This window comes from Neoaquamicrobium sediminum (genome assembly GCF_040970315.1).
GTDB classification, from domain to species: domain Bacteria; phylum Pseudomonadota; class Alphaproteobacteria; order Rhizobiales; family Rhizobiaceae; genus Aerobium; species Aerobium sediminum.
The window spans coordinates 397,233-450,955 of sequence record NZ_JAZHFV010000001.1; the positions used below are offsets into that span (position 1 = coordinate 397,233).

The 53,723-nt window shown below is 63.6% G+C and carries 62 protein-coding genes and 1 tRNA gene (2 of these 63 cut by a window edge); 20 read left to right on the forward strand and 43 right to left on the reverse strand.

Going from position 1 to position 53,723, the window contains the following annotated elements; translation table 11 throughout:
* The 7 genes from V1479_RS01955 to V1479_RS01985 all read right to left on the reverse strand — a co-directional run.
* On the reverse strand, positions 1-599 hold the 5' portion of the coding sequence (locus V1479_RS01955; RefSeq protein ID WP_368801423.1) for an ABC transporter ATP-binding protein. 1,225 nt of this gene lie to the left of the window's left edge; the window shows 599 of its 1,824 coding nt (coding positions 1-599); the start codon lies at positions 597-599; the stop codon falls past the left edge of the window.
* Between the two features lie 75 nt (positions 600-674).
* Positions 675-1,703, reverse strand: coding sequence for a glucokinase (locus tag V1479_RS01960; RefSeq protein WP_173188537.1), 1,029 nt, complete (start codon positions 1,701-1,703; stop codon positions 675-677).
* A 1-nt stretch (position 1,704) separates the two neighbouring features.
* Positions 1,705-2,109, reverse strand: coding sequence for a methylglyoxal synthase (locus V1479_RS01965; protein ID WP_368801424.1), 405 nt, complete (start codon positions 2,107-2,109; stop codon positions 1,705-1,707).
* Positions 2,110-2,188: 79 nt separating this feature from the next.
* The gene (mepA, locus tag V1479_RS01970) at positions 2,189-3,205 is read right to left on the reverse strand and encodes a penicillin-insensitive murein endopeptidase (RefSeq protein ID WP_368801425.1); all 1,017 of its coding nucleotides are present in this window, start codon (positions 3,203-3,205) and stop codon (positions 2,189-2,191) included.
* An 89-nt stretch (positions 3,206-3,294) separates the two neighbouring features.
* Complete coding sequence (locus V1479_RS01975; RefSeq protein ID WP_368801973.1) at positions 3,295-4,203, reverse strand: NAD-dependent epimerase/dehydratase family protein; 909 nt, start codon at positions 4,201-4,203, stop codon at positions 3,295-3,297.
* Between the two features lie 2 nt (positions 4,204-4,205).
* Positions 4,206-5,351, reverse strand: a complete 1,146-nt coding sequence (gene queG / locus V1479_RS01980; RefSeq protein ID WP_368801426.1) for a tRNA epoxyqueuosine(34) reductase QueG — start codon at positions 5,349-5,351, stop codon at positions 4,206-4,208.
* The gene (locus tag V1479_RS01985; protein ID WP_368801427.1) at positions 5,351-6,043 is read right to left on the reverse strand and encodes a glutathione S-transferase family protein; all 693 of its coding nucleotides are present in this window, start codon (positions 6,041-6,043) and stop codon (positions 5,351-5,353) included. Before V1479_RS01985 ends, queG begins: the two co-directional genes overlap by 1 nt.
* A 149-nt stretch (positions 6,044-6,192) precedes the next feature.
* Here V1479_RS01985 and V1479_RS01990 point away from each other — a divergent pair, with 149 nt between their 5' ends.
* Complete coding sequence (locus tag V1479_RS01990; protein ID WP_368801428.1) at positions 6,193-6,999, forward strand: undecaprenyl-diphosphate phosphatase; 807 nt, start codon at positions 6,193-6,195, stop codon at positions 6,997-6,999.
* Here the strand turns inward: V1479_RS01990 and V1479_RS01995 are convergent, their stop codons facing one another.
* Together V1479_RS01995 and V1479_RS02000 are read right to left on the reverse strand one after the other, a co-directional pair.
* Positions 7,000-7,770: a sulfite exporter TauE/SafE family protein gene (locus tag V1479_RS01995; RefSeq protein ID WP_368801429.1), complete on the reverse strand. Its 771-nt coding sequence runs from the start codon at positions 7,768-7,770 to the stop codon at positions 7,000-7,002.
* An 8-nt stretch (positions 7,771-7,778) separates the two neighbouring features.
* Positions 7,779-8,753 carry a complex I NDUFA9 subunit family protein gene (locus V1479_RS02000; protein ID WP_173188523.1) on the reverse strand — a complete coding sequence of 325 codons (975 nt, stop codon included), beginning with the start codon at positions 8,751-8,753 and terminating at the stop codon, positions 7,779-7,781.
* 183 nt (positions 8,754-8,936) lie between these two features.
* Here V1479_RS02000 and V1479_RS02005 point away from each other — a divergent pair, with 183 nt between their 5' ends.
* Positions 8,937-10,352 carry a sodium:proton antiporter gene (locus V1479_RS02005; RefSeq protein WP_368801430.1) on the forward strand — a complete coding sequence of 472 codons (1,416 nt, stop codon included), beginning with the start codon at positions 8,937-8,939 and terminating at the stop codon, positions 10,350-10,352.
* Positions 10,353-10,394: 42 nt separating this feature from the next.
* On the opposite strand, the gene V1479_RS02010 is transcribed toward V1479_RS02005, so the two are convergent.
* The 7 genes from V1479_RS02010 to V1479_RS02040 form a co-directional block, all read right to left on the reverse strand.
* Positions 10,395-11,531, reverse strand: coding sequence for an ABC transporter permease (locus V1479_RS02010; protein WP_368801431.1), 1,137 nt, complete (start codon positions 11,529-11,531; stop codon positions 10,395-10,397).
* Entirely contained in the window at positions 11,528-12,448 is a 921-nt protein-coding gene (locus V1479_RS02015) for an ABC transporter ATP-binding protein (protein ID WP_368801432.1), read from the reverse strand. The genes V1479_RS02010 and V1479_RS02015 overlap by 4 nt, the downstream gene beginning before the upstream one ends.
* The gene (locus tag V1479_RS02020) at positions 12,445-13,389 is read right to left on the reverse strand and encodes an HlyD family secretion protein (RefSeq protein WP_368801433.1); all 945 of its coding nucleotides are present in this window, start codon (positions 13,387-13,389) and stop codon (positions 12,445-12,447) included. Before V1479_RS02020 ends, V1479_RS02015 begins: the two co-directional genes overlap by 4 nt.
* Complete coding sequence (locus tag V1479_RS02025) at positions 13,386-14,057, reverse strand: CerR family C-terminal domain-containing protein (protein WP_368801434.1); 672 nt, start codon at positions 14,055-14,057, stop codon at positions 13,386-13,388. Before V1479_RS02025 ends, V1479_RS02020 begins: the two co-directional genes overlap by 4 nt.
* A 105-nt stretch (positions 14,058-14,162) precedes the next feature.
* Positions 14,163-14,564 (reverse strand): Fur family transcriptional regulator, encoded by a 402-nt coding sequence (locus V1479_RS02030; RefSeq protein WP_368801435.1) that lies wholly within the window; start codon positions 14,562-14,564, stop codon positions 14,163-14,165.
* Positions 14,561-15,424 (reverse strand): metal ABC transporter permease, encoded by an 864-nt coding sequence (locus V1479_RS02035; RefSeq protein ID WP_438620492.1) that lies wholly within the window; start codon positions 15,422-15,424, stop codon positions 14,561-14,563. The genes V1479_RS02030 and V1479_RS02035 overlap by 4 nt, the downstream gene beginning before the upstream one ends.
* The gene (locus V1479_RS02040; RefSeq protein WP_368801437.1) at positions 15,378-16,235 is read right to left on the reverse strand and encodes an ATP-binding cassette domain-containing protein; all 858 of its coding nucleotides are present in this window, start codon (positions 16,233-16,235) and stop codon (positions 15,378-15,380) included. Before V1479_RS02040 ends, V1479_RS02035 begins: the two co-directional genes overlap by 47 nt.
* A gap of 106 nt (positions 16,236-16,341) precedes the next feature.
* Between V1479_RS02040 and znuA the strand changes: the two genes are divergently transcribed.
* Positions 16,342-17,364 (forward strand): zinc ABC transporter substrate-binding protein ZnuA, encoded by a 1,023-nt coding sequence (gene znuA, locus V1479_RS02045; RefSeq protein WP_368801438.1) that lies wholly within the window; start codon positions 16,342-16,344, stop codon positions 17,362-17,364.
* 23 nt (positions 17,365-17,387) lie between these two features.
* Here znuA and V1479_RS02050 read toward each other — a convergent pair whose 3' ends face one another.
* Positions 17,388-17,873 carry a hypothetical protein gene (locus V1479_RS02050; RefSeq protein ID WP_368801439.1) on the reverse strand — a complete coding sequence of 162 codons (486 nt, stop codon included), beginning with the start codon at positions 17,871-17,873 and terminating at the stop codon, positions 17,388-17,390.
* A gap of 153 nt (positions 17,874-18,026) precedes the next feature.
* Between V1479_RS02050 and V1479_RS02055 the strand changes: the two genes are divergently transcribed.
* On the forward strand, positions 18,027-18,608 hold the full coding sequence (locus tag V1479_RS02055; RefSeq protein WP_368801440.1) for a TetR/AcrR family transcriptional regulator: 582 nt from the start codon (positions 18,027-18,029) through the stop codon (positions 18,606-18,608).
* Positions 18,609-18,622: 14 nt separating this feature from the next.
* On the opposite strand, the gene V1479_RS02060 is transcribed toward V1479_RS02055, so the two are convergent.
* A complete protein-coding gene (locus V1479_RS02060; protein WP_368801441.1) occupies positions 18,623-19,654 on the reverse strand; it encodes a histone deacetylase family protein in 1,032 nt (343 codons plus the stop codon).
* A gap of 128 nt (positions 19,655-19,782) precedes the next feature.
* On the reverse strand, positions 19,783-19,980 hold the full coding sequence (locus tag V1479_RS02065; protein ID WP_173190019.1) for a CsbD family protein: 198 nt from the start codon (positions 19,978-19,980) through the stop codon (positions 19,783-19,785).
* Between the two features lie 61 nt (positions 19,981-20,041).
* Between V1479_RS02065 and V1479_RS02070 the strand changes: the two genes are divergently transcribed.
* Positions 20,042-21,037 (forward strand): Ldh family oxidoreductase, encoded by a 996-nt coding sequence (locus V1479_RS02070; RefSeq protein WP_173188511.1) that lies wholly within the window; start codon positions 20,042-20,044, stop codon positions 21,035-21,037.
* A gap of 108 nt (positions 21,038-21,145) precedes the next feature.
* Positions 21,146-21,604 carry a DoxX family protein gene (locus tag V1479_RS02075; protein WP_173188509.1) on the forward strand — a complete coding sequence of 153 codons (459 nt, stop codon included), beginning with the start codon at positions 21,146-21,148 and terminating at the stop codon, positions 21,602-21,604.
* A gap of 84 nt (positions 21,605-21,688) precedes the next feature.
* Here V1479_RS02075 and rpsA read toward each other — a convergent pair whose 3' ends face one another.
* The 6 genes from rpsA to aroA form a co-directional block, all read right to left on the reverse strand.
* Positions 21,689-23,386, reverse strand: a complete 1,698-nt coding sequence (rpsA, locus tag V1479_RS02080; protein ID WP_368801442.1) for a 30S ribosomal protein S1 — start codon at positions 23,384-23,386, stop codon at positions 21,689-21,691.
* 224 nt (positions 23,387-23,610) lie between these two features.
* Entirely contained in the window at positions 23,611-24,285 is a 675-nt protein-coding gene (gene cmk, locus V1479_RS02085; RefSeq protein WP_368801443.1) for a (d)CMP kinase, read from the reverse strand.
* Between the two features lie 51 nt (positions 24,286-24,336).
* On the reverse strand, positions 24,337-24,909 hold the full coding sequence (locus V1479_RS02090) for a dihydrofolate reductase family protein (protein ID WP_368801444.1): 573 nt from the start codon (positions 24,907-24,909) through the stop codon (positions 24,337-24,339).
* A 130-nt stretch (positions 24,910-25,039) separates the two neighbouring features.
* A complete protein-coding gene (locus V1479_RS02095) occupies positions 25,040-25,747 on the reverse strand; it encodes an SDR family oxidoreductase (protein WP_368801445.1) in 708 nt (235 codons plus the stop codon).
* Positions 25,748-25,788: 41 nt separating this feature from the next.
* Entirely contained in the window at positions 25,789-26,424 is a 636-nt protein-coding gene (locus V1479_RS02100) for a 2-hydroxychromene-2-carboxylate isomerase (RefSeq protein ID WP_368801446.1), read from the reverse strand.
* 95 nt (positions 26,425-26,519) lie between these two features.
* Positions 26,520-27,860, reverse strand: coding sequence for a 3-phosphoshikimate 1-carboxyvinyltransferase (gene aroA / locus V1479_RS02105; RefSeq protein WP_368801447.1), 1,341 nt, complete (start codon positions 27,858-27,860; stop codon positions 26,520-26,522).
* A 299-nt stretch (positions 27,861-28,159) separates the two neighbouring features.
* Here aroA and V1479_RS02110 point away from each other — a divergent pair, with 299 nt between their 5' ends.
* The 7 genes from V1479_RS02110 to rpiB all read left to right on the forward strand — a co-directional run bounded on the left by V1479_RS02110 (position 28,160) and on the right by rpiB (position 33,082).
* Positions 28,160-28,543 carry a TIGR02300 family protein gene (locus tag V1479_RS02110; RefSeq protein ID WP_173188497.1) on the forward strand — a complete coding sequence of 128 codons (384 nt, stop codon included), beginning with the start codon at positions 28,160-28,162 and terminating at the stop codon, positions 28,541-28,543.
* A 125-nt stretch (positions 28,544-28,668) separates the two neighbouring features.
* Positions 28,669-28,744 (forward strand) — tRNA-Ala (locus tag V1479_RS02115).
* 272 nt (positions 28,745-29,016) lie between these two features.
* Complete coding sequence (locus tag V1479_RS02120) at positions 29,017-29,757, forward strand: FadR/GntR family transcriptional regulator (protein ID WP_173188496.1); 741 nt, start codon at positions 29,017-29,019, stop codon at positions 29,755-29,757.
* Between the two features lie 34 nt (positions 29,758-29,791).
* On the forward strand, positions 29,792-30,781 hold the full coding sequence (locus V1479_RS02125) for a TRAP transporter substrate-binding protein (protein ID WP_368801448.1): 990 nt from the start codon (positions 29,792-29,794) through the stop codon (positions 30,779-30,781).
* An 86-nt stretch (positions 30,782-30,867) separates the two neighbouring features.
* The gene (locus tag V1479_RS02130) at positions 30,868-31,335 is read left to right on the forward strand and encodes a TRAP transporter small permease (RefSeq protein ID WP_368801449.1); all 468 of its coding nucleotides are present in this window, start codon (positions 30,868-30,870) and stop codon (positions 31,333-31,335) included.
* A gap of 2 nt (positions 31,336-31,337) precedes the next feature.
* Complete coding sequence (locus V1479_RS02135; protein ID WP_368801450.1) at positions 31,338-32,615, forward strand: TRAP transporter large permease; 1,278 nt, start codon at positions 31,338-31,340, stop codon at positions 32,613-32,615.
* A 20-nt stretch (positions 32,616-32,635) separates the two neighbouring features.
* Positions 32,636-33,082, forward strand: coding sequence for a ribose 5-phosphate isomerase B (rpiB, locus tag V1479_RS02140; RefSeq protein WP_368801451.1), 447 nt, complete (start codon positions 32,636-32,638; stop codon positions 33,080-33,082).
* Positions 33,083-33,088: 6 nt separating this feature from the next.
* Here rpiB and V1479_RS02145 read toward each other — a convergent pair whose 3' ends face one another.
* Both V1479_RS02145 and V1479_RS02150 read right to left on the reverse strand, forming a co-directional pair.
* Positions 33,089-33,916 carry a DUF1365 domain-containing protein gene (locus V1479_RS02145; RefSeq protein ID WP_368801452.1) on the reverse strand — a complete coding sequence of 276 codons (828 nt, stop codon included), beginning with the start codon at positions 33,914-33,916 and terminating at the stop codon, positions 33,089-33,091.
* Between the two features lie 2 nt (positions 33,917-33,918).
* Entirely contained in the window at positions 33,919-34,299 is a 381-nt protein-coding gene (locus tag V1479_RS02150; RefSeq protein WP_244648596.1) for a DUF2147 domain-containing protein, read from the reverse strand.
* 118 nt (positions 34,300-34,417) lie between these two features.
* Between V1479_RS02150 and V1479_RS02155 the strand changes: the two genes are divergently transcribed.
* Positions 34,418-34,819: a DUF2177 family protein gene (locus tag V1479_RS02155; RefSeq protein ID WP_368801453.1), complete on the forward strand. Its 402-nt coding sequence runs from the start codon at positions 34,418-34,420 to the stop codon at positions 34,817-34,819.
* On the opposite strand, the gene V1479_RS02160 is transcribed toward V1479_RS02155, so the two are convergent.
* From V1479_RS02160 to V1479_RS02180, 5 genes are read right to left on the reverse strand one after another with little or no spacing between them, the layout of a single operon-like run.
* Positions 34,784-35,368 carry a hypothetical protein gene (locus V1479_RS02160; RefSeq protein ID WP_368801454.1) on the reverse strand — a complete coding sequence of 195 codons (585 nt, stop codon included), beginning with the start codon at positions 35,366-35,368 and terminating at the stop codon, positions 34,784-34,786. The genes V1479_RS02155 and V1479_RS02160 overlap by 36 nt on opposite strands.
* A gap of 2 nt (positions 35,369-35,370) precedes the next feature.
* Positions 35,371-36,405 (reverse strand): SAM-dependent methyltransferase, encoded by a 1,035-nt coding sequence (locus V1479_RS02165; RefSeq protein ID WP_368801455.1) that lies wholly within the window; start codon positions 36,403-36,405, stop codon positions 35,371-35,373.
* Complete coding sequence (locus V1479_RS02170; protein ID WP_368801456.1) at positions 36,402-37,217, reverse strand: DUF1295 domain-containing protein; 816 nt, start codon at positions 37,215-37,217, stop codon at positions 36,402-36,404. The genes V1479_RS02165 and V1479_RS02170 overlap by 4 nt, the downstream gene beginning before the upstream one ends.
* A 2-nt stretch (positions 37,218-37,219) precedes the next feature.
* The gene (locus V1479_RS02175) at positions 37,220-37,870 is read right to left on the reverse strand and encodes a ChrR family anti-sigma-E factor (RefSeq protein WP_368801457.1); all 651 of its coding nucleotides are present in this window, start codon (positions 37,868-37,870) and stop codon (positions 37,220-37,222) included.
* The gene (locus V1479_RS02180) at positions 37,867-38,505 is read right to left on the reverse strand and encodes a sigma-70 family RNA polymerase sigma factor (RefSeq protein ID WP_368801458.1); all 639 of its coding nucleotides are present in this window, start codon (positions 38,503-38,505) and stop codon (positions 37,867-37,869) included. Before V1479_RS02180 ends, V1479_RS02175 begins: the two co-directional genes overlap by 4 nt.
* Before the next feature lie 160 nt (positions 38,506-38,665).
* Between V1479_RS02180 and V1479_RS02185 the strand changes: the two genes are divergently transcribed.
* Entirely contained in the window at positions 38,666-40,012 is a 1,347-nt protein-coding gene (locus tag V1479_RS02185; RefSeq protein ID WP_368801459.1) for an NAD(P)/FAD-dependent oxidoreductase, read from the forward strand.
* On the opposite strand, the gene V1479_RS02190 is transcribed toward V1479_RS02185, so the two are convergent.
* Together V1479_RS02190 and V1479_RS02195 are read right to left on the reverse strand one after the other, a co-directional pair.
* Positions 40,000-40,395, reverse strand: coding sequence for a (R)-mandelonitrile lyase (locus V1479_RS02190; protein ID WP_173188481.1), 396 nt, complete (start codon positions 40,393-40,395; stop codon positions 40,000-40,002). The genes V1479_RS02185 and V1479_RS02190 overlap by 13 nt on opposite strands.
* A gap of 207 nt (positions 40,396-40,602) precedes the next feature.
* Positions 40,603-40,917 carry a putative quinol monooxygenase gene (locus tag V1479_RS02195; protein ID WP_368801460.1) on the reverse strand — a complete coding sequence of 105 codons (315 nt, stop codon included), beginning with the start codon at positions 40,915-40,917 and terminating at the stop codon, positions 40,603-40,605.
* Positions 40,918-41,128: 211 nt separating this feature from the next.
* Here V1479_RS02195 and V1479_RS02200 point away from each other — a divergent pair, with 211 nt between their 5' ends.
* Together V1479_RS02200 and V1479_RS02205 are read left to right on the forward strand one after the other, a co-directional pair.
* The gene (locus V1479_RS02200) at positions 41,129-41,485 is read left to right on the forward strand and encodes a YciI family protein (RefSeq protein WP_368801461.1); all 357 of its coding nucleotides are present in this window, start codon (positions 41,129-41,131) and stop codon (positions 41,483-41,485) included.
* A complete protein-coding gene (locus V1479_RS02205; protein ID WP_368801462.1) occupies positions 41,478-42,731 on the forward strand; it encodes an RNA polymerase sigma factor in 1,254 nt (417 codons plus the stop codon). Before V1479_RS02200 ends, V1479_RS02205 begins: the two co-directional genes overlap by 8 nt.
* Before the next feature lie 16 nt (positions 42,732-42,747).
* Here V1479_RS02205 and sigJ read toward each other — a convergent pair whose 3' ends face one another.
* From sigJ to V1479_RS02250, 9 genes are all read right to left on the reverse strand, one after another.
* Positions 42,748-43,662, reverse strand: a complete 915-nt coding sequence (sigJ, locus tag V1479_RS02210) for an RNA polymerase sigma factor SigJ (RefSeq protein ID WP_368801463.1) — start codon at positions 43,660-43,662, stop codon at positions 42,748-42,750.
* Between the two features lie 120 nt (positions 43,663-43,782).
* Entirely contained in the window at positions 43,783-44,676 is an 894-nt protein-coding gene (locus V1479_RS02215; RefSeq protein ID WP_368801464.1) for a DMT family transporter, read from the reverse strand.
* Positions 44,677-44,833: 157 nt separating this feature from the next.
* Complete coding sequence (locus V1479_RS02220) at positions 44,834-45,421, reverse strand: DUF6969 family protein (protein WP_368801465.1); 588 nt, start codon at positions 45,419-45,421, stop codon at positions 44,834-44,836.
* A gap of 345 nt (positions 45,422-45,766) precedes the next feature.
* Positions 45,767-46,981, reverse strand: a complete 1,215-nt coding sequence (locus V1479_RS02225; RefSeq protein WP_368801466.1) for a YeeE/YedE family protein — start codon at positions 46,979-46,981, stop codon at positions 45,767-45,769.
* A 101-nt stretch (positions 46,982-47,082) separates the two neighbouring features.
* Positions 47,083-47,994 (reverse strand): sulfurtransferase, encoded by a 912-nt coding sequence (locus V1479_RS02230; RefSeq protein ID WP_368801467.1) that lies wholly within the window; start codon positions 47,992-47,994, stop codon positions 47,083-47,085.
* A gap of 173 nt (positions 47,995-48,167) precedes the next feature.
* Complete coding sequence (locus V1479_RS02235) at positions 48,168-48,602, reverse strand: type II 3-dehydroquinate dehydratase (RefSeq protein WP_368801468.1); 435 nt, start codon at positions 48,600-48,602, stop codon at positions 48,168-48,170.
* A gap of 6 nt (positions 48,603-48,608) precedes the next feature.
* A complete protein-coding gene (locus V1479_RS02240) occupies positions 48,609-49,910 on the reverse strand; it encodes a TRAP transporter large permease (protein WP_173188467.1) in 1,302 nt (433 codons plus the stop codon).
* Positions 49,907-50,416 (reverse strand): TRAP transporter small permease, encoded by a 510-nt coding sequence (locus tag V1479_RS02245; protein ID WP_368801469.1) that lies wholly within the window; start codon positions 50,414-50,416, stop codon positions 49,907-49,909. The genes V1479_RS02240 and V1479_RS02245 overlap by 4 nt, the downstream gene beginning before the upstream one ends.
* A gap of 96 nt (positions 50,417-50,512) precedes the next feature.
* A complete protein-coding gene (locus V1479_RS02250) occupies positions 50,513-51,499 on the reverse strand; it encodes a sialic acid TRAP transporter substrate-binding protein SiaP (protein ID WP_368801470.1) in 987 nt (328 codons plus the stop codon).
* A 209-nt stretch (positions 51,500-51,708) separates the two neighbouring features.
* Between V1479_RS02250 and V1479_RS02255 the strand changes: the two genes are divergently transcribed.
* The 3 genes from V1479_RS02255 to V1479_RS02265 all read left to right on the forward strand — a co-directional run.
* On the forward strand, positions 51,709-52,383 hold the full coding sequence (locus V1479_RS02255) for a GntR family transcriptional regulator (protein ID WP_368801471.1): 675 nt from the start codon (positions 51,709-51,711) through the stop codon (positions 52,381-52,383).
* Between the two features lie 47 nt (positions 52,384-52,430).
* Positions 52,431-53,120 carry a GntR family transcriptional regulator gene (locus V1479_RS02260; protein WP_368801472.1) on the forward strand — a complete coding sequence of 230 codons (690 nt, stop codon included), beginning with the start codon at positions 52,431-52,433 and terminating at the stop codon, positions 53,118-53,120.
* 111 nt (positions 53,121-53,231) lie between these two features.
* A protein-coding gene (locus V1479_RS02265; RefSeq protein WP_368801473.1) for a shikimate dehydrogenase family protein crosses the window boundary here: on the forward strand, positions 53,232-53,723 show its 5' portion. Its footprint extends 360 nt past the window's final position; the window shows 492 of its 852 coding nt (coding positions 1-492); it begins with the start codon at positions 53,232-53,234; the stop codon falls past the right edge of the window.

The following is a 53,723-nucleotide window of genomic DNA, read 5'->3' on the forward strand; positions in this document are numbered from 1 at the left end:
ATGCGATTGACCGCGAAGATCAGCGGTGGGCCGATGAGGAGCGCGATGGCCGAAAGCTTCGGATCGAGCACGATCATCGCGCCTACCAGGGCGAGCAGCAGTACGGCATCGCCGACGACCGACTTCAGCGTCATGCCGAGCATGTCACGCACGCCCAGCACGTTTTCGTTGATCTGTGCGGCAAGCCGGCCCGAGCGCTGCTCCGTGTAGAAGTCCAGTCCGAGCCGCATCAGGTGGTCGAAGATGCGGCGCTGGTAGCGGGCGACGAGGTTGTTGCCGATCGTGGCGAGTATGACCGCCTGCCCGTAGGTGGCGGCACCGCGAATGAGAAAGACGAGGATGACCGCGCCGCAGATCCAGGGGATCAGGTCGAAGCGCTCCTCGTAGAAGACGCCGTCAATTAGCGGCGGCATCACCCACGGAATGAAGGCGGTCGCGCCCGCGACCGCCAGCAGGCAGCCGATGGCGGCGACGTAGAGCCCGACATAGTCGCGCGCATTTTCCGCCAGCACGCGCTTGAGCACGGGGAGGACGTCGCCTCGCAGGGTCTCGAGCGCTCCCTTTTCGTCTTTTACCGCCAAACCGTTCTTCCCGGTCATGCCTTTTCCGCGCTTGGCTATGCCCTTTCGCACAGCCTCATGCAATCGGCAATCCGCAGCCCTTCTGACGCCGGGTCAGGCATTTACCCAGTGCCGTCCCTCCATCTCGACGCCAAAGCGCGCCGGCGTCTGGGCATAGGCAGCCAGTCCCGACAGCGCCGCGAGCGGATGGGTGATGACGTAGACGGGCATCGCCTTGACCAGATCGTTATGCGGCGCCTTGTCCTCGAAAGCGGCGCGGAAGCGGCCGTTCTTGAGGGCTGGAACGATCTTCTGGGCGATGCCGCCGGTAAGGAAGACGCCGCCGCGGCTCATGAAGATCAATGCGAGGTCCCCTGCCAGCCGCCCAAGGCAAGTGACGAAGATGTCGAGCGCTTCCCCGGCGGTCGCGTCGCTGTTGTCCAGCGCGGCGCTGGTGATCTCGGCGGGCGTCGAAAAACGTGGCGTGGTCTGGTCTGCCTTGGCGACCGCCCGGTAGAGATTGACGAGACCGCGGCCGCACAGCATCTGCTCCGCGGAGATACGGCCCTCGATCTTCTCGATATGCGGAAACACCTCGAAATCGCGCGGACTGCGTGGACCGATGTCCACATGACCGCCCTCGCCGGGGACGGGTATCCAGGTGTGTCGCGCATGGACCAGCCCTGCGACGCCGAGACCTGTGCCCGGTCCGAGCACGACACGCCCGGCTGCTGGCTCCGGTTCGCCGCCGCCGATCTTCTCCATGTGCTCGGGACCGAGCGCGACGACGGCAAGCGCCTGAGCCTCGAAATCGTTGAGCACCAGCACCTCTTCCAGACCGAGCGTCGAGAACATCTGCTTTGGCCTGACCACCCAGTCGCAGTTGGTCAGCTCGATCTCGTCGCCGTCGACGGGCCCGGCCACGGCAAGCACCGCTGACAATGGCAGGATGGACGTGCGGTCGAGGATGGCGGTCTGGATCGCTTCGTCGATGGTCGCGAAGTCCGCCGTCTGAACGATCGGGAATTCCTTCGGCTCGGCATAGGCGTCGACGAGGATCGCGAAGCGCGCATTGGTGCCACCGATGTCGCCGATGAGAACCGGAAACTTGAGCATGGTGATGGTCTGGTCCTCGCCTGGCATGTCAGCTACGGTCCCCGTTGCGGCCGTCCGCCTCCATGGCGGTCAAAATGATTTCGGCCGTGGCGACGTTCAGCGCAATCGGAATATCATAGACGATGGCGAGCCGCATCAGCGCCTTCACGTCCACGTCGTGCGGCATCGGCGTCAGCGGGTCGACCAGGAAAATCACGGCATCGACAACGCCTTCGGCGATCAGGGCGCCGATCTGCTGGTCACCTCCGAGCGGCCCGCTGCGCAGCCTGCGCACCGAAAAGCGCGGATCGGCATCGGCAATGCGGCCGCCTGTGGTGCCCGTGGCGACGATGTCGCAGCCAGCGATGAAATTCGCATGTGTCGTGCAGAAGGCAACAAGGTCGTCCTTCTTTGCATCATGAGCGATCAAGGCGAGGCGCAGGCGGTCGGCCAAGGCGAGGTCCGTAAGGGAGGAGCTAAATCGATTTAGAAATCTCTTATTGCCCCGGCGCGCCCACTGTCAAGGAAACCGCTCAGTCGTATGGGCGGGGCTGCGGCAGAGGGATCGTCCGTTCGGGCGTTGGCGCAAAGGCGTTGGCCGCCACCGGCGGGGCATTGGTTGCGATCATCGGCGTGCCGCGCCCACTGACGGTCACGGCTGCTTCTGATATCGGCGCCGGCGCGGCGAGCACCGCCTCGCAGGCGGATGGCAGCGAGGAAAGACGCAGAACATCACGCGCCTTGGGTTTGGCCGGCCCCTTCGCGGGCCGCCAAGGCTCCTCGGTGAACCACCAGGCCAGCGACTGGTCGCAACCCTCTTCACGCGGAACCGCATCCTGCGTCCGGCAGCCCGGCGAGCCCGCCGGGCAGCCGATACGGATATGGAAGTGCGAATCGTGACCCCAGAAAGGGCGTACCTTGCGTAGCCAGGAGCGGTCGCCGCCGACCGTATCGCAAAGCTTCTTCTTGACGCCCGGGTGAACGAGAATCCGCTCGACATTCGGATAGCTCGCGGCGCGGTGGAGCAACCGGGCATGCGCCGGCGTCCATTTGCGATCGTCCACGTAGAGCGAATTGGGCTGCAGCATGGAGACGAAATCGAGCTTCTCGCGTTCGCCTGCCGACAGCCGTCGGTTCGGCATGGGCAGGAACCAGATGTCCGCATCCAATCCGATCTGATGCGAGGCATGGCCGGACAGCATCGGGCCGCCGCGCGGTTGCGAGACATCGCCGATCAGCAGGCCGGGCCATCCATCTTGCGCGGCCTCGCGCGAGAACCGCTCGAGCAGCGCGATCATTTCCGGATGACCCCAGCGGCGGTTGCGCGACAGGCGCATCGCCTGCCAGTTCGGGCCATCTGTGGCGATCGCCATGCCGCCGGCGAAGCAGCCCTTCGAATAGAAGCCGTGGGCCGCGGCCTGCGTGGCGGCCGGCAGGCGTTGTGCGCCGAATGCATCCTTGGCAAGCGGATCCGCCATCGCGCCCGAAACGGCCGCGGCAAACGCGACGACAGCACTGGCAAGATGACGCATAACGGTTGAAAGACGCATGTACCGGCCTCCGGCAATCGATGGATTCACAGATGCCCCAATGCCCGCGCTCTAGCTTGCAGGTGCATGGTTAAGCGAATCATAACAGTTCAGTCGCCGATCCTCGATCGTGCGTCCGCGCCCTCGGCACGACCTTGCCATGTGCCGCTCGACCACAAATCGTCAAGGGCCGCGCGGTAATCCGGAAAGCGAAAGCGGTAGCCTGCCTGCTTGATGCGCGCGTTGGCGACGCGCTTGTTCTCGCCATAGAACGAGCGCGCCATGGGGGTCATTTCCGCCTCGTTGAAGGGGATTTCCGGAGGCGGCGCTACGCTCATCAGCGATGCGGCATACGCAACGACATCCTGCGGCGGTGCCGGCTCGTCGTCGGTGACGTTGAAGATGCCGCCCTTGGCTTCCTTCGCCAGTAGCATGGTCGCGCCGGCTATGTCGTCGACATGGATACGGTTGAACACCTGATCCGGCTTGACGATGCGCCGGGCCGTGCCCTTGTCGAGGTTCACGAAGCCGTTGCGGCCGGGCCCGTAGATGCCGGAGAGCCTCAGGATCGCCACCGGAAGGTCCGTTTCCACGGCAAGCGCCAGCCACGCACGTTCGGCTGCGAGCCGCGCCTGCGACCGGCGCGAGACCGGGCGGCATTCGGCATCCTCGTCGACCCAGACGCCCTGATGGTCGCCATAGACGCCGACCGTCGAGAGATAGCCGATCCAGCGCAGCGCCGGCATATTCTTCACGATCGTGTCGCGGGCGGCCGAAAGGACGGGATCGCTATCACCCGGCGCGATCGATACGATCAAATGGGTGGTCTCGCCCAGTGCCGCCTCGATCTCGGACGACAGCGGGCCACCGTCGAACAGCGCCGGCTCGATGCCGTCGGCGCGCAGTTCCTCGGCCTTGTCCGCCGAACGGGTCGTGCCGGCGACGAATGCGCCGTCTGCAATGGCGCAGCGTGCGATGGCCCGGCCGGAATAACCGGCGCCGAAGATGAACAGTCTCATGCTCAATGAACGATACTCCCGATTTCAGCGATTACGTCCGGATCGGATTCGCCTGCGAGGTGGTCTGCCATCAGCCTTTCGAACGCATCGCCATCAAGCAGGCAGGAGAGCGCCCATACGGCCATGCCGCGCACGAGCGGCGACGGATCGCCAAGCAACGTTTGTACTGGTGGTATCAGGGCCGTCTCGCCTGAATTGCCGGCGGCAACCAGCACGTTGCGGATGAAGCGGTCACGCCCGATGCGCTTGACCGGCGAGCCGGAAAAGAGCGCGCGGAACGCTGGATCGTCAAGCTGGAGAAGATCTGCCAGCCGTGGCTCCTTGAGGTCTTCCCGCGCGGTCAGCTTGGCCTCGGATGCCACGCTGGCGAACTTGTTCCACGGGCAGACGGCAAGGCAATCGTCGCATCCGTAGATGCGGTTGCCGATCGCGGCGCGAAACTCGCGCGGAATCGGCCCCTTGTGCTCGATGGTCAGGTAGGAGATGCAGCGTCGCGCATCGAGCTGGTAGGGTGCCGGAAAAGCATCCGTGGGGCAGATCTCGAGGCAGGCGCGGCAGGAGCCGCAACGATCTTGCTCGGCAGCGTCCGGCGAAAGGTACGCGTTTGTGAAGATCGAGCCGAGGAAAAGCCATGACCCGTATTCGCGGCTGACGAGGTTCGTATGCTTGCCCTGCCAGCCGATGCCGGCCGACTCGGCCAGCGGCTTTTCCATCACCGGCGCGGTGTCGACGAAGACCTTGACGTCCGCGCCGCTGCGCGCGGCGAATTTCTGCGCGATCTCCTTGAGACGTCCCTTGATGACGTCGTGATAGTCGCGATGGCGTGCGTAGACCGAGATTGCCGCGCGCTCCTTGCGCGCCAGAAGCGCCAGCGGATCCGTATCGGGCCCGTAGTTCATCGCCAGCATGACGATCGAGCGCACCTCTGGCCACAGCGCGCGCGGGTTTCCGCGTCGCGCTGCCGTTTCGGCAATCCACTCCATCGTGCCGTGTCTGCCCTTGTCGACATAGTGGGCAAGCCGGCGCGGTGCGAGCGGGACCGAATCGGGACTGGCGACGGCGATCGAATCGAAGCCCTGTCGTTTTGCTTCGAGGTTCAGAAAGTCCCGAAGCCGGTCTTTTGAGACTGGTTTCAGGCCGGCCTTCATCAGAAATCGAGGTCGGCGTAATGCGAAACCGGCGAAAGGCCGCGCACCCGGTCGGCCAGCAGCGGCCTGAAGGAGGGTCGCGACTTCATCCGCGAATACCAGTCCTTGGCTGCCGGATAGTCCGACCAGGAGATTTCGCCGAGATAGTCGAGCACGGAAAGCGTCGCGGCCGCGGCCATGTCGGCATAGGTCAGGCGCGTGCCTGCGAGCCAGTTGCGCGTGCCGGCCAGCCAGTTGGTGTATTTCATGTGCTGCCGCACATTGGCCCTGGCTGCTCGGATAGCGCCCGAATCGGGCGCGCCACCGCCATGCTCGCTTGCCATGACCGGTTTCAGCACGCGCTCGCGTACCAGATGGCGGGCAACGTCAGCCTCGGTCTTGACCAGATACCAGTCCACCAGCCTGCGGATTTCCGCACGCGCCAGCGGGTCCTCTACGAACAGCCGCTTGTCCCGCTTGAGGACGCCGCGCGTCTCATCGACATATTCAGCGATCACCGTGGCGCCGACGATGGGTTCGTCGCTTTCGGCCAGCAGAACGGGAAGAGTCGCGGCGGGATTGAGCGTCAGAAATTCCTTGCGCCGGAGCCAAGGCTTCTCCTCGATCAGCGCCAGTTCCTCGCCATACTCGCCGAAGGAAAGGCGGACGAACCGGCACGCGGGGAAAAGCGGATGATGGAACAGAGTCAGCATGGCACCGGCAAACAGGAATGGTCTGGCCTTTTTAGGGCAGCGGGTCTAAGTCTCGAACCCGTTCCTGAGTCGGGCGCGAGGCGGTCTCGTCCTATAGGCGCTCATCCATTTCCTGACAAGCAAGCGGCGCATAAACTGCCGGAGCAGACATGAGCGAACAGACGATCGTCGGGGCCGCGATTCTCGGCATCCTGGAAGGCCTGACTGAATTCATTCCCGTCTCATCCACCGGTCACATTCTTCTGGCGGGCCATTTCATGGGCTTCCAGTCAACCGGCAAGGTCTTCGAGGTGGTCATTCAGCTCGGTGCCATCCTGGCGATTCTGTCTGTCTATTTCGCGCGGCTTTGGGACATGCTCATCAAGCTACCATCCGACCGCGCCACGCAGACTTTCGTCCTCGGCATCCTGATCGCCTTCCTCCCGGCCGCGATAATAGGCGCCTTCGCGCACAGCTTTATCAAGGAGGTGCTGTTCGAAAGCCCGATGCTGATCTGCATCACGCTGATTCTCGGCGGCTTCATCCTGCTCTGGGTCGACCGCTGGGCGATCAAGCCCAAATATACCGATGCCTCCGAGTTTCCGCTTTCGGTCTATTTCCGTATCGGCCTTTTCCAGTGCCTCGCGATGATCCCCGGCACGTCGCGCTCGGGCGCGACGATCGTGGGTGCGCTGCTGCTCGGCGCCGACAAGCGTTCTGCGGCCGAGTTCTCGTTCTTCCTCGCCATGCCAACAATGGCCGGCGCCTTCGCCTACGATCTCTATAAGAACCGGGACATCCTGTCGGCCAACGACCTTCCGATCATCGCAACCGGTTTCCTGTTCGCTTTCATCGCTGCGGTCGTGGTTGTGCGCAAGCTGCTCGATTTTGTGTCGCGTCGCGGCTACGCGCCGTTTGCGTACTGGCGGCTGCTGGTTGGGACCGTCGGCCTGCTCGCGTTGCTGATCTGGGGCTGATCAGCCCAGGCCAGAATGAAGGCCGCGCCGGATCATGTCGGCGGCCAGAAGCGTGATGCCGATCCGGAACCAGCGGCGAAACGTTTTCTCGGGCAATTTTTCCAGCCAGGCGCTGCCATAGATGGTGCCGAGATAACCCGACGCTACCATGGCAGCGACAAGCGGCAGCCACTGCGCGAACGCGAAACCCGCGAAGCCGAACACCACCACCTTCAGGAAATGCTGGATGGTCATGCCTGCGGCGTGGGTCGCCACCAGCGCCTTGCGGTCGTCCGGCAGGATTTGCGCGAAGAAGGCGGAAAGCAGCGGACCCGTGGCGCCGACGAACATCGTGACCAGCGCGGTGACGGCGCTCCCGATCGCGAGCCCGGCCCGGCCGAGACGGTCGAAGCCGGGTATCCTCGCCCATGTGACGGCGATGATGAAAAGCCCGAGCACCACCTTCAGCGCGGCGTCGGGCAGCTGCACAACCATGGCCGCGCCCGCGGCGGCCCCAAGCAGAGAGCCTGCAAGAAAGGGCCCGAAAATATCGGTACGCACATGCGCGCGCTGGTGCCATGCACGGCCCGTATTGGAACCGAGCTGCACGGCGCCATGTACGGGAATCAGGGCGGCCACCGGCACGAAGACGCCAAGCATTGCCAGCATCGCGATGCCGCCGCCAAGTCCGAACGCAGCGGTCAGCGCCGACGTGAAGAACGAAGCGACGACGAGCACTGCTGCCGCTGAGGTGCCGATACCTTCCGGCAGGGCGGCGGCGAGCGCGTCCAAGCCGCCGCTCAGGCGGCGTTGGGCTGCGTGAACTGGCCGGCCGGCCTGTACTGCCAGAGATAGGATGGCAGGATTGCATCCATCGCCTGCGGCTTTATGCCGAGCGCCTCGAAGGTCCGGCCTTCCTGCTCCGCCGCCTGCGAAACGACATTGTCGGTGCGCAGCATCTCGACCTGATCACGTGTGAGCAGCGGGTTGGGCAGCAGCCCGAGCAGCGAGCCCTGCAACCGCGCCATGCCCCACGGCACGGAGACCAGCATGCGCTTGCGCTCGATCACCTCGAGCATCTTTTCCATGCACTGCTTGAAGGTCATGGTCTCGGGGCCGCCGAGCTCGTAGATGCGGCCACCCTCGACCTTGCCTTCGACCGAACGCGCGATCGCTTCGGCAACGTCGGCGACATAAACCGGCTGGAACTTCGTGTGACCTCCACCGATCAGCGGCAGTGCAGGCGAGAGGCGCGCCATTGCAGCGAAGCGGTTGAAGAAGCCGTCTTCGGGTCCGAACATGATCGAGGGACGGAAGATCACAGCGTCCGGCATCGTTTCAAGGACCGCCTGCTCGCCGCGCGCCTTCGTGCGCGCGTAGTCTGCAGGCGATTCCTTGCCGGAGCCGATTGCCGAAACGTGGGTGAGCGTCGCACCTTCAGCTCTTGCGGCTTCGGCGACGGCGCGCGCGCCGAAATCCTGCACCGCATCGAAGCTCTGCCGGCCGCTCTCGAACAGGATGCCAACGAGGTTGACCACATGGTCGGCGCCCTGCACCGCGCGATCGACCGACCAGCGCACGCGCAGATTGGCCTGGACCGCCTGAATCTGTCCGACATTGCCAAGCGGCTGAAGGTGTCCGGCAAGGTTCGGGTTGCGAACGGCAACCCGCACCCTGTAGCCGCGCTTTGCCAGCGCGCGAACGACGTGGCGACCGAGGAAACCCGACCCGCCGAAGACGGTGACGAGTGGGGGGACCTTTATGACGGATGTCATCGCTGGCTCTCCAGAAAATTGCCTGTTCAGCCGCTTCTTAATGCTTTCGCGCCCAAAGGCAAAGAGCGCTGTTCGCCGCGGCAAAGTGCTTCAATTCGGTGCATTCGGTACGATTCTGCTTCTCCAGACCGAACCTGACGGTTAAGACGGGACCGATAGAATGCGAACAGGAGAGGGGAGTCGATGCGATTTGTGGTGTGGATGGCCGTGCTTGTTGCGGGTGGGCTGGTCGTTCCGGAAACCGCATTTGCGGCCGAGGGCCTGCCAGGCGATTCGATGTCCCTCCTGTGGGCCATACCATTCGCCGGTATCCTGCTTTCGATTGCCACCGGCCCGTTGTTCTTTCCGCATTTCTGGGAACACCACTACGGCAAGATCGCCGCTTTCTGGGCGGTACTGGTTGTCGTGCCGCTGACCCTCGGTTTCGGCTTCAGCACCGCGATGGCGTCGGTGCTGCATACGATGCTGCTCGAATACATGTCGTTCATCATCCTGCTTTTCGCGCTGTTCACGATTTCCGGCGGCATTCTGGTTGCCGGCAACATCCACGGCACGCCGCTGGTCAATACAGGTCTGCTGCTGATTGGCGCGATCATGGCGTCGATCGTGGGGACCACCGGTGCGTCGATGATCCTCATCCGGCCGATCATCCGCGCCAATGACGGTCGCAAGCACAACGCGCACGTCATCATCTTTTTCATCTTCCTGGTCTCCAACATCGGCGGCTCGCTGACCCCGCTGGGCGATCCGCCGCTGTTCCTCGGATTCCTGCGTGGCGTCGACTTCTTCTGGACCACGACGCACATGCTGCCGTCCGCGACCTTCATCGTCGTGATCCTGCTTGCCGTCTTCTACCTGCTCGATACGATGCTCTATCGGCGCGAAGGCGAGATGCGCGTTGTCGATCCGACTCCGGATTCCCGCGTTCGTATTCGCGGCCTCATCAACGCGCCGCTGCTTGGCGGCGTGATCGCAGCCATCCTGATGTCGGGCATCTGGGATCCGGGCATCACCTTCACGGTGCACGGGACCGAGCTGGAGCTGCAGAACCTCCTGCGCGATGCCATCATAGTGGGGCTCGCCTTCGTGTCACTGGCCGTGTCGCGTCAGGAATTCCGCGACGCAAACGGCTTCAACTGGGAGCCGATCCTAGAGGTGGCAAAGCTGTTTGCGGGCATCTTCATCTGCATCATCCCGGTGATCGCAATTCTCCAGGCCGGCCTCGATGGCGCTTTCGCACCCCTCGTCTCGCTGGTCACCGGCGCCGCCGGCGAGCCCAACAACGTTGCCTACTTCTGGCTGACAGGCACCTTGTCGGGTTTCCTCGACAATGCGCCGACCTATCTGGTCTTCTTCGAGATGGCCGGAGGCAACCCGCAGGAGCTGATGACGGTTCTCGCGCCGACGCTGACCGCAATCTCGGCGGGCGCCGTCTACATGGGCGCGCTCACCTATATCGGCAACGCGCCAAACTTCATGGTCTACGCCATCGCGCGCAGCCAGGGCATCGCGATGCCGAGCTTCTTCGGCTACATTCTGTGGTCGGTCGCGATACTGGTGCCGGTCTTCATTCTGGCGACCTTCATCTTCATCGCCTGATCTTGTCGCGGCCGCTGTCTCTTGGCAGCGGCCGCGTGCTGGTCAGTCCAGCGTCCGGCGGAAGCGCGCGAGCGCAATCCCCCCATAAGCGAGTATGAACAGGCAGAGGATGACGATTTCCGTCGTCACCTCCGACATGTTCGCGCCCTTGAGCATCACCGCCCGCACGATGCGCAGGAAGTGCGTGAGCGGAAAGAACTCGCCGATCCACTGCGCCCATTGCGGCATGCCACGAAACGGGAACATGAAACCCGATAGCATGATCGATGGCAGGAAGAAGAAGAAGGTGAGCTGCAGCGCCTGCATCTGCGTCCGCGCCACCGTCGATATGAAATAGCCGAGCAGCACCAGCGACAGCACGAAGATCAGGACGGCTGCAAGAAGCAGGCTGATGCCGCCGACAAAGGGTACATCGAACAGCAGTTTTGCCGCCGACAGAACCACCACGACCTGCACCGAGCCGACGACGAGATAGGGCAGAACCTTGCCGATCATGATCTCGAAAGGGCTTGCCGGCATGGCGAGCAGGTTCTCCATCGTTCCGCGCTCGATCTCGCGGGTCAGCGCGATGGAAGTCATCATCACCATCGTCATCTGCAGGATCACACCCAGCAGGCCGGGAACGATGTTGTATTGCGACACGCCTTCCGGATTGTAGCGGCGGTGCACGATCACATCGAGCCGGCTGGCGGCATCCTGCGCCGCCGCGGTCTGCATGCCTCGCTCGCGCAGCAGCGCCTCGTTGGCCACCGTCCCGAGCGTGGAGATCGCGCCGCTGGCGACCGAGGGGTCCGTCGCATCGGCCTCGATCAGGATTTGCGGGTTGTCGCCGCGATCGACGCGCCGGGCGAAGTCGGACGGGATTGTCACCACGAAGACCACCGCGCCGGACGCTATCAGTGACTCGGCTTCCGAAGCACTGGCGGTGACATGATCGAAGCGGTAGTAGCCGGTCGTCTCCAGCGCGGAGACCATGGCGCGCGTGTAGTGATCCTGGCTGACAACCACCAGTGCCGCCGGAAGCTGCTTGGGGTCGGAGTTGATGGCGTAGCCGAAGAGAAGAAGCTGTATCAGCGGCACCCCGAGCATCATCGCGAAGGTGATGCGGTCGCGCCGCATCTGGATGAATTCTTTCATCAACAAGGCGCCGAGCCGGCCGAACGAGAACCGGTCACTCATTGCATGTTGTCCCGCGCGCCGCTCATGAACTGGATGAAGACGTCCTCCAGGCTGGTTTCGCCACGTTCGAACGAGATGCCGTGCCGCTCTTTGGTGAATTCGGAAAGCGACGTTTCAAGCTTTGCCGCGTCGCTGCCGACGACGTGCAGCGTCGTGCCAAACGGCGCGGCCTGCTCGACGCCGCGCAAGGACGAAATCTCCTGCGCCAGCCGATGGACGTCGGGCCCACGCACAACGAAGGTGGTCAATCCCGCATCGCGCACCACCTCATCGACCGTACCGGTTGCCAGCATCCGGCCGTAAGCGATGTAGCTGATGCGGTGACAGCGCTCGGCCTCGTCCATGTAGTGGGTGGATACGAGGACGGTCAGCCCTCCCGCCGCCAGCCGGTGAATCTCGTCCCAGAAGTCGCGCCGCGCCTTGGGATCGACGCCGGCAGTTGGCTCATCGAGCAGAAGCAGCTTCGGCCGGTGCATGATGCAGGCCGCAAGCGCAAGGCGCTGTTTCCAGCCGCCTGAAAGCGTGCCGGCGAGCTGGCGGCGGCGCGAACTGAGCCCCAGTTCATCCAGCGTCCTGTCGACGTGCTCGCCGACCGGCTTCAACTGATACAGCCGCGCGACGAATTCGAGGTTCTCGGCGATCGTCAAATCCTCGTAGAACGAGAATTTCTGCGTCATGTAGCCGACCTCGCGCTTGATCTTCAGCGCATCGGTAATCAGGTCGAAGCCGAGCACCTGTCCTTCGCCCTCGTCGGGCGTGAGCAGCCCGCACATCAGGCGGATCGTCGTCGTCTTGCCGGATCCGTTCGGGCCCAGGAAACCGACGATCTCGCCTTCTCGGATGGTCATCGAAACGTGGTCCACGACCGTCTTGTCGCCGAAGCGCTTGACCAGCCCGCTGACCTCGACGGCGTTCATGGCGCGAGGTCCACGTCGACGATCTGGCCGGGTTTGAGGTTGCGCGCGTCGCCTTCGGGCTTCGCCTCGACCAGATGCACGAGCTTCTGCCGGGTCTCCAGCGAATAGATCACCGGCGGTGTGAACTCCGGATCGGGTGAGACATAGCTGACACGGGCCGTCAGACCGGCCGGGCAACCGTCGCAGGCGACAGAAAGGACGCTGCCGACCTCGATCGACGAGAAGCGCGGCTCAGGCACGTAGAGCTTGAGCTTGACGCCGCCTTCGGGCAACAGCGAAAAGACCGGGGCGGCCGGTCCAGCGGTATCCCCCGGTGTCCTGATGACGTCGTCGACGCGGCCGGCGACCGGTGCAACCAGTGTACGCTTTTCCAGTTTCCATCGCGCCTGTTCCAGCGCCGCCTCGGCGCGACGGACCGCGCCCTCCGCTGCCCGTATGGTCTCTTCGCGCGCGGGCAGGCGTGCTACCTCCAGATTGGCCTCGGCCTGACCGACAGCCGCTTCGGCCTGTTCGAGCGCGGTCTCGTCGCGGTCGAGATCGGCCTGCGTCGCGATGCCCCGCCGGCGCAGGTCGCCCGTTCGTTCGACGACGCGGCGCGCTTCCGACGCCTGCGCCTTTGCGGCGCGCATGGCGGCTTCCAGCACGGCGATTTCTTCCGGTCGTTTGCCGAGTTTCAGGTCGGCAAGCTGCGCCTGCGCTTGGGCGAGCGCAGCTTCCGCTTCGGCGACTGAAATGCGTGCGTCGTCGCTTTCAAGCGTCGCCAGCACCTGGCCGGGCTCGACCCGATCCCCACGCCGCGCGTCCTGCGAAAGGATCTGCGCTGTCTCGATCGGGGCCAACAGTACATATTCACCTTCGACATAGCCCACGGCCAGCGTCGAAGGCTGCACACAGGAGGCCATGAGCCAGGTCGCGAAGGGCACTGCGCAGAGAAAGCTCATGACATGCTCCGCCGCGCTGCGATGGCAGCCTTGATGTTGACCGCGACCGCTTGCGTGATCTTTTGTGTCTCATCCTGGCCGAGCTCCGCCCAGTTCAGACGGCGCATGACCGCTTCGCGGCCGATCCGGAAATAAACGAGCTGGCCGATCATGGTGAAGACGGCGATCTTGACGTCTTCGCTCTCGGCGTCCTCGCCGGTCGCCGTCGCCCAGAAGCGGCAGAGAAGCTTATGAACAGGCTCGAATACGCCATGGTAGATGATGTCGAGCGCCGTCGTCGGGTATTGCAGCTCACGCAGGATGAAACGGACGAAGCCGGCCGTCTCCGGACTTGCGAGCAGGAAGCCGCTGATGCGCTGGATGGCCGCACATAGCTGCTCTTCCGCAGCCGATGCGTCGGCAGGCAGGGGGGCGGCCATGATGGTGGGCTCGGCAAAGCCGCGCACCGTCTTCACGATATGCTCCGCACACGCGTCGCGGAGCGCTTCCTTGCCGCCGAAATGATAGGCGATCGAGCCGATATTGGCCTCGGCCTTCGCCGCTATCTCCCGCGTGGACGTCGCTGCATAACCTTTCTCTCCGAACAGTTTGAGGCCCGCCTCGATCAGGGCGGCCCGAGTGCTTTCGGCCGATCGGCTCGCGCCGGATGCATTGCTGTCGCTTTTCATGGCTATAATTTAATCAATCGATTGATTAAAGTCAAGATAAGACACACGCGCGCCATGCGCGGCGCTGTGATGGCTACAGTAACGATGGATGCAGTGGGTGCGGCTTCAGGCGGCTGCGCAGTTCACGCAATGGCCGCGGATCTCGATGGTGGTCTTTTCCGCCTTGAAGCCGTTTTCTGCCGACCATGCGCCGAGCCGTTCCCGCACCACGGCATCGGAGAACTCGTCGACCTGTCCGCAATCCTCGCAGATGGCAAAGGCGATCAGCCCGTGCGCGTGACAGTGGGGATGGGCACAGGCAACGAACGCATTGAGCGATTCCAGCCGATGCACGAGACCGAAACCGAGCAGTTTCTCCAGCGCGCGATAGACCTGCAAAGGCGCGCGAAACCCGTCGCCGCGCAGCCGGTCGAGGATGGTGTATGCGGAAAGTGGACCGTCGGCCTTGGCCAGCGTGTCGAGCACCAGCGTCTGGTTCCGGGTCAGGTCCTGATGGGTCGCATTCATGGTACGGGCCTTCCATTGGCGCTGTCGCCACGCTTCAAGAGTCCAGCGTAGGGTAGCAGGCTGAGAAGGAAAAAGGCGAGCGCGGCAACCACGATGGAGGGGCCTGACGGAGTGTCGAACTCCAGCGAGCCGAACAGGCCGGCGATCACGGCCAACGCGCCGATGAGCGAGGCCATGACGGCCATCTGTTCCGGCGTCGAAGCAAAGCGCCTCGCCGCTGCCGCCGGGATGATCATCAGCGCCGTGATAAGCAAGATGCCGACGATCTTCATGGCAATAGCGATCACCAGCGCCATCATCACCATGAAGACTAAGCGGGAGCGGTCCGGCGCCATGCCTTCGGCGCGTGCCAGTTCCTCGTTGACGGTGGCGGCCAGCAATGGTCGCCAGAGCCACGCAAGGAGGCCCAGCACCAGTGCGCCGCCGCCGTAGATGAGGGCGATGTCGAGGCGCGAGACGGCCAGAATATCGCCGAACAGGAAGCCCATCAGGTCGACGCGCACCCAGGTCATGAAGGCGACCATGACGAGGCCGATCGCCAGTGTCGCATGCGAGAGGATGCCGAGCAGCGCGTCGGTCGAAAGCGCTCCGCGCCGCTGCAGAGCGAGCAGCGCCATGGAGACGAGCATGGCCGCGATGAAGACGCCGACCGTCAGATTGATCTCGAACAGGAAAGCCAGCGCCACGCCCAGCAAGGCGGAATGCGCCATCGTGTCGCCGAAATAGGCCATGCGCCGCCAAACGATCAGACAGCCGAGCGGCCCGGTCGTCAGCGCCAGCCCGACACCGGCCACTAGCGCCCGGCTGAAGAAATCATCGAGCATGGCCGGCCTCGTCATGATGATCGTGGTCTTGGTGATGGCCATCGTCGGGGTGGCAATGCTGGGTGACCGACCCGTCTTCGTGCTGCACGCGTCCGTCGGGCAGGTGCGTGTGATCGTGATGGTGCCGGTAGATCGCAAGCGTGCCCGCAGCCCGCGCGCCGAAAAGCTTCTGGTATTCCGGGCTGGCGACCACCGTCTGCGGCGTACCGCGACAGCAGACATGGCCGTTGAGGCAGATCACCGTGTCGGTGCTGGCCATCACCACATGCAGGTCGTGCGAGATCAGCAGGATGCCGCAGCCCGTGCGGTCGCGGATCGCGCCGATGAGTTCGTAGAGCGCGACCTCGCCCGAAAAGTCGACACCCTGCACCGGCTCGTCGAGGACCAGGAGGTCCGGCTTGCGCAGGATCGCGCGCGCAAGCAGGGCGCGCTGGAATTCGCCGCCCGACAGCGCCTGCACCTCTGCGCGCGCCAGATGCGCGATGCCCACGGAATCGAGTGCTTCCCCGATCTCTGCCGCGGGATGCGAAGCTGTCAGCGTCATCAGCCTCTCGACGGTTAGCGGCAGGGTCCAGTCTATGGCGAGCTTCTGCGGCACGTAGCCGACCGTCAGCCCCGGCATCCGTGTGACGCTGCCTTCATCGGGCTTGAGCACGCCGATGGCGGTGCGCGCCGTCGTGCTCTTGCCCGACCCATTGGGACCGATCAGCGTGACGATCTCGCCGCGGGCAATGTCGAACTCGACGTTGCGCACCAGCCAGCGACCGCCGCGATGCACGCCGGTGCCCTTGAGGCTCACGAGGATTTCGCGGCGTGCCGGCTCAATTGGATCGGATTTTTTCAGCATCTGCATCGGTCCGGGGGTTGTCAGCGGCATATGGCACAGGTTATAGCGCTTCGCAATGTAATATCATTACATGTCGCGTTCAATGTACCTGAAGGGAGCTACCCGCATGATCCGTCACAAGCTTCGCACTCTCGGCTTCGCGACAGCATCGGCGGCTGTCTTGTGCGGCGGTCCCGCCTGGGCGCTCGACGGTGTCGTGGCGTCCATCAAGCCCGTGCACTCGCTGGTCGCGGCCGTGATGGAAGGTGTCGGCGAGCCGGAACTGCTGGTAAAGGGCGCGGCGTCCCCGCATGCCTATGCGCTGCGGCCGTCCGAGGCGCGCGCGCTCGAGCGGGCCAAGGTGGTGTTCTGGGTCGGCGAGGGCATGGAAACATTCCTGGCGGGACCGCTGGAGACGCTGGGTGGCAACGCCCGCGTCGTCGAACTGGTGAAAGCGCACGATCTGGTCGAGCTCGATTTCCGTGAAGGCGGGCCGTTCGAGGCGCACGACCATGGCGACCACGAAGGGCACGACCATGCCCACGACGATGACGATGATGAAGCCGATCATGATGGCGGCGACGATCACGCCCATGAAGGTCATGGGCACGAGGGCCACGATCACGGCGCGATCGACATGCATCTGTGGCTCGACCCGAGTAACGCGAAAGCCTTCGTGCACGAGATCGAAGAGGCGCTGAGCGCGGCCGATCCGGACAACGCCGCAACCTACGAGGCCAACGCCGACGCACTCAACGAGAAGCTGGATGCGCTGATCGCGGAAACCGACGCGGCGCTGGCGCCGGTGCGCGGCAGGGGGTTCGTCGTCTTCCACGACGCCTACCAGTATTTCGAGAACCGCTTCGACATCCAGGCGGCCGGTTCGATCACCGTCAGCCCGGACGCCATCCCCGGCGCGCAGCGCCTGACCGATATTCGGGCCAAGGTTGCCGAGCTTGGGGCAACCTGCATTTTCGCCGAGCCGCAATTTGAACCGCGCCTCATCTCGGTGGTGGCCGAGGGAACGCAGGCGCGTACTGGCGTGCTCGACCCGCTCGGCGCCGACCTGGAGGACGGGCCGGAACTCTATTTCGAACTGATCCGCAACCTCACCACCTCGCTTACCACGTGCCTTGCCGGGGCGAGCTGAGCGCCCGCCCCGAGAGCCGGCCGTTACCGGCGGGTTTCGCGCAGCATTGCGATGGTCATGACGGTGGTCAGGACCGAAAGCGGAAACTGCGCGATGCCGGTGACTTCGAAGATCGTGTCGTTCGGCATCTCGTAGGTCGGTGCGGGAAACAGGCTCCGCGCCGTGTCCTCGCCGCCGACGAAAAATACGATGTTCTTGATGAGATGGTTGTAGCCGCCCTCGTAGAAGCCGATCATCGCAACGGGAAAGGCGAGGATGATCAGCGCGGCGGCCCATAGCGCGAGCCGGCCGCGCGTCTCGTGTCGGTAGGCCCCGGCGAGATAGAGCAGCGTAACGATGATGATCGCCGCTGGCACCGCGAACAGAATGATATGAAGCCGCCACGGCGTATCGAATGCGGCCGCGCCATAGGCGTGGTGGATGCATGTCAACGCAAGCACGATCAGTGCTGCAGATCCGGCGCGGAAACGGGCATCGGAGCGCCCGCCGGCGATCGTCATGTTGGTCATTTCGGGGGTCCTTTTTGCTTGACATCGGAGCGACTGCCTATCACGTAACCGAACACGGTGTTCGGAAAGTTCCGGCACGATCGGTGGCCTCAATCCGCAAACGGACATCGGGTGAACTGACGTCCGGGAAAACCAGGAGATGGATTGGCGGCAATGGCTATCGATCGCAGGGTGGCGCGTACACGCACGGCGCTTTACGACGCGCTGGTCAGGCTGATCAGGGTCAAGGATTACGACCTGATCACCGTCGAGGATATCCTGCGCGAGGCCGATGTCGGCCGTTCCACCTTCTATGCGCACTTCACCTCGAAGGACGAGTTGCTGGCCCGTAGCCTAGAGCGCCTCCGCACTTTGCTCGTGAAGGCGCGGGAAGACGGCGAAAGCGGCTGGTCGCCAAGCCGTGCACTTTTCGAACATGTTGCCGAGTTCGCCGATGTGCAGTTTGCTTTGGCTGGCGGCCGCGGCGGCGCGATCGTGCGCGAGGCGGTTGACGAGGTGATCGCCGGTGTGCTGCGCCAGTGGCTGCCACAGGCTGACGATATTCCGCGGGAGCTGGCGATCCATCAGCTTGTCTCGACGGTCAATACGACCATGCGCTGGTGGCAGGAAAGCCGACCCGGCATGAGCGCGGCTGAGGCCGAAGTGATGTTCCGGCGATTGCTGACGAACGGGTTGTCCGGTGACATATGCCGCCCCTTCCTGGAGACCGCCGGGGTCGACAGGGAGCAGGGATAGCTTTTTCAGGCGGCTCAAGCTTCCTCGAAACCGGTCAGCACGCCGACGGCATTAATGCCGATCTCTTCGACAGCATAGCCGCCTTCCATCACGAAAAGGGTAGGTAGCTTCAAACCGGCGATCCGCCGGCCAATCTTCGGATAGTCGTCGCTGACGAGCTTGAAGCGGCCGATGGGGTCCCGCTCGAAGGTGTCGACCCCAAGCGAAACGATGAGCACGTCGGGCTCATAGCCGGCTATCAGGCTGCAGGCTTCTTCGAGAGCCGCGGCCCACTGCACCCAGCTCGTCCCTGCGGGCATCGGAAAGTTGTGGTTGAAGCCTTGCCCCTCTCCTTCGCCGGTTTCGTCGGCATGGCCGAGGAAGAAGGGGTACTCGCTCATCGGGTCTGCGTGGAGGTTCAACACCTGCACGTCGTTGCGAGCATAGAATATCTGCTGCGTGCCGTTGCCGTGATGATAGTCGACATCGAGGATCGACACTCTGCGGGCACCGCCATCGAGAAACCATTGGGCCGCGACCGCGGCGTTGTTGATGAAGCAGTAGCCGCCCATGAAGTTCGAGCCCGCATGGTGACCCGGCGGCCGGCACAGCGCGAACGCCGAGCGCTCGCCGCTGCGGACGAGATTTGCCGCCGTCAGCGCGGTGTCGTGTGAAGACTTGATCGCGTCCCAGGTGCCCTTCACGAAGGTTGCACCGGCATCGAACGAATAGAAACCGAGCTTTGCTATGATCGAGGTCGGAGGGACGTCGCCACGCAGGCCCCGCGTCGGCCACGCGAACGGCATGGCGGTGCCGCTACGCCCGGATTGCTCCCACTCCGGCCAAACCGTCGGCAGGAAATCTAGGTAGTCGCGGCGATGCACTTTTGCCGCCGTTTCCAGGTCATGCTCCTCGGGCTCGCTGACCGGCCCGAGCGAAACGGTGTTGATGCGTGCGCGAATGATCTCGGCGCGCGAAGGCTTCTCGTAGGCCGGAACGATTCCGCCTTCTTCAAGCTCGACATTGCCTGCATGGCCGGCATGGCGTGGTGAAAAGATCGTTTTCATCGAGACCCCGCATCTGGAAACGGGCGGGACCTTGCCGCGTGGCCGCGTTGCTGGCAAGTCGCAGTCGCCTCGCGGCAGGTAAAGAAAAAGCCCCGTTGAAACGGGGCTCCTTCATAAGGCAATTCAGATCAGTGGCGCGAAAGCCAGTCGTCGATCTCGCGCTCCGCTTCGTCTTCCGCCTTGCCGTAGCGTTCCTGCAGGCGGCCAGCGAGCTGGCGGCGATTGCCCTTGATGACGTCAATGTCATCATTGGTCAGCTTACCCCACTGGGTTTGCACCTTGCCCTTGAACTGCTCCCAATTCCCTTCGATCTGATTCCAGTTCATTGTCATCGTCCTTTCTTGAGTGATTTCGATCACTTGGACATATGAAACGGAGAGCGGCGGCATGAGTTCCAGGAATCGTCGGCTGACGCTGCCTGATGCGACCACGCTTGCCCGCCAGGCGTTGCAGCGTGCAGGAGCAAGTCTGCCCGCCGCTGAAGCGCTCGCAGAGGCTACGGTGGCCGCCGAAGCCGCAGGCCAACCCAATGTCGGGTTCGCGCACCTGATCGACCATCTCGAAGCGCTGAAAGCCGGCCGCATCAAGGGCGATGCAGTACCGGTGCTGTCGCGACCGGCGGCGGCCATCTTCCATAGCGATGCGGGAGGCGGCACCGCCCAGCTCGGCTTCGACATCGCGTTCGAGGCGCTGGTGGCCGCGGCACGCGACCTGGGCATCGCGCTCTTTGCCCAGCACAATGCCTACACGTGCGGCGCACTGGGCTGGTTTGCCACAAGGCTCGCGCACGAGGGCCTGGTAGCGATCGCAGCCAGCAACGGCCCGGCGCTGATGGCGGGGTCGGGCGGCACCACGCGCGTGTTCTCCACCAATCCGCTGGCTTTCGCCGCGCCGCGAAGCTCGGGGGCGCCGCTTTTGATCGACCAGGCATCCAGCGAAACCGCCTTCGTCAATGTTCGGCGCGCCGCAAAGGAGGGCCGGCCGATCCCGCCAGGCTGGGCGCTCGACGCCGACGGCAGGCCGACAACGGACGCCGCGGCTGCGGTCAAGGGCGCGCTGCTCGCCTATGGAGGCGCGCGCGGCGCAAACATTGCCCTGATGGTCGAAGTCCTGGCCGCCGGGCTGACGGGTGCCAACTGGTCGCTGGACGCGCCTTCGTTTGTTTCCGGCGACAAGAGCCCGGGCAGCGGCTTACTGGTGATCGCCATCGCGCCCGACCTGCTTGATCCGCAATTCGGGCAACGTCTGGACGGTCATCTCCACCGGCTGAAGGAGAGCCACAATATCCATATGCCCGGCGAGACGCGGGGCGAGGCGGCTTCCAACGCGGCGCGCAACGGCATTGTCATCGAACAGGCGCTGCTGGACCGGCTGCTGGCATGACGACGCGCCAGCCGGCGCGGTAAACACTCGATCAACCGTTGTTTATTTGACCGTCAGGCTCATGATTTGCTGATTGTGCACCGCAACATTATCAGCAAGGAGTTTTTCGTGTCCCAATCCGTTTCCCAACCCCATCCCTCGCGGCGGCTTTTGATTCCCGCCCTCGGCAATGTCTATGCACCGCTGCACGAGCTTGCCGAAACGGTGCTGCGTGTTGTCGCCGGGCTCGCCCTCGTGGTCCACGGAGCAGGCAAGATCAGCGAACCCTTCGGCAGTGTCGAGATGGTAGAAGGGTTGGGGTTCTATCCCGGCGTGTTCTGGTCGCCGCTTCTGGCTGCAACGGAATTCTTCGGCGGCATGCTCATCGCGGTCGGCCTGTTGACCAGACCGGCGGCATTTGCGGCCATGATCGTGCTGCTGGTCACCGTCTGGTTCCACTGGATTACCCTCGGCCAGGGCTATATGGGCGCGGAGAAGTCGATCCTCTGGGCTGCGATCTTTTTCTTCTTCGCCATTCGCGGCGCCAATGGCCATTCGGTCGACGCGAGGCTCGGCCGCGAAGTCTGATCACCGGCAACCAATACCCGGACAAGCAAAAGCCCCGCCGGATCGCTCCGGCGGGGCTTTTTTGTTCAAATCACTTCAGGACGATCAGTCCTTGGTGGTCTGCTTCTTGAGCGCTGCGCCCAGAATGTCGCCCAGCGACGCGCCGGAGTCGGTCGAACCGTACTGTGCGACGGCTTCCTTCTCTTCGGCGATTTCCAGCGCCTTGATGGAGACCTGCAGCTTGCGGGTCTTCTTGTCGAAGGCGATGACGCGGGCGTCGACCTTCTGACCGACCTGGAAACGCTCCGGACGCTGCTCGTCGCGATCGCGCGACAGGTCCGAACGCTTGATGAAGGTGTCGAGGTCGTGGTCGACGAGCCTGACTTCCAGGCCTCCGTCCTTGACATCGGTGACCTCACAGGTCACGACCGCGCCCTTGCGCAGTTCACCCGAAGAGGCGGCCTCGCCGATGGCATCGCGGCCGAGCTGCTTGATGCCGAGCGAGATACGCTCCTTCTCGATGTCGACGTCGAGCACCTGCGCCGAAACCATGTCGCCGCGGTTGTACTCCTCGATGACCTGCTCGCCCGGACGGTTCCAGTCGAGGTCGGAGAGGTGGACCATGCCGTCGACATCGCCGTCGAGGCCGATGAACAGGCCGAACTCGGTCTTGTTCTTGACCTCGCCCTCGACAACCGAACCCGAAGGATGGTTGCGGGCGAATGCTTCCCACGGATTCTCGAGCGTCTGCTTGAGGCCGAGCGAGATGCGGCGCTTCTGCGGGTCGACCTCGAGAACTACAACCTCGACTTCCTGCGTGGTCGACAGGATCTTGCCGGGGTGAACGTTCTTCTTGGTCCACGACATCTCGGAAACGTGGATGAGGCCCTCGATCCCCGGCTCCAGCTCGACGAACGCGCCGTAGTCGGTGATGTTGGTGACGGTTCCGGTGATCTTCTTGCCGATCGGGAACTTGGTGCCGATGTCCTGCCAGGGATCGCTCTCGAGCTGCTTCATGCCGAGCGAGATGCGGTGCGTTTCCTGGTTGATGCGGATGATCTGCACCTTCACCGTCTGACCGATGTTGAGAATCTCGGTCGGATGGTTGACGCGACGCCATGCCATGTCGGTCACGTGGAGCAGGCCATCGATGCCGCCGAGGTCGACGAACGCACCGTAGTCGGTGATGTTCTTGACCACGCCCTCGACCACCTGACCCTCTTCGAGGTTCTGGACGATCTCGGAGCGCTGCTCGGCACGGCTCTCCTCGAGCACGGTGCGGCGCGAAACCACGATGTTGCCGCGACGGCGATCCATCTTGAGGATCTCGAAGGGCTGCGGATTATGCATGAGGGGCGTGACGTCGCGGATCGGACGGATGTCGACCTGCGAACGCGGCAGGAAGGCGACGGCGCCGTCCAGATCGACGGTGAAGCCACCCTTGACCTGGTTGAAGATGACGCCTTCGACGCGCTCGCCGGCGTTGAACTTGGCTTCGAGACGGACCCAGCTCTCTTCACGGCGGGCCTTCTCGCGCGACAGCATGGCCTCGCCAAGCGCGTTCTCGATGCGCTCGACATAGATCTCGACCTCGTCGCCGGCCTTGAGTTCCTTGGCGCTAGCGCCGAATTCCTTCAGCGGGACGCGGCCTTCGACCTTGAGGCCGACGTCGATGATGGCCATGTCTTTTTCGATGGCCGTGATGAGACCCTTGACGACCGAACCTTCAGCGGAGTGCTCGGCGGAAAAGGACTCGTCGAGCATGCTCGCGAAATCGTCGCGGGTAGGATTTGCGTTGGACATATGTGCTCCTGGAATGCCCGGCCATATCGGCTTCGTCGGGCTTGCGCCGTGGGTTTGCGTTGCGTCTGGCCTGCCGTGCATCGCGATCCGGCCTGGCGGATCGGCTTGCCGCTTCTGGCGGCATCTCCGGCGCATGACAATGCGGGCGGGCCGGTTTCGACATGAACAAAATGCGCCGCAGGCCTTTCCCGCCTATTGGGAAGACGATGCGTCGCGTCTCGTTGCTAGTCTTCGCTCCGGGCGGCCATGGACGTTTCGACCAGTGTTACCGCCGCCTGGAACGCCGTCTCTATATCCATTTCGCTCGTATCGAGCAAGTGGGCGTCTGGCGCCGGCAGCAGGGGCGAGTCGGCCCGGCCCATGTCGCGCGCGTCGCGGCGCTCGATGTCGGCAAGGATGCGTTCGAAATCAGCGGTGCCGCCGCGCGCCTCGATCTCGGCCAGGCGGCGTCGCGCGCGCACCTCGGCGCTGGCAGTAAGATAGAGCTTCACGTCGGCATCGGGGCACACCACCGTGCCGATGTCGCGCCCGTCGAGGACGGCGCCAGGCGGGGTGCGGGCGAATTCGCGCTGTTTGTCGACGAGTACGCGCCTCACGGCGGGAATGACCGCCACCTGCGACGCAGCCTCGCCGATTGCATGTGCCGAAAGCACCTCCCGATCCATGGCCCTGAGGTCCAACTGCCGCGCCGCGGTCTCGGCGGCCGAGGCGTTGTCGAGCGGCAGCCCGTAGGTCAGCATCCGGTGCGCGACGGCACGATAGCTGAGCCCGGTATCGAGCAGGTTGAGGTGGAAGTGGTCGGCCAGCCGGCGAGCGAGCGTACCCTTACCCGCACCGGCCGGCCCGTCGATGGCGATCAGCAAATCCGGCATCCCGTTCGTTTCGATGCGACCGCGCATAGCCGAATTTTCAACGCGCGGCTATCGGCTTGATGCCGGAACCGGGCAGGACTACGGCTGTACGGTCGTGTAGCGCAGCAGCACGATGCCATCGTCGAACTGCTCGTTGCCGGCAAGTTCCAGCGTTGCAGCCACACCATCCGGAAACAGGCGCGTGCCGCGCCCGAGGATGGTCGGGAAGACCATCAGCCTAAGCTCGTCGACGAGGCCGTGCGGCAGAAGCTGGTGGACGATGGAAGCGCTGCCGAAGATCAGGACGTCGCCGTCGACGCTGGCGCGGATCTTTCGCGCGGCATCGACAAGATCTCCTTCGATCAGGCTGGAATTGGACCAGTCAACGGTTTCGAGCGTCCGTGACGCGACGTATTTGGGAAGGCTGTTGATGCGTGCCGCGTAGCCTTCCGGATCGTTCACCAAGGGCCACACGGCGGCGAACCCGTCATAGGTCACCCGCCCGTAGATCATGGCGTTCGCATCCGCCAGTTCGCGGTGCTTGAAGGCGTCGCCCGTCGGGCCGCGGCTGAACGGACCCGTCCAGTCACCGAGGCCGGAGCCTTCCATGCCGACCGGATCCTGGATGACGCCGTCGAGCGACATGTACTGCGTTGCGATGATGCGTCCCATGATCTTCTCCTCTTGAACCGGTGCGACAGGCACCTGCAACAATGACGTTGCAGGTGCCGGGCATCCGACAGGCAGAGATAGAAAATGGGTGTGGCCGCCAATTACCTCGCGGGTAAGTGCTGGCCGGCCGTCAGGTCGAACGCATCAGTCCGCCATCGATGCGCAGGCTCTGGCCGGTGATGTAGGAGGATTTCTCCGACGCCAGGAAGAGTACGAGTTCGGCCACTTCCTCGCTTCGCCCGTAGCGCTTCATCGGCACGCTCTCGCGGCGTTCTTCCGTCGGGGCGATGCTGTCGATCCAGCCGGGCAGGACATTGTTCATGCGTACGTTGCGCGTCGCGTATTCATCGGCGAAGAGCTTGGTGTAGGCCGCAAGTCCCGCCCGCGCGACCGCCGAGGTCGGAAACATCGCGCTTGGCTCGTCCACCCAGGCCGTGGAGATATTGACGATAGCGCCGCCGCCGTTCCTAGCCATCAGCGGCGCGACGAGGCGCGTGGCCCGCACGACGTTCATGAAATAGACGTCGAAACCAGTGTGCCACTGCTCATCGGTGATCTCCAGGAGCGGCGCCCGAGGCCCGTGGCCGGCGCCGTTGACGAGCACGTCGATCCGGCCCCAGCGATCCATGGCGGCGGTCACGAAACGCTCGAGGTCTTCGCTCGACTGGTTGGAGCCGGTAAAGCCCAGCCCGCCCAGCTCCTTGGCCAGCGCCTCGCCCTTGCCCGAAGACGAAAGCACGGCGACTTCGTATCCGCTTTTAGCCAGCTTGCGCGCCGAGGCCGCCCCCATGCCGGAGCCGCCGCCGACCACCATCGCAACCTTGTTGTCGCCAGCCATTGTTCTCTCCTTTTTTCGATTCTCAGTAGAGTTGCCGGCAGTCAGCCGGTCGCCGCCTTGCGGACGATGCCGGTCTCGATCTGATCCAGCCCGGCATAGGGCGCGCGCGTGAATATTTCGGGTTCCTCCAGCCAGGCAAGCAGCATGTCGAAGGCGTCGACACCCCAGAACAGTTCGTCATCCACCGCGAAGGTCGGCACGCCGAAGACGCCGCAGGCGATCGCCTCGTCGGTCAGTGCGCGCAATCGGTCCTTGGCGTTCTGTTTGCCGGCCAAGGCCGGGTCGACGCCGGTACACGCGGCGAAGGCCGCCAGATCGCTTTCATTGTCTGGTGCGCGGCCGTCCGAGAACACGAAGTCGAAGGCTTTTCGTACCGTTTTAAGGTCCGCGTCCGAGCCTGCCAGCAACCGCATGGCTGCCAGGGGATTGAACGGGTGGCGCTGCGGGAAGCGCATCGCCAGTCCGTATTTTTCGCCGAGGAAGCACGAGAGGCGATAGGTGTGCAGCCGCTTCGGCGCGATTTCGGCGGGGCCGCGCTGTCCCCAATGGGCGAGCAACGGCCCAAGCAGGATCGGCTTCGGCTTTACCTCCACATCCGCCGGCAATTCGCCGAACCGGGCGAGCGCCACATGCGCGAAAGGAGAAATGATGTCGAAATAGAAGTCGATCTGTCGCACGTGCTCCTCCCTTGCCGGACCGACATTGGCTAACACGCGAGCCTGACAAGGGAAACGCCGTGCCGTTGGCACAGAACTGCCGCGGGATACTGCGGCTAGTCGATCTGCGCTCCAAGCCCCGCCATGAGGTCGAAGAATTCGGGGAAGCTGGTGGCGACCATGCCGCGGTCGTCGACCGTGACCGGCTTTTCGGCAGCAAGTCCCATGACCAGAAAGCTCATGGCGATGCGGTGGTCGAGGTGGGTCTCGACCGTCCCGCCGCCGAGCCCCTTGCCGCCAGGGCGCCCGCGTACGGTGAGTGACGCTTCGCCCTCCGTGCAGTCGACGCCGTTCGCCTCGAGCCCGCGCGCGACGGCGGCAAGGCGGTCGCTTTCCTTGACGCGGAGCTCGTCGAGCCCGTCCATCACCGTCTCGCCCTGGGCGAAGCTGGCCGCCACGGCAAGCACGGGATATTCGTCGATCATGAATGGCGCGCGTGCTGGCGGCACCGTCACGCCGCTCAGATCGCTGTGGCGCACCCGCAGGTCGGCGACCTCCTCGCCGCCGGCATCGCGCCTGTTGATCACCTCGATGTTGCCGCCCATTTCCATGAGCGTGTCGATCAGCCCGGTGCGCGTCGGGTTCATCAGCACGTTCTCTATCGTGACATCCGAACCGGGCACAATCAGCGCCGCAACCAGCGGGAAAGCAGCCGACGACGGGTCGCCCGGCACGGCAATCGTCTGGCCGGAAAGCCGGCCCTCGCCCTGGATGCGTATATGGCGCACGCCTTCGGCGTCGGTTTCGACTTCCAGTTCGGCCCCGAAGCCCGCAAGCATCTTTTCCGTGTGATCGCGGGTCATGATCGGTTCGATCACGGTCGTGATGCCCGGCGTGTTCAGCGCGGCGAGCAGCACAGCCGACTTCACCTGCGCGGAAGCCATGGGCACCCGGTAGCTGATCGGTGCGGCCCGTTTGGGGCCGCGCAGCGTCAGCGGCAGGCGCCCGCCATCGGCGGCGGAAACCACCTGCATGCCCATTTCGCGCAGCGGATCGAGGACACGCCCCATCGGTCGCTTGGAAAGGGACGCGTCGCCGACGAACGTCGTCGCCATGTCGTAGGTGCCGACAAGCCCCATGGTCAGGCGCGCTCCGGTGCCGGCATTGCCGAAATCGAGCGGTGCGACCGGCTCCAGCAGGCAGCCATTGCCGACCCCCTGAATGATCCATTCGCCGTCAGCTTTCTCGATGCGCGCGCCCATCGCCTTCATCGCCTCGCCGGTGCGCAATACATCCTCGCCCTCGAGCAGGCCTGTGATGCGCGTCTCGCCTGCCGCCAGCCCGCCGAACATGAACGATCGGTGCGAAATCGACTTGTCGCCGGGCACCCGCACACTGCCGGAAAGCGTTTCCGACCTCGACGCGGTTGCCGGGCTTGGGGAGGCGAGGCTGTTCATGCTGACGATCCTTGCGGCCCCGTGCGGGGGCGTTCCAGTTTGGGGAGGTCTCTACCATGAGCCTCGGAGCCGGTCATCCCCTGGCGGCAGCCCTTGCCTGAAAAGGGTTTTTCAGCAATGGGGGTTACACGCAACGCAGCCGTGCAAAGCCTGTTGACATAGGCTTTGACAGCACGCCAACTTGCAGTTATGGGGACCCCACTTTTTTCGAGGAAGGGGCCGTCGCCGAAGTGTGCCGCCCTTTTTGGCCGCGGCTCCAACGACGGCGACCTGAAAGCAAGCAGAACAAGAGGCAAGACGTGGCTAAACCCGATCTCGGCACCAAACGCATTTGCCCGGAAACGGGCCGTAAATTTTACGACCTGAACAAGGACCCGATCGTCTCTCCCTATACGGGCCAGAGCTACCCGCTGTCCTATTTCGACAGTGGCTCCTCCTCGGTCAGCGATGACGACGAGGTCGAGGAAAAGGAACTCGACGCAGAGGAATCCGGCGCGGAAATCGTGTCGCTCGAGGATGCCGACGACGAGGCGAAGGGCGACAGCGACGACGTCTCGATCGAGGACGAAGAGGACGTGGATCTCGGCGACGACGATGACGACGCTTTCCTGGCCGATGAGGAGGAAGACGAGGACGACGTTTCCGGCATCATCAGCGTCGGCGACGACGACGACGAGAGCTGACTTTAAAAAAGGCCTCTCGCGAGGCTTGATATTGTCTGCGGGCGGGTTTAGAAGCCGCCATCGAAAACCGGCGCGGCTCCCATGCGCGCCGGGATAGAGACGGCGCCGGCCTTCCGGGCCGGTGTGGGGCCATAGCTCAGCTGGGAGAGCGCCTGCATGGCATGCAGGAGGTCAGCGGTTCGATCCCGCTTGGCTCCACCAATTTCCCCAAACAACCCGTGTTATATGCCTCTTGTGTCGGCTGGCGGCTTTTTGCCGGTCCAGGCCGGGGGGCATTCGAGTTCGACCGCATGCGGCGGTCGATGAAAACTGCGCCGAAGCACTTCTGGCAGTGACTGCCGCAGGCATCTGACTTTTCCGTCTCTGTTGATCCGATCCGACCGGGCCGCGTTGCGAGCGCGCTTGACAGCCGGTTCGGATTCGGGAATCAGTGGTCAGACCACTGTAAGGCCACTTGGGAGGAGAGCCGGCCGATGTCGACGGTGCTTGCCGAAAATGACGACCTGTCGGGCGCGGAAAAGGTATTCGCCTTTTTCCGCGATGCGCTGGTTGACGGTTCGCTAAAGCCCGGTGAGCGGCTGTTGGGTGAGCGCGAGCTTTCGCTGCGGCTGGGCGTGTCTAGGCCGGTTCTGCGCGAGGCGCTGCGCTCGCTTTCAATGCTGGGCTTTCTGGATATCCGGCACGGAAAGGGCGCCTATGTGCGCCAGGCGGACATCAACGTGCTGTCGGACTTCTTCACATTCAGCCTCGCCCAGCAGCCCGACATTCTCGACGACGTAATGCAGGCGCGTATCGCGATCGAATGCCAGGCGATTCGCCTGGCCTGCGAGCGGGCCACCGAGACGGACCTCAAACACATCGGCTCCAGGCTCACGCAACTCATGGATACCCTACATGACCCGATGGACGGCGGTGCTGCCGATTTTGCCTTTCACCAGGCGATCGTCGAGGCAAGCCGTAGCGAGGCGCTGGTCACGCTTTACGGGGCGATCGGCGAGCTCCTTCGGCGCAGCCACGTTCAGCGTCGCGAGGTGACTGTCTCGGAGCCCGGCATTGTCGACTATCTCGTCGAGGCGCACCGGGAGGTCTTTCTGTCGATTGTGGAGCGCGACGCGGACGCAGCCGATCGCAAGCTGCGCGACCACTTCGCCATCGGCGACGAGTTTCGTCGCCGCAGCCTGATCTCGGCCTTCACCCGGAGGCCGCAGACCTAAGCACGAAGCCTGAAAATCAAGGGAGGATTTCGATATGCTGCATAGGACAATCACGCGCGCGCTCACCGGCGCGGCCATAGCACTCGCCATGACGGGAGCGGCCGTTGCCGCCGAACTGCGTTATGCCCACGTGGGCGCCGAAGGCGACATCCAGACGATCTACGCTGCCCAGGCGGCCGAAGGCATCGCCGCGGCGACGAATGGCGATGTCACCGTGACCGTTTATCCTGCGAGCCAGCTCGGCGGCGTCGCCGAAATGGTCGACGGCATCCGCATGGGTTCGATCTCGATCGGCCACCACGACTTTGCCTCGCTGGCCCGCCTCGTGCCTGAGGTTGCCGTTTTCAACGCGCCTTTCATCTACCGTGATGGCGCTCACGCACTCGCCGCCACCGATCCTGAAACCTCGCCGGCCCTTCAGGCCATCAACGAGAAGCTGGTCGCGCAGGGCGTACGCATCATCGGCCGCATCTATCGCGGCGATCGCCAGATTTCGTCCAACTTCCCCGTGAAGACGCCGGCCGACCTGTCGGGCAAGCCCTTCCGCGCCGTGCCGCTCGAATTGTGGGTGTCCATGGTGAAGGGCTTCGGCGCGATCCCGACCCCGGTCGAGGTGGCTGAACTGCCGACCGCGCTGATGACCGGCGTGGTGGTGGGCCAGGAAAACCCGCTCACCATGATCGCGGCCAACAACCTCAATGAGGTGCAGTCGCATGTCTCGATGACCGGACACATGCGCGCCGTGCTGGCGGTATTCGTCAACGAGGAAGTCTGGCAGGGGCTGAGCGAAGACCAGCGCGCGGCGATCACCAAGGTGCTTGACGACGAGGCGACGAAGTCTCTGCAGATGGCTCAGGAAGGCGAGGCAAAGCTGGTCGAAGAGCTCAAGGGCCGCGGCATGACCTTCATCACCGAAGCCGACGGGCTCGACCTCACCGCCTTCCGCGAAAGCGTCAACAAGCAGATCGCCCAGGACTTTCCGAGCTTCACGCCGCTGATCGAGCAGATCCAGGCGGTCGAATAACGCACCGAGAGCCGGCCGGGGTTTTCCGCCCCGGCCGTTCAGTCTCATGAAAACGGACCCGCGAAGGCGGCGGGCAGGGAGGAAGAATGCGCATCGTCGAACGCATCATGACCGCGCTAGTCGTGATGATCCTGGCGGGTCTGGTGCTCGTTCCGACCGCGCAGGTCATCATGCGCGGTGTTTTCGTCCAGCCCTTCATCGGCGCAGAGGAGTTTACCCGCTTCCTGCTGATCTGCCTGATTTTCTGCGCCTATCCGCTGGTCGTGCAGAAGGGTGAGAACATCGTCATGGGTGAGTTCAAGGCCGCTCTTCCGGATCGGCCGAGGCGGGTGCTCAACGTCCTGATCTCGATCGGCGCCATCGCTGCAACCGCCTTCATCACATACGTGACTGCCAGCAACATCTCCCGGAACCTGAATAACGCAACGCCGACGCTCGGTATTCCGTTCTGGCTGTTTCTCGGCGCGACCCTTCTTGGCTTTGCAGGCGCGGCAGCCGTTCACCTCCTTCATCTGCGCAAGCCGCCGCAGGCGGACAAGAACGTGGTGCTGTAATCATGGGCTTCGCCGTCATTGTCGCTTTTCTGGCCCTCTTCATGCTGGGCTTTCCGGTGGTGTATGCGATCCTGCTACCGTCGATCGCGTATGTGCTGATTGAAGGTTTGCCGCTCGGGCTTCTGGCCCAGCGCATTACCTACGCGCTCGATTCCTTTCCTCTCGTGGCCGTGCCGCTCTTCATATTCGTCGGCAATCTGATGAACCTGTCGGGCATCACCGATCGCATATTCCGTTTCGCCTATACGCTGGTCGGGCGGGTGCCTGGCGGGCTGGCGCAGGTGAATGTTTTCGGCAGCCTCATCTTTTCCGGCATGTCGGGTGCCGCTCTGGCGGATATTGGAGGGCTGGGGCGCATCGAGATCGAGGCCATGCGCAAGCGTGGATTCAGCGCCGCCTTTGCCGGCGCGGTCACGGGCGCATCGGCAACCATCGGGCCTATCTTTCCGCCGTCGATTCCCTTGATCGTCTACGGTTCGGTCACGAGCGTTTCGATCGTTCAGTTGCTGGTCGCAGGCATCATGCCCGCCATCCTGTGCACCGTGCTGCTGATGACGACGGTGCTTGTCATCGCCACGCGCGAAAAGCATCCCCGCGCGGATCGCTGGCCGACCGTCGGCGAGGTCGTGCGCGATTTCTTGCCGGCTATCCCGGCGATCATCGCGCCCGCGCTGATGATCGCCGGCATGACGTTCGGCGCCTTCACCCCCACCGAAGCTGCTGCGATAACCGCGGTCTATGTGGTCATCATAAGCGCGGTTCTCTATCGCGAGCTGACCCTGGCGCATCTCTGGAATTCCGCCATCCTGACGGCGCGCAGTTCTTCGGCGATCCTGATCATCGTGGCCGCCGCCGCCCTGTTCGGCTGGATTCTGGCCGTGGAGCAGGTTCCCCAGACCTTTGCTGCAGCGCTGCTGGGCCTGTCGCGCGATCCGATCATGCTGCTGATCATCGCCAACCTCGTCTTCTTCGTGGCCGGCATGTTCCTGGATTCCACGACGGCGACATTGTTGCTCGTCCCCATCATTGCGCCGCCGCTTGTCCTGGCCGGCGTCGATCCGGTCCAGCTCGGCATCGTCACGATCTTCAACCTGATGCTGGGTCTGCTGACGCCTCCCATGGGTCTGTCGCTGTTTCTGGTGGCCGACATCGCGAAAGTATCGATCCGGCAATTGCTCAAGGCGCTGTTGCCTTTCTACATCCCGCTGCTGACCACGTTGATGATCCTTACCTTCGCAAAGGATTTCACCTTGTGGCTCCCACGTATGATAGCCCAGTAAAGACCCCTCGGAGTTCATCCATGCGCATCGTCATAGGTTCAGACCACGCCGGCTTTCCGCTCAAGGCCACCATCATGGACCATATACGGTCGCTCGGACATGAGGTGCACGATGCGGGGTCCTATACGCCCGATCCAGTCGACTTTCCCGACATAGCCAAGGTGGTGACTTCGTCGATCCTCGACGGCAAGGCTGAACGTGGGCTTATGGTCTGCGGCACCGGCGTCGGCGCCTCGATTGCCGCGAACAAGGTCAAGGGCATCCGCGCGGCGGTCTGCCACGACGTGCATTCCGCTCATCAGTCAGTAGAGCATGACGACGTCAATGTGATGTGCATCGGGGCGCAGATCGTGGGCGCCTGGCTCGCCAAGGATCTCGTGACCGCATATCTGGAAGCGGAATTCTCTACGGACGAGGATTTCCGCCGGCGCGTGAGGAAGCTCGCCGAAATGGATCGCGAGCGGTAATCGCCCTCAACGAGTACCCTGCGGCGATTGCCTGGCCGGCATGGCCGGGGGGCTCTTGTGAAACGGCGCGCCCTTCAGCCAGAGTTTGAGCGCCTGCCAATGGATCGCGCCAACGACCTTCAGCGTCATGAACGGGAAGCGCGCCAGGCAGCGGGCAAGATGCGAATCGTCGAGCGGGAGCGCGTCGCCGTTGAAGGTCGCGGCCAGCAGCGGCGCGTTGTCTTCCGTCTCGTGAATGCGCAGACGCACCGTCTTGCCGGGCGGCAGCACGCGGAAATGATAGCGCGCGTTCATGCCGATGAAGGGCGAGACGTGGAATGCCTTGCCGCGTTCCTGACGAATGCCGGCCGCGCTTTCCTCGCCGGCCAGCACCGGTGCGACATAAGCGTGACGCCCACCGAACGTGTTGCGCACCGCGTATATCAGCGCGATCAGCCTGCCGGTGTCGTCATAGGCGAAATAGACGGAGATCGGATTGAAGACGTAGCCGAGAATGCGTGGGAAGCACAGCAGAAGTACCCTCGCTGCGGGCGCGGCCAGGCCAGCATTTGCCAGTAACCTGTCTACGAATTGTCGAAGGGTTTCACCGTCGTTTTCGACATGATCGCGCTCCTGAAACGATGCAAGGCCCGCCTGGTTGACGCCAAGCAGGCGCGACATGCGGCCCAGCTCTACGAGCCTGTCGATGTCCACAAGCAGGGAGAAGACGGGATAGCTGAAGCGGTGCCCGAACGGTCTCAGGCGCTGGTGCATGACCCTGCCGGGGTAGAGCGTTCCGGCGGCTTCCGGCGGCGCTCCGTTCGCATCGGTTGTCGTGATGCGCTCGCGGGTCATCTCTAGTCCGCAGCCGTCCAGCCGACATCCCGGCACAGAACGCCACCCAGGATGCATCCACGTGTGACGAGCGCGCGCTCGGCCACCTTGAGCGTGATCGAGTAGCTGCGATCCCGCTTGGGATCGTAGGCCGTGCCGGCAAGCGTATCCGCCGACTGGGGCTCCAGGGACATCACCAGCTTGTCGCCGGGCTCTTCCCCCTTGCTGGTGTCGCCGATCCACAGGTTCGTTGCGCAGATGTCCGCACCGCAGGGGGCAATCTGGACGCGGGCGTTGCCGTCGTCACGAAGCCAGACACCGCTGGGATCGGCCGCATCCTGTGCTACGGCAGGATTCGCCATGAAAAGCATAGTCGCAAATACACAGAATGCTGGCTGCTTCATCGCCTTCGTCCTCGGTTTTTCTTCCAAAGATACGTTCGAACACCCGTTTCGGTTCACTGCCGGTGATCCGAAAGGACATTCGCGCCGTAGGAGAGACAGTCCCGCAAAAGGCACGACCATGAAGACAATCCTCATTGCATATCTCGCCGCCGCAATCGCGTTCCTGATCGTCGATGCGATCTGGCTCTACACGATGGCCGATACGCTCTATCGGCCGCTGCTTGGAGATATGCTCGCGCCACAGTTCAGGCTGGTTCCGGCGATCGTATTCTACCTGATCTATATCGGCGGTATCGTCTTCTTCGCGGTCGTACCGGCACTGGAAGGGGGCGGTGTTGCCAGGGCGGCGCTCAATGGAGCGGTGCTGGGGCTGGTCGCCTACGCAACCTACGATCTCACAAACCAGGCCACTTTGCGCGACTGGCCGCTGACCCTCACTCTGGCAGACATTCCGTGGGGCATGTTCGTGACCGCGGTCGGCGCGTCAGCCGGGTTTATCGTCTCCGACCGGCTCGGCTGACCCTTCTGCAGCGGCAAGGACATTTGAGAAGATCAGCGCGGCGCAGACTGTCAGCAGACCGGCACTTGATGCGTTGAGGCGCACCAGCGCGGTATATTCTTCGACGTCATAGGCGACCAGCGGCGTACCGTATCGGCTGCCGAGAAGCAGGAAAGCCATAAAGGCGCCTCCGGCGATGGCGAACCCGATCGTCCTTTCGGCCGGGCGGAACAGGAGTATCGCCAGTACCGCGCAGGGAATGAGGAAGATCTCCACCGCCGACTGCACGCCGAAGAGCTGCGCACACAGGATCGTGTTGCCGATGCCGGCCAATGGCAGCAGCGCGCGCCCTGCCACGGTATTCCAGCGAGACAACGCCGGAACGGCCATAAAGAACGGCGTCGACAGGAACGTGTACCAGACCGGCTCGATATTCGTCGTGGCGAGCCAGTAGACGTACAGCGGATAAAACGGCTGGTTCGATGCTACCAGCAGGGCTATGAAATTTGCGGACGCGACGAGGGGATCGGGGTGCGCCGCATACGAGCGCACGAGGTCGATCGCCCTCATCGTCAGGCCCTGACTGCCGGGCGCAGCAGGTAGTGGCTGACGCCCCATGGCTCGCCATCTGCGTAGCCGAACAGGCCGGCGGTCGCGAGAAAGAACATCCGCCAGCGGCGCATCCACAGCGGCGCGTCACGGCCGTATCGTTCGGCGAAGATGGAGCGGATTTCAGCTTCGTTGGCGTCGAAGTTCCTGAGCCAGTCGAGTGCAGTTCGTTCGTAGTGCCTGCCGTTCCATCGCCAGTCTTGCTCGACGCTGAACCACTCTGAGAATTCACGCATCAAGCCGTGGCTGGGCATGACCCCGCCGGTGAAAAAGTACTGGGCAATCCAGTCCGCGGGATCGGCATGATCGAAGCGGTAGGGGCTGTTCCGGTGTGAGAAGACATGGATGAACATCCGCCCGTCGTCATGCAGCCAGCCGCGCGCGCGTTCCAGCAGCAGCCGCCAGTTCGACATGTGCTCGAACATTTCCACCGAGACGATGCGGTCGAAACGGCCTTCATACGAAAACGCGTTCATGTCGGCGGTCACGACAACGAGGTTTGTGAGCCCGCGTTTCGCGATCTCGGCTTCGATGTGGCGGCGCTGCGGGGCTGAGTTGGAGACGGACAGGATGCGCGACCCGGGGAACCGTTCGGCCATGAAGAGGGACAGCGATCCCCACCCGCAACCGAGCTCGAGGATCGTCTGGCCATCCTCCAGCATCGCGTGCCTGCAGGTTTCGTCCAGCGCAAGCAGTTCCGCGTCCTCCAGCGTCGTATCCTTGTCCGGATAAAGGCAGCATGAATATTTGCGGCGCGGTCCGAGCACGATCTCGAAGAAGGCAGGCGGCAGCTCGTAATGCTGGTCGTTGGCTTCGGTGGTGTTGACAGCAATCGGCCAGCCATCCATCGCCCGCGCGAAATCGGCATCGACATTGTCGTTGCCGCTCGCAAGCTTCTGCTCGGTTCGCCCCACAAGCTGGTCGATTCCGAACCGCAGTGCCTTGTCGGGCAGCGGTAGACGCTCTGCGGCGGAAATCGCTGCAACGGCGAGATTCATGTCGAGACCTCCCTTTGTTTCGGAAATGGCCAGAATGCGCTCACCCGGCGGGCGTAGGCTTCATAAGCCTCGCCGCGCGAGCGTTTCATATGCTCTTCCAGCGGTGGAATGCCGGACACGTGCACCAGCAGCCAGTACATGAAGGCCGGCCCGACGAGCGCAGCCCAACCCCATGCCCAGCCGCCATAAGGACCGATTGCGATCAGGGCGTAGCCAGTCCAGCCGAGCCACTGGAAGAAATAGTTGGGGTGCCGCGACAGGCCCCAAAGGCCGGCGTCGCACACTTTGCCGGCGTTGGCGTCGCGTTGCTTGAACCGTGAGAGCTGCGCATCGGCGATGCCCTCGCCGGCAACAGCGATCGCAAGCACGACGATACCGGCAAGATCGCTCCATTGCAGGCCTGGCATCGGGTTGCGCGCGGCCAGAAAGATCGTGCAGGTCAGAAGAAGGGCGGCGGCAGCCTGCATCTGCAGGAAATAGAACATCTGTCGGCGCCACTGCCCGCCCCACTCCCGCTTGAGCGCGGCATAGCGCGGGTCCTCGCCGCCTTTCATGGTGCGGCTAACGATGTGCAGGCCGAGCCGCAGCGACCACAGGCCGGCAGCCGTTGCAACGATGATGCGCCGTTGCCAATCGCCTTCCCAACCCTCGACGGGAACAAGTGCTGCCGCTATGCCCGCCGCGCCGATGGCGAACGACCAGGTCGCGTCCACCCAGCCGGATTTTGCTCCGCGGCTCACTGCCAACCATGCCCCTGTCATCGCCAGTGACAGGAAGACGGCCACGACAAGAAGGAGCAGAACCGGACCCACCGCTAGATTCCGAATATCGGCTGCAGCATCCGGCCGATGAAGCTGTTGAAGCGCATCCGGCCTTCCATGGCGGCAAGGCAGATGCAGTCCGCGCCTTGGTCGACGATCGGCTGATGCTCGACATCCTCGTCCATTTCCGCGAGATCGCCCGGCCGGAACTGCCCGAACCTGTCGGTGTAGGAGCCTGATACGATATAGGTGAACTCGGTGCCCACATGACCGTGGTCCGGCAACGCGCGACCGGGACCGACCTTGAGCAGAATGAGGTTGGCCTCCGGGTCATGAGGCACGCCGACGCGGCTCATCCGCACGCCGGGGCCCGCCCAGCGCCACCGCCCGATGTCGCAGCCGCGCAGTGCATCCGGCAGACGTATGCCGTCGATTTCGACGGGCTTCTGCGCCGATACCGGCGCCGGCATCTCGTCTTCCTGGTCGATCATCGCGAGCGTGTCGGCGAGGGCCGTTTCAGAGAGCTGGGTCGGCTCGATGTCTTCGAGGAAAGAGCCACCCACGGCCTCGTATTCTGCGATGCGCGCCCGACAGGTCGAACAACCTGCCAGATGTGCTTCGACGACGAGCGACGGCCCTGCGGCCAGCGTGCCCGCTGCAAAACGCATCAGCGTTTCGTCCTTGGCGTGATGGTTGGAACTCATGTTTCGTCTTCCAGAAGAGTGCGCAGGCGGTTCATGGCCAACCGCGTCCTCGATTTCACGGTGCCGAGAGGAATCCCCAGTTCCTCGGCGATTTCGCTCTGCGATTTCTCGCTGAAATAGGCCATGCGAAGGATCGTCTGCTGTTCCTCCGAAAGACCGGCAAGCGCACTGCGAATGCGCGTGTCTCTTTCGGTGACGACAAAAACCTCCTCCTGCGATGGAGGCATTTCGGGAGGATCGAACGGCAGGCTGGCAGGATCGCGTTGCCGGCGCAGGTGATCGATCCTGCGATTGCGCGCGATCGTGAATATCCATGTCGCCACCCCGGCACGGGCCGGGTCGAAATAGGATGCCTTGCGCCAGACGGTGAGCATCGTCTCCTGTACGAGGTCTTCGGCCAACCCGGCCGACATGGCGCCACGCATGAAGAAGGTTTTCAGCCGCGGACCGAAATGGCGAAACAGTGCGGCAAAGGCCTGCCGGTCCTTACGGGTCGCGACGGACAGCAACATCTCGACGAACTCGGCCGCCGCCGGTGCCGGCGGAATTTCCTCCGAGTTCACGACGGACAGCCGCCTGTGAGTGGCAACACTCCAGCCTGGCTTTTCGCCGATGTGATTGTGGGCCTCATGCATGCACCCTTCTACGCCGATCATTCAAAAGCGGATCACGTCGACACCGAACCATCGCATTAAACCGTTCTGCCGGTGATCCGGCGCCTGTGATCGTTCGTAGAACGTAACCGAAGAGCAGACCCAAATCGACAGTCGCTTGATCGCGACGCCTAGGAGACCGATGCGTCATTTTCCCCAGTCCGAACGCCCACTCAAGATCGCGGTGGTCGGTTCAGGCATAGCTGCTCTCTCCGCGGCGTGGCTTCTTTCGCAACGGCATCACGTGACCGTCTTCGAGGCTGACAACCGCGTTGGCGGCCATTGCCATACCGTCGATGTGGGTGACGTTTCGGTCGACACCGGCTTCATCGTCTATAATGAGCCGACTTATCCGAACCTCACGGCACTTTTCCGGCATCTGGACGTGCCGACGAAGCGTTCGGACATGTCGTTCGCGGTCTCGATGGATCAGGGCGCGCTCGAATATTCGGGCACCAACCTGGCCGGCTTGTTCGCACAGCACAAGAACATCGCAAGCCCACGCTTCTGGTCGATGCTGCGCGACCTGGTGCGCTTCTACCGCGAGGCGCCGGCCGGGATCAGAGGCCTCGACCCGTCTGCCAGCCTTGACGAATATCTCGACGGGGCCGGTTTCGGGACCGCCTTCCGCGAGGACCACCTTTACCCGATGGCTGCGGCGATCTGGTCCACGCCTGCCATCGAGATAGGAAGCTATCCGGCGGTCTCGTTTGTCCGGTTCTGCGAGAACCACGGGCTGCTGAAGTTCTTTCGCCGGCCCGTGTGGCGCACCGTCGACGGTGGCAGCCGAGCCTATGTCGAAAGGCTGGTCGCACCCTTTCGCGATCGCATCCGCACCAACGCGCCCGTCACGGAAATCCGGCGCGTCAACGGTGTCGTGCAGGTATCGACATCGACTGCCGAACCCGAATGGTTCGACCACGTGGTCATCGGCTCTCACGCCGACCAGGCGCTGCACCTGCTTGGCGATCCCACCGATCAGGAAACCGAGCTGCTTGGCACCTTTGCCTATGGGCTGAACGAAACCGTTCTCCACGGCGACGAAAGGCTGATGCCACGCCGGCGTCGCGTCTGGTCGAGCTGGAACTATCTGTCTCAGTCAGCAGCGGCCGGCGAAGCGCGCGGCAAGCCTTGCGTCACCTACTGGATGAACCGCTTGCAGGATATCCCGGACAAGACACCCCTGTTCGTTACGCTCAGCCCGCTGCTCAGGCCAGCCGACGACAAGATCTTCTGGCAGGGCGTCTACCGGCATCCGCTCTTCAACGCGGCAACGCTGGACGCGCAGCGCCAGCTATGGTCGCTGCAGGGGCGGGCGAACACATGGTTCTGCGGTTCGTATTTCGGCTCCGGTTTCCATGAGGACGCGATTCAGGCGGGTCTCGCCGTTGGCGAAAGCCTGGGTGGCGTCAAGCGCCCGTGGACAGTGGCCGGCGAATCTGACCGCATCGACGTTCACGCCGCCACGCGGCCGCCTCAGCCAAGGTAGTCGTCGTCCGACACCTGCTCCATCCAGTTGACCGGAGAACCGTCCCGGGCTTCCTGAATGGCAATGTGAACCATGGCCTTGGTGTCGGTCGCGCCGTGCCAGTGCTTCTCGTCCGGCTCGAACCAGACGGTATCGCCGGCCTGCACGAGCTGTTTTGCCTCGCCCTTCTTCTGGACCCATCCCTCGCCCGAAACGATCAGCAGGCGCTGTCCCAGGGGATGCGTATGCCAGGCGGTTCTTGCGCCAGGCTCGAAAGTGACGACTGCTGCCGCCGCACGTGCCGGTTCAGGAGCGGCGAACTGGCTGTCTATGCGCACGGAACCGGTGAAATATTCAGCCGGTCCCTTGGCCGACGGCTGGTCGCTGTTGCGGACGATTTTCAACGTGACGCTCCTGCCTGGAGGTCGGTGACCCGGTTGCAATGGGGCGTACGGCGCAGCCTCTGCGAGCCTGGCCTCATGCCCATCATCTAACGTAGGACGGACAAGCCAGCTTGCAACAAAAAGCTGGCCTCCGCTTCTCGACCTGCCTGTCAGCCTGCAAGCTGGAACCCGGCAGACGATCCTGCCGGTTTCCGGGCATAGGCTTCATCAGGCTGCGTCGCCCTTGATCCATTGCGGAGTAATGGTACGGAATTCCGACGGGCCGGCCAGCAGTGCGGCTGTTTCCTCCTCGTAATCCTTGAACCAGGGCTGGTTGACGAAATCGTCGGAACCGGCCTCGCCGGTATAGAGCTGGTAGGCGACGATCGCGTCCGGGTCGTTGTCGTCGAAACCATAGACATAGGCGATCTGCCCGTCGGCGTTGTCGATATAGGCGCGGGCATATTTCTCCCAGATGCGCTTGACCTCGTCGCGCTTGCCGGGTTGCGCCTTGTGCCTGATGTAAAGTGCTTTCCTGTTCATGATCTACTCCTCGAAACGGTGCGGCCGTCGGCCGCTTGTGATCGGGCATCCTGCCCATATCCTCGTGACGTTCGAGACGAGCGGTTTGTGACGCCGGGCCTGGACTGATTTGTTTTTTCGGGTGCACGCGAAGAGAGTGTCGAAATCCGCGACGGCGGCGCGACATGGTTACGGCGAGCAGGTTCGCCGGACCAACACGGAAGGAAACGAGATGAACTACATGCTGATGCTTTATGCCGACGAGGTCGCTGGTTCGAACATACCGCCGGAAGAAATGAAGGGCTTTATGGACCAGCTCCACGCCTACAGGGAGGCGCTTCGGAAGGCGAATGCCTTCGTGGCGACTGCGCCGCTGGCCCGCACCAACACGGCCTGCACGGTGCATGTCGACCGCGGCGAGATGAAGGTGCAGGATGGTCCCTACGCCGAAACGCGCGAACAGCTCGGTGGCTATTACATCATCAGGGCCGAAACCATGGACGAGGCCATCAAATGGGCTGCGCGTTGTCCCGCCGCGACCTGGGGGACTATCGAGGTGCGGCAGATCATCAATCTTGGAGATGAGTAGCCTCGACCAGAGCCGGCGTGCCGCCGACCGGGCGGCACGCGAAAGCTACGGCCGTCTCGTGGCCCTGCTTTCATCCATCACGCGGGACGTCGCCAGCGCCGAGGACGCGCTGGCGGAGGCCTTTGCAGCCGCGCTGCGGCAATGGCCGGCGCAAGGCGTTCCGCGCAATCCGGAAGGGTGGCTGCTTGCGGTCGCCCGCAGGCGGCTGATCGACTCGTCGCGGCGCAGGGGAACAAACGAACGCTTCCAGGAGCATCTCAAGCTCATCTCCGAAGAGCTGGACGCCGAACGGCAGACATCGCGGGAAATACCCGACCGGCGCGTTGCCCTTATGTTTGCCTGCGCCCATCCCGAGATCGAACCGGCCATCCGTACGCCGCTGATCCTGCAGGTTATCCTCGGCTTCACCGCTGAAGCCATCGCGGCGGCGTTCCTGGTTCCCCCGGCGACGATGGGCCAAAGGCTCGTGCGGGCAAAAGCCCGCATCAAACAGTCCGGCATTCCCTTCGCCATTCCTGAGCGTGCCGATTTGCCCGATCGCCTCGATGCGGTGCTGCAGGCCGTTTACGCGGCCTATTCCAGAGATTGGGCCGAGGCCGGCGAGGGGTCTGCGGGGAGGCTTTCCGAAGAGGCCATCTGGCTCGGGCAGGTCATGGCGGAACTCATTCCCGACGAACCGGAGGTCAAGGGCCTGCTTGCCCTGATGCTGTTTCTTGATGCCCGGCGCAATGCGCGCTCCGCGCCTGACGGGTCTTATGTTCCGCTCGACGATCAGGACACCGCCTTGTGGAACCTGTCACAGATTCGGCAGGCCGAAGCGCTTATGAAGGACGCCAACCGAATGGAGGGTAGCGGCCGCTTTCAGATCGAAGCTGCAATCCAGTCCGCGCATGTGGCGCGCCGATTGCTCGGTCTGGACAACTGGTCCGACATCGTCGCGCTTTACGATGTGCTCTTCGCGCTGGCGCCGACGCCGGTCGTTGCGCTGAACCGCCTTGTGGCGCGCGCGCGCATATATGGCGCCAAGGCGGTACTGGACGAAATCCAGGAGATAGGTGCAGATCCCAGGCTCGTCGATTACCAGCCCTACTGGGCGGCACGTGGTACGCTCCTGGCTGAAGCAGGCCGGAACCCGGAAGCAAGTGAGGCGCTGACCACAGCGCTCGGGCTTGCGACCGACGAAGCCGCAAGAGCCTTCCTGCAGCGCCGGATCGCCCGCCTGCCCGGGACGCCAGAAAGGACATAGCTGATCTGTTAGCCTCTTAGTGCATCGTCACTTCATCGAGTGCGGCAAGCTTATCCGGATTGCGCACGACAAAGATCTCGGCGATGCGGCCTGCCGTGTCATAGGCAAACGAGACCGCGGCGACGATCGTCCCTCCATCACGCAGCACCAGACCGCGCGACCCGTTGAGATCGGCGAAGCTCCATTCGTAGCTTTGCCACCAGCCACTGAGCCGTTCCGTCAGGAAGGCCGTGACGGCGCTGCCTTCCAGCACGTCGATCACCGTCGCGACCTTTCCGCCGCCGTCGGCCGTCAGCCGGACATCGCTTGCCAGCATCGCGGTGAGCTGTCCCGGCTGCCCCGACCGGATCGCCTCCTCGAAGGCAGCAAGCAGTTCCTCCTGACGTTCCTGCGTCGGCGTGAAACGCACATGATCTTCGCCGATGCGTGCTTTCGCCCGCGAGACGAGCTTGCGGCAGGCCGGCTCGGTCATATCCAGGGACGCGGCGACATCTCCGTAGGACATGTCGAAGATTTCGTGCAGCAGATAGGCGGCGCGCTCGCGTGGCGTGAGTCGCTCCAGCATGAGCAGGAACGCGGTAGAGAGGGATGATGAGAGTTCCATTTGCGCCTCCGCGTCGCTGTCGATAATCGCGTGGATCGGCTCCGGCAGCCAGTTGCCGACATAGTCGACCCGGCTGCGGTAGGCAGCGCGCAGCATGTCTATCGATCGTCGCGTGCATGCGGTGGTGAGCCACGCGCCGGGGGATTCGATGCTGTCCACATCGGTGGCTTGCCAGCGCAGAAACGTGTCCTGCACGGCGTCTTCGGCCTCGGCGCGCGTACCCAGGATGCGATAAGCGATACCGAGAAGTCGTGGCCTGGCCTCTTCGAAGAAGCGGATATGCGCATCGCTGTCGCGCGCTGCGCTGGAAGGGTTACTCTTCGACATGACCGAGGGTCCTCCTCGCTAAAGGGTGGCTTATCTCCGGTTGACGATCCATAGGCAGGTATTGTGACGCGGCCGCATTTTTCCCGTCGTCAGGCCGGAAGATCGTGGGCATCGACGGATCTAGCGGAGGAACAGCAGCGCCATGCCGACAACGACGAGCGCCGCGCCTGCCCAGGCGCCTGCCGCAGGTCGCTCGCCGGTGCGCAGCCATAGCATGGGCAGGATGATGACCGGCGATGTCGCTGAAAGCGTCGATACGATACCGACCTTGCCGCCCGAAAGCGCATAGAGCAGCAACGTCATGCCGATCGCCAGCGCCAGGACACCCGTTAGCGCGGTCTGCGCCGCGATGCTCAGGGTAAGCGGCCCCTTCGGCTTAACCGCAGGGATGGGAAGCTGGATGAGGACCGTCAGGCAGAGTGCGGCGATGCCCACACGCAGCATTGATGCGGCAAACGGATCGACGCCGCTTGCCATGATCGGCCGGGCGATGATGGACCCGACGGCCTGCCCGGTGGCCGCCAGCAGGCCAAGCGTGACGCCGATCCAGAGTGGCCCCTTGACCGCCTCCCACTGGTGGAGCTGCGACCGACGCTTGCCGAACAGGATGGCGAGCAGCACGCCCGCGATCGTCAAGGCGATGCCGAAGACAGCGATGCCCGGCAGTTCCTCGCCGAGTACGAGCCACCCGAGGATGGCCGCCAGCGGCGCGTTCAGGGCGAAGAGGATGCCGGAGCGGCGCGGGCCGACGCGGTTGAGCGTGGCGAACAGCAGCGTGTCGCCGATGAAGATGCCGATGAACCCGGAAAGCAGCAAAGGACCGACAGCACCCGCATCGAGCTCCCGCCATGTACCGGAAGCCAACACGTAGAGCGCAAGCAGCCCGGTAACGAAGACCTGTCGCGCCCTGTTGAATGCCAGCGCGCCGAGATGGTTGGCGGGTCCCGCCGAAATGATGCCGGTGAGGGCCCAGCATGTCGCCGCCCCCAGTGCGGCAAGTTCATAGAGCGGCATTCGACTGGGCCTTCGGATCGGCGGAAGACGTCGGCGGGCGTAGCTTCAGGTTGAGTTGTTAGATTGCTTGAAACCGGGCGTCGCGAAAAGGCCAAATTCCAACGGACGACAAAAGCTCCTGACAAGCTTGCCCCAGCCTCGCGTAGTTGTCCGCCAACTATCGCGGCGGGATGACCAGTTCGGAGACGACTTCCAGCGCCCTGTCCTGCCTCGCTTCGACGCCCTCGGGCGGCCGATGGGAGGCAAGCGCGCGGTCGCGCTTATGGATCAGCTCGGCGATTTCAGCCTCATAGGCGGTGAAGATTGCGGTCAGCCAGCGGTTCACGAGGTAAGAAGGCTGCGGCATCTGTATATCGAAGCGCGGCAGGAGCGCGACCGTCGCTTCCGCGTCGAGCCAGTCGTCGCCGACAACCCACTGGTTCACTGTGAAAAGGCGAAGCATGCCGCCGTAGGCATCGACGCCAACAGCGGCAAGATGGTGGATCGGGCCTTCGGGCCCCTGCGGGCGTACGAAGCAGTGGAAGTGTCCGTGCTCTGTCTCACCCGCGTCCGCCGGATGGGAGTGATAGTACCACTGGGCGCCACTCGCCGGGTCGAACACGTCGCCCGGTGGATAATGCTCCCATGCCGTGATGTCGGCGACGCCGCGAAAGGTCTCGGACAGCACGTTGAGCCCGCCCTTGGCGAGCACGGTCTCGCAGAGCGCGATCTCGCGCAGCGCGAGCGCCTTGCCGTCCTCAGCCATTGTCCTCTGCCGGCCTCGGAAGAGGAGGAGGGGGCGGCGCGAGCTTCTTCTCGCCGGAGGGCATGGGAGCCGGCGGCGGGGGTGGTGCGAGCTTGGGCGCCGCGGGTGCGCAAGGCGAGGCCGGCACTGGTGCCGGGGGCGGAGGAGGTGCGGCACGCGGCGCGCCGGCGGCACAGGGCGAGCCTGCAGCGCAAGGAGCTGCAGCCGCACATGGCGAACCGCCACCGGCCCCGGAAGCGGCTCCCGGCTGCGCGCGCGGAACGGGATGCGTGTAATGGTCGACTGCGACGGCGGCGGTGGCCACGGTCAGCGCGGCGCCGAAGAGCAACGTATTACGGGACGTACTCATTTCCTGGAGAACCCATCGAGGCCGAACAGCGGCCGCGCCCAGACACCTGCCAGCGACCCAACAAAGGCGCAGGCAAACCACAGCCAGCCATGCAGGCTGCCGGACGCGATGCCGGAGAACAGCGCGCCGATATTGCAGCCGAAGGAAAGCCGCGCCCCGTAGCCCATCAGCAGGCCGCCCACCACTGCAGCCAGGAACGAGCCGAGCGGGATCTTGGCCTTGGGTGCGAACCTGCCGGCGAGGCTCGCCGCCAGCGCTGCCCCGAGGACGATACCGAAATTCATCACCGAGGTGACGTCGGCGAGAACGCTCGACTGAAGCGCCGTCTGCGGCCCTGGCCAGTTCCAGAATTCCCAGGTCTCGACCGGCACGCCCATGGCCTGCGCGGCCTTGGCGCCCCACAGCCCGAAGCCGAAGGTGACCGACCATGGATGGCCGGCAAGCAGCAGCGTGGCGATATTGAGCAGAGCGAGCAGAAGCCCCGCACCCACCAGCGGCCAGGGACCGTAGGTCAGCCAGCTCCAGCCGGCCCGGCTCGGAACCGGTTCCGTTTCGATGTTGCCATGCGCGCGGCGTTCGATCAGGGCCGTCACCAGCGCGACGAGCCCGAGGCCGACCAGAGTCGCCAGAACCGCCGTGCCGGTCCCGAGTTCGCGGCCGATGTCGATCGTGCCCAGCGACGGCAGCGTCAGCCACCACGACAGGTGGGCGGTACCCACGAGCGCACCCACGATGAAGAAGACCAGTGTCACCAGCATGCGTGACGAGCCACCGCCGACCGTGAACAGCGTGCCCGACCCGCAGCCGCCACCGAGCTGCATGCCAAGTCCGAACATTGTCGCCCCGACGATCACCGAGACGCCAACCGGGCCCATCGCGCCGACCAGTGCCTGGTCGCCGAGATTGCCGGCGGCAATCAACGGGATCATCGCCACCGCGGCGACCCCGATCATCAGCATCTGCGCGCGGATGCCGCGTCCCCGCCGCTCGACGACCATCCGGCGCCACCCGCCGGTGAAGCCGAAGGAGCCGTGATAGAGCGCGGCGCCGAGCAGTCCGCCGACCATAAAGAGTGCCGCCTGCCTCAGATCGATCAGTTGCGTTATTGCCAGGAAGCCGACCAGCAGAGCGCCGCCGGCGACCAGGGCCGGCGCGCGATCGATGATTGGGGCGGGAGGGGAGGCCGGGCGGCCGATGGTCACGTCTGTCATTCACAGTCCGCCGCAGTGCGGCGTTCCCAAACTGCAAGTGTCCGGAAAATTCCGGACACTTGTGCCGCCAAATCAGGTGGCGGCTAAGGAGCGTTTTCGACCTAGCTGCCGGACTTGTTTTCGACCGGGCGCGCCGGATCGGCGGTCCACTCGGCCATCGATCCATCGTACATGCTGGTGTTCTTGTTGCCCAGCACCTCGGAGAGCCCGAACCAGGCGACAGATGCCCAGTGCCCGGTGTTGCAGAACGCGATGTTCTCCTCGCCAGTCGCCAGGCCGACCGCCTCGCTCAGCGCCTTCACCGTCTCGGGACGCGCGAAGGTCGCGTAGTCCGCGCTGTAAAGATCGGAATGCTGAATGTTCACGGAGCCGGGGATCGTGCCGTTGGCGCGGACGACAGGGCTCTTCGACTTGCCCGTGAACTGTTCCGCGGGACGGCCGTCGACGAGCTTCGTCCCGGCTTCCAGCGCCGCGACAACCTCCTCGGTGGTGGCAAGCAGGTCTTCCTGCGGGTCCGCGGTGAAGGTGGCCGGTTCGGGCGTGACCGCTTCCGCAGTGCGCGCGCCGCCGGCCGCATCATACTGTCGCCAGCCGCCGTCGAGAATGGAGACATCGTCGTGGCCGAGATATTTGAATGTCCAGTAGATGCGGGTCGCGCCGCCGAATTCGGAGGAATCGGTGCCCCATGGCACGATGACGACATGGTCGTCATTGTCGATGCCGAGGTCGCCGATCAGCTTGGTGATCTGGTCCAGCGGCGGCAGCTTGCCCGGGACCCCGTCGATCTCGGTACGCCAGCCCGCACTTGCGTAGGGAGCAACCACCGCGCCCTCGATATAGGGCGTGTCTCCCAGTTCCGTTTCGGCGACCTTGTCGCGAATGTCGAGGATGACGACGTTTTCCTTGCCGGCGTTCGCCTTGACCCAATCGGCGTCAACCAGCGGACCGGCATCGGCCGCGAGCGCCGGGGCGGCGAGAACCGAAAGCGTGAATGCCAATGAAGCGATGCGCATGAGACCGAACTCCGTATCATTTCCCGAAATCGATCCGGGATCCTGAAAGGGTTTTAGACTTCGGAGCGTGTTGAGTCAGCGCACGACTGCGCGAGCACGCACGGCATCTCTAGAATATCATTCCTCATGAAGAGAATTTAGGGGAACATGATTCCGCGACAGCCGGCATCCGCCTATCCGATCAGGTCCTTCATCGCACGTATGGCGGTCGCATAGCCTTTCGGACCAAGCCCGGCGATGACGGCCGTGGCGATCTTCGAAACCAGCGAATGCTGGTAGATGTCCTCCCTCCGGTGGATGTTGGAGATGTGCAGCTCGATGATCGGCCGCGGAAACATCTTCAGCGCGTCCAGAATAGCGATGGATGTGAAGGTGAAGGCGGCCGGGTTGATGACGATGCCGGCGGCAGGCCGGTCGATCGCCTCGTGAACCCAGTCGACGATCTCGTACTCACGGTTCGACTGCCGGAACTCGACCGGCATTTCGCCGGCTGCCGAGCGGCACATCGCCTCGACCTCGCTCAGCGTCGTGCTGCCATAGATTGCCGGCTCACGCGTGCCGAGGCGATTGAGGTTGGGGCCGTTGAGAACGTAGATCGGTGCAGTCATGAAGGATCAGCCCTGGTAGCCCAGCAGACGGGGCAGGAAGAGAACGAGGTCGGGGAAGAATGTGATGAGCGCCAGCGAGGCCAGCATCGCATAGAGGAACGGCAGGATGTCGCGCACCAGTGCGCGCAGTGACACCTGTCCGATATTGGTCATGATGAACAGGAGCAGGCCGTAGGGCGGCGTGATCAGCCCGATCATGATGTTGACTACGCAGACGATGCCGAAATGCACGAGGTCGACGCCGAGGGCCTGCGCGGTAGGGATCAGCACCGGGATGACGATGAGGATGATCGTCGTGCCTTCGAGAAGGCAGCCGAGTGCCAGCAGCAGGATGTTGACGATGATCAGGAACGTCGTCGGCGACAGGTCGAAGCCCTGCAGGAACACGCTCAGCGTCCGCGGGATGTTCTCGACCGTCACGACATAATTGAAGACCAGCGCGCCGGCGATCAGCATGCCGATCGACGCGGTCGTGCGGGCGCTCGACAGCAGCGTCTTGTATGTGCCGCGCCAGGTCACGGTGCGGTAAAGCAATGCCGAAACGAGGAACGCATAGGCCGCCGCAATAGCGGCCGCCTCCGTCGGTGTGGTGATGCCGGAATAGATGCCGCCAAGCAGCACCACCGGCATCATCAACGCCGGAAGGGCGCGCAGCGTGATGCCGGGAATCTCGCGCAGCGGCACCGGCTCCTCGACCGGAAAGTTGCGCTTCCGGGCTATATGCACCACCAGCCCCATCTGCATCAGGCCCATCAGCAGGCCGGGCACCATGCCGCCGAGGAACAGGTAGCCGATCGACGCATCGGAAACGAGCGCGTAGAGCACGACCGGGATCGAGGGCGGAATGATCGGCCCGATGACGGCGGTGGCGGCGGTCAGCGCGGCGGCGAAGCTAGCCGGATAACGACCGCCATCGGTCATCATCTTCTGCATCATCTTGCCCACGCCGGCGGCATCGGCGATGGCCGAGCCGGACATTCCGGCGAAGATGATCGACTGGACGACGTTGACCTGGGCGAGACCGCCTCGGAATCGCCCGACCAGCGCGTTGCAGAAGCCCAGCAGACGTTCGGTCATCGAACCGCTGTTCATGATTTCGGCGGAGAGTATGAACAGCGGCACCGCGAGCAGGATGTAGCTCGTATACATGCCGTTGAGCAGCTGCTCAGCCGCCGTGCCCATGTCGAGGCCGGCGAGGTACAGATAGACGATCGAGCCGGCGATCATGGCGTGGCCGATCGGCAGGCCAAGCAGGCTCAGGCCGATGATCGCAATCAGGCAGAGTGTGAACGGATCGGTGAAACTCATAGGCCGGAACCCATATGCTCCGCATCGCGGCCGGTGACGTCGCCGCGCATGGCGCTCCACACCAGCCAGCCATAGCGAAGAATCGCAGCGACCGCGAACAGCAGGTAGATCGAGAACAGGTAGTCGAAGCGGATCTTGAGATAGGCGGTCGACTGGACCTTCATGAAGGTCACATAGTCGTAGACCGCAGGGAAGGAGAGTGCGTAGATGATGACGAGCGCCATGGCGAACAGGGCCGTCATGACGCGTCGCACGGCAGGGTTGACCGAGCCATAGACGAGGTCGAAACGGATTTCCTCATCCTCGCGCAGCACGAACGCCGCGCCCCACAACACCAGCCACAGCCACATGATGACGGTGAGTTCCGACGTCCAGCCGATCGGAAAGTTGAGGAAGTAGCGGAAGATCACCTGCGCCATGAAGGCGAGGAACATGACCGCCAGCATCAGCGCCAGCAGGTTTTCCGCGCGTCGATAGAGAAACTGCCCGATGCGAGCGAACCGCATGGCGACCTCCGAGCCGGTATCCGCGGTCCGGCGCCGCGGGAAGAAATTCCCGGCCCGCCCTGTCGGGCGGCCCGGGTTGCAAAAATCGGCCCTGGATCAGAGCGCGTTGATGCGATCGACCATGCCCTCCGGCCAGTCCTTGGCCAGTTCGGATTCAAGATACATCTTCTGCGCGTTGCTACGGAAGGCTTCCAGATCGGGCGTGTAGATTTCCAGCCCCTGTTCCTTGAAGAACGAAGCCAGCTCCTCCTCGCGCTTGAGGTGCTCACCGGTGCTCCACTCGATCGCGGCATCGGCCGCGGCCTGGACCTTCTCCTGCTGCTCGGGGCTCAGCTTGTTCCATGTGTCGAGCGAGATGGTCAGGAGATCGTAGCCGACGAGATGCGATGTCATGACGATCTGCGACATGACCTCGTAGAACTTCATGTTTTGCACGTTTGGCAGCGGGTTGTCCTGCCCGTCGATCGCGCCGGTCTGCAGGCCGGTATAGACCTCGGCATAGGCCATCGGCGTCGGGTTTGCTCCAAGCGCCTGCCCCAGGAACTGCCACGCATCGCCACCGGGCATGCGCAACTTGATCCCGGCCATGTCAGCCGGCGTGTTGATCTTCTTGTCCACCCGCAGCCCCACCTGGCGCGCGCCGAAATACGTCGGGCCCAGAACTTTCACGCCAAGCTGGTCCTCGACCATCTGCTTCATTTCCTGGCCGGGTTCGCTGGCAAAGAACGTGCGCAGGTGGTTTGCATCGCGGAAGAGATAGGCGGAGGTAAGCACCGACCACGCTGGGATCTGGTTGGAAATGTCCTGCGGAGCGATATTGCCCATCTCCAGGTTTCCGCGCTGCAGCGCGACGAGTTCCGTGCCCTGCTTGAACAGCGTGCCGCCGTAATAGCCCTGATAGTCGAATGCGTCGCCGATCTGCTCGGCGAACTTCTTCATCATCTCCGCACGGATGTCCTGTTCGGAGAATACGGCGGAAAAGCGCAGCGCGACCTTGTCCTGCGCGGTCGCGGCAACGGTGGAGCCGGCAAGCGCAAGGGCGGCGCCGGCCGCGAGCAGTGCTCGTCTCGTGAATTCGATCATGGCAGTCCTCCCTGGCCATTCGGTTGGCAACGGCCAGTGCAGCACCAGCCGTCGTGACGAGACTCTTGCCACTAGACAGACCTTCGATCAATAGGTGTTATCAAAAATCTCCTATATTTCTGTTTCCGTCATTCGAAGCGATATTGCCGGTCCATGTCTTGCGGGGCGCTCGCGAAGCTGCGATGAACTCCGCGACTAGGAAGCGCATCATGTCCGAACTGACCTCCGTACTGGATACCGCGGGCGAAGCAGCCTATCGCCATATCCGCCACGACATCATTTTCGGCGGCCTTGCACCGGGGGCGAGGCTCCGGCTGGAGCGCCTGCGGGAAACCTATCAGGCAAGCGTGAGCACGCTGCGCGAAATCCTCAACCGACTGGCGTCAGAGCGGCTGGTGCTTGCCGAAGGCCAGCGCGGCTTCGCCGTCGCGTCGGTGTCGCAACAGCATTTTCGCGACGTGGCGGCGATGCGCGAACTGCTGGAGGGCCATGCGCTCAAGGAATCCTTCCTGCGCGGCGATGTGGAATGGGAGGGCGCGGTTCTGGCCGCCCATCACAAGCTGGCGCGTATGGAAGCCCAGATGGCGGGTGGCGCCCGGTCGGTCACCGAGGACTGGAAACGCTACGATCGCGAGTTCCACGCGGCCTTGATTTCGGCTTGCGGTTCGAACGAACTGATGTCGGCGCACCGACAGATCTTCGATCACTACCTGCGCTATCAGATCATCGCCGTCATCTATCGTGGCGAGGAAGCTTCGGCCGAGCACCGTCAGCTTCTCGACTGCGCGCTCAAACGCGATCATGACACCGCGATGGCCATTCTGGCGAGGCACATACGGGCATGCGTGGAGCACACGGTTCGCAACGGCTTGCTGCCGGCCTGATCCGCTGCGCCATTGCAGGCGAGTTCATCCGACATTAAGACGATCGTATGAACCCAGAAGCCGCCCCGCACGCTAACGAACCCGCGCCGACTATCGGAGAAAATGCCTATCGTCGGATTCGATCCGACATTGTCTTCGGCCGACTGGCACCCGGGCAGAAGTTGAAGCTGGAGCGCCTGCGCGACGCCTATGGCGCCAGTATCAGTACGTTGCGCGAGATCCTGAACCGACTCTCCTCGGAAAGCCTCGTCGTGGCCGAAGGCCAGCGCGGTTTCGAGGTGGCGCCCGTTTCCGCCGAAAACCTGCGGGAGATCGCTGCACTGCGCCTTCTCCTCGAAGGCCATGCGCTGGAACAGTCGTTCGCTGCTGGCGATATGGACTGGGAAGGTCGCGTCGTTGCGGCGCATCACAAGCTCGCCACGCTGGAGCGCCGCATGCGCGCCGGCGACTTCAGCGAAACGGAGCTGTGGAAGCGGTACGACTGGGAATTTCACCAGGCGCTCATTTCCGCCTGCGGCTCCGTCGTGCTGATGGAGACCCATGCCGGTGTGTTCGACAAATATCTGCGTTACCAGATGATTGCCTTGTCGTTCCGAGGCGACATTGCGGCGGAAGAACATCGCATCATGCACGATGCCGCATTGGAAAGAGATGCTGCAAAGGCGCGCGAGGTGCTCGTGCGGCATGTGGAAGGTGGCGTCGAGCACGCGCTTGCCACCGGCACGATCGCCTCATAGATCACCATATAAAACACAAAACACCAGACATATCGGATTTTGTGTGTTGCGTGACCGCCGCGCTGCGAGTACGCTTTGGCGTTCGATCAACCCGGTTCCAGAGCATCAACCATGGCCGCCATACGGCTCGGCCTCATCGGCGATCACATAGCCCGCTCCCAATCGCCCCGGCTGCATGTGCTCGCCGGCAGGCTCTGCGATCTCAATGTGACCTACGACCGGCTGATCCCCGCCGACATAGGTATGGATTTCGACGCCGTCTTCGACCGTTGCGCACGCGAAGGCTACCGCGGCATCAACATCACCTATCCCTACAAGGAGACGGTCGTGCCGCGGCTGGAGGTGCCTGACCCGCAGACCGCCACCATCGGCGCCTGCAATACCGTGCTGTTCGGAGATGGTCAGCCGCAGGGTCATAATACGGACTTCTCCGGCTTCGCCGCAGCGTTTCGGTCGACCTTCGGCGATGTATCGCCGGGTGTGGTGGCGATGGCGGGTGCGGGCGGTGTCGGCAAGGCCATCGCGTTCGCGCTTGCGCGCCTTGGCGCCCGCGAACTGAGCATCTACGACATGGACGTTTCGCGCGCGAACGCGCTTGCCGCG

What these genes read in the sequence shown, in the direction of transcription:
- V1479_RS01960 (WP_173188537.1), bottom strand. Translation starts at nt 1,703, where the DNA reads ATGCCAGGCGAGGACCAGACCATCACCATGCTCAAGTTTCCGGTTCTC.
- mepA (WP_368801425.1), bottom strand. Translation starts at nt 3,205, where the DNA reads ATGCGTCTTTCAACCGTTATGCGTCATCTTGCCAGTGCTGTCGTCGCG.
- V1479_RS01975 (WP_368801973.1), bottom strand. Translation starts at nt 4,203, where the DNA reads ATGAGACTGTTCATCTTCGGCGCCGGTTATTCCGGCCGGGCCATCGCA.
- queG (WP_368801426.1), bottom strand. Translation starts at nt 5,351, where the DNA reads ATGAAGGCCGGCCTGAAACCAGTCTCAAAAGACCGGCTTCGGGACTTT.
- V1479_RS01985 (WP_368801427.1), bottom strand. Translation starts at nt 6,043, where the DNA reads ATGCTGACTCTGTTCCATCATCCGCTTTTCCCCGCGTGCCGGTTCGTC.
- V1479_RS01990 (WP_368801428.1), top strand. Translation starts at nt 6,193, where the DNA reads ATGAGCGAACAGACGATCGTCGGGGCCGCGATTCTCGGCATCCTGGAA.
- V1479_RS02000 (WP_173188523.1), bottom strand. Translation starts at nt 8,753, where the DNA reads ATGACATCCGTCATAAAGGTCCCCCCACTCGTCACCGTCTTCGGCGGG.
- V1479_RS02005 (WP_368801430.1), top strand. Translation starts at nt 8,937, where the DNA reads ATGCGATTTGTGGTGTGGATGGCCGTGCTTGTTGCGGGTGGGCTGGTC.
- V1479_RS02010 (WP_368801431.1), bottom strand. Translation starts at nt 11,531, where the DNA reads ATGAGTGACCGGTTCTCGTTCGGCCGGCTCGGCGCCTTGTTGATGAAA.
- V1479_RS02015 (WP_368801432.1), bottom strand. Translation starts at nt 12,448, where the DNA reads ATGAACGCCGTCGAGGTCAGCGGGCTGGTCAAGCGCTTCGGCGACAAG.
- V1479_RS02020 (WP_368801433.1), bottom strand. Translation starts at nt 13,389, where the DNA reads ATGAGCTTTCTCTGCGCAGTGCCCTTCGCGACCTGGCTCATGGCCTCC.
- V1479_RS02025 (WP_368801434.1), bottom strand. Translation starts at nt 14,057, where the DNA reads ATGAAAAGCGACAGCAATGCATCCGGCGCGAGCCGATCGGCCGAAAGC.
- V1479_RS02030 (WP_368801435.1), bottom strand. Translation starts at nt 14,564, where the DNA reads ATGAATGCGACCCATCAGGACCTGACCCGGAACCAGACGCTGGTGCTC.
- V1479_RS02040 (WP_368801437.1), bottom strand. Translation starts at nt 16,235, where the DNA reads ATGCTGAAAAAATCCGATCCAATTGAGCCGGCACGCCGCGAAATCCTC.
- znuA (WP_368801438.1), top strand. Translation starts at nt 16,342, where the DNA reads ATGATCCGTCACAAGCTTCGCACTCTCGGCTTCGCGACAGCATCGGCG.
- V1479_RS02050 (WP_368801439.1), bottom strand. Translation starts at nt 17,873, where the DNA reads ATGACCAACATGACGATCGCCGGCGGGCGCTCCGATGCCCGTTTCCGC.
- V1479_RS02055 (WP_368801440.1), top strand. Translation starts at nt 18,027, where the DNA reads ATGGCTATCGATCGCAGGGTGGCGCGTACACGCACGGCGCTTTACGAC.
- V1479_RS02060 (WP_368801441.1), bottom strand. Translation starts at nt 19,654, where the DNA reads ATGAAAACGATCTTTTCACCACGCCATGCCGGCCATGCAGGCAATGTC.
- V1479_RS02065 (WP_173190019.1), bottom strand. Translation starts at nt 19,980, where the DNA reads ATGAACTGGAATCAGATCGAAGGGAATTGGGAGCAGTTCAAGGGCAAG.
- V1479_RS02070 (WP_173188511.1), top strand. Translation starts at nt 20,042, where the DNA reads ATGAGTTCCAGGAATCGTCGGCTGACGCTGCCTGATGCGACCACGCTT.
- rpsA (WP_368801442.1), bottom strand. Translation starts at nt 23,386, where the DNA reads ATGTCCAACGCAAATCCTACCCGCGACGATTTCGCGAGCATGCTCGAC.
- cmk (WP_368801443.1), bottom strand. Translation starts at nt 24,285, where the DNA reads ATGCGCGGTCGCATCGAAACGAACGGGATGCCGGATTTGCTGATCGCC.
- V1479_RS02090 (WP_368801444.1), bottom strand. Translation starts at nt 24,909, where the DNA reads ATGGGACGCATCATCGCAACGCAGTACATGTCGCTCGACGGCGTCATC.
- V1479_RS02095 (WP_368801445.1), bottom strand. Translation starts at nt 25,747, where the DNA reads ATGGCTGGCGACAACAAGGTTGCGATGGTGGTCGGCGGCGGCTCCGGC.
- aroA (WP_368801447.1), bottom strand. Translation starts at nt 27,860, where the DNA reads ATGAACAGCCTCGCCTCCCCAAGCCCGGCAACCGCGTCGAGGTCGGAA.
- V1479_RS02120 (WP_173188496.1), top strand. Translation starts at nt 29,017, where the DNA reads ATGTCGACGGTGCTTGCCGAAAATGACGACCTGTCGGGCGCGGAAAAG.
- V1479_RS02125 (WP_368801448.1), top strand. Translation starts at nt 29,792, where the DNA reads ATGCTGCATAGGACAATCACGCGCGCGCTCACCGGCGCGGCCATAGCA.
- V1479_RS02130 (WP_368801449.1), top strand. Translation starts at nt 30,868, where the DNA reads ATGCGCATCGTCGAACGCATCATGACCGCGCTAGTCGTGATGATCCTG.
- V1479_RS02135 (WP_368801450.1), top strand. Translation starts at nt 31,338, where the DNA reads ATGGGCTTCGCCGTCATTGTCGCTTTTCTGGCCCTCTTCATGCTGGGC.
- rpiB (WP_368801451.1), top strand. Translation starts at nt 32,636, where the DNA reads ATGCGCATCGTCATAGGTTCAGACCACGCCGGCTTTCCGCTCAAGGCC.
- V1479_RS02145 (WP_368801452.1), bottom strand. Translation starts at nt 33,916, where the DNA reads ATGACCCGCGAGCGCATCACGACAACCGATGCGAACGGAGCGCCGCCG.
- V1479_RS02150 (WP_244648596.1), bottom strand. Translation starts at nt 34,299, where the DNA reads ATGAAGCAGCCAGCATTCTGTGTATTTGCGACTATGCTTTTCATGGCG.
- V1479_RS02155 (WP_368801453.1), top strand. Translation starts at nt 34,418, where the DNA reads ATGAAGACAATCCTCATTGCATATCTCGCCGCCGCAATCGCGTTCCTG.
- V1479_RS02160 (WP_368801454.1), bottom strand. Translation starts at nt 35,368, where the DNA reads ATGAGGGCGATCGACCTCGTGCGCTCGTATGCGGCGCACCCCGATCCC.
- V1479_RS02165 (WP_368801455.1), bottom strand. Translation starts at nt 36,405, where the DNA reads ATGAATCTCGCCGTTGCAGCGATTTCCGCCGCAGAGCGTCTACCGCTG.
- V1479_RS02175 (WP_368801457.1), bottom strand. Translation starts at nt 37,870, where the DNA reads ATGAGTTCCAACCATCACGCCAAGGACGAAACGCTGATGCGTTTTGCA.
- V1479_RS02180 (WP_368801458.1), bottom strand. Translation starts at nt 38,505, where the DNA reads ATGCATGAGGCCCACAATCACATCGGCGAAAAGCCAGGCTGGAGTGTT.
- V1479_RS02185 (WP_368801459.1), top strand. Translation starts at nt 38,666, where the DNA reads ATGCGTCATTTTCCCCAGTCCGAACGCCCACTCAAGATCGCGGTGGTC.
- V1479_RS02195 (WP_368801460.1), bottom strand. Translation starts at nt 40,917, where the DNA reads ATGAACAGGAAAGCACTTTACATCAGGCACAAGGCGCAACCCGGCAAG.
- V1479_RS02200 (WP_368801461.1), top strand. Translation starts at nt 41,129, where the DNA reads ATGAACTACATGCTGATGCTTTATGCCGACGAGGTCGCTGGTTCGAAC.
- V1479_RS02205 (WP_368801462.1), top strand. Translation starts at nt 41,478, where the DNA reads ATGAGTAGCCTCGACCAGAGCCGGCGTGCCGCCGACCGGGCGGCACGC.
- sigJ (WP_368801463.1), bottom strand. Translation starts at nt 43,662, where the DNA reads ATGTCGAAGAGTAACCCTTCCAGCGCAGCGCGCGACAGCGATGCGCAT.
- V1479_RS02215 (WP_368801464.1), bottom strand. Translation starts at nt 44,676, where the DNA reads ATGCCGCTCTATGAACTTGCCGCACTGGGGGCGGCGACATGCTGGGCC.
- V1479_RS02220 (WP_368801465.1), bottom strand. Translation starts at nt 45,421, where the DNA reads ATGGCTGAGGACGGCAAGGCGCTCGCGCTGCGCGAGATCGCGCTCTGC.
- V1479_RS02225 (WP_368801466.1), bottom strand. Translation starts at nt 46,981, where the DNA reads ATGACAGACGTGACCATCGGCCGCCCGGCCTCCCCTCCCGCCCCAATC.
- V1479_RS02230 (WP_368801467.1), bottom strand. Translation starts at nt 47,994, where the DNA reads ATGCGCATCGCTTCATTGGCATTCACGCTTTCGGTTCTCGCCGCCCCG.
- V1479_RS02235 (WP_368801468.1), bottom strand. Translation starts at nt 48,602, where the DNA reads ATGACTGCACCGATCTACGTTCTCAACGGCCCCAACCTCAATCGCCTC.
- V1479_RS02240 (WP_173188467.1), bottom strand. Translation starts at nt 49,910, where the DNA reads ATGAGTTTCACCGATCCGTTCACACTCTGCCTGATTGCGATCATCGGC.
- V1479_RS02245 (WP_368801469.1), bottom strand. Translation starts at nt 50,416, where the DNA reads ATGCGGTTCGCTCGCATCGGGCAGTTTCTCTATCGACGCGCGGAAAAC.
- V1479_RS02250 (WP_368801470.1), bottom strand. Translation starts at nt 51,499, where the DNA reads ATGATCGAATTCACGAGACGAGCACTGCTCGCGGCCGGCGCCGCCCTT.
- V1479_RS02255 (WP_368801471.1), top strand. Translation starts at nt 51,709, where the DNA reads ATGTCCGAACTGACCTCCGTACTGGATACCGCGGGCGAAGCAGCCTAT.
- V1479_RS02260 (WP_368801472.1), top strand. Translation starts at nt 52,431, where the DNA reads ATGAACCCAGAAGCCGCCCCGCACGCTAACGAACCCGCGCCGACTATC.